The organism is Martinezella miluonensis (genome assembly GCF_900094545.1).
Lineage (GTDB): Bacteria > Pseudomonadota > Alphaproteobacteria > Rhizobiales > Rhizobiaceae > Rhizobium > Rhizobium miluonense.
Genome location: NZ_FMAH01000048.1, coordinates 1 through 47,813, shown reverse-complemented (window position 1 = coordinate 47,813; position 47,813 = coordinate 1). Strand labels below are relative to the sequence as shown.

The window sequence follows — 47,813 nt, the reverse complement described above, 5'->3', positions numbered from 1 at the left end:
CCGATGCCAACCGGCTCAAGCCCTGGGGCAAGGCCATCTACAAACGACGGAAAGAGACGGTCGAGCGCTCGTTTGCCGACGCCAAACAGTTGCATGGTCATCGCTACGCGCGGTTCCGAAGTCTCATCCGGGTCCAATGCCAGTGCCTGATGGCCGCAGCCGCCCAGAACATCAAGAAGATCGCAATGGCCCTCACCAAGGCCAGCCAACCGAGCCCCGCATAAGCAGAGGGAATCTGAACGGCCCGTTCAAAACATCCAGTCAACCTCGAAACTCAACACAAAATAAAACCCCGCCAAAAAATGACGGGGTTTGTCAGCGGTCTGAGCGCCCTTGCGGGCGCTCGCTGATGTCGGAGAAAGATGGCTCTACGCGGCTGCCATCTGTGCTGCTTCATGAGTCGTCGGTGTGACCATGGCGGCAATGATGCTTTGCAGATCGATCGTGCCGACGGGCTTGCCACCAGCGTCGGTGACGACGGCACCCGTCTGCCCCGCGTCGGTTATCTGCTTGGCGACGATTTCCAGCGTCATGTCGCCGGTGACGCGCATGCCGCTGAGTTCGCCCACAGAAGGCTTCATGATGGTCTGAGCCTGGATGACGCGACCGCGGTTCACTTCCTTGACGAAGGCGGTGATGTAGTCGTCGGCCGGCTGCAGCACGATCTGCTGTCCGCTTCCCTGCTGTACGACCTTGCCGTCCCGCAGGATCGCGATCTTGTCGCCCAGGCGCAGCGCCTCGTCGAGATCGTGGGTGATGAAGACGACGGTCTTCTTCAACTCCTTCTGCAGATCGAGCAGCACGCTCTGCATGTCGACGCGGATCAACGGGTCGAGTGCCGAATAGGCCTCGTCCATCAGCAGGATGTCGGCGTCATTGGTCAGGGCGCGGGCGAGGCCCACGCGCTGCTGCATGCCGCCCGAGAGCTGGTTCGGAAAGTGCCGCTCGAAACCCTTAAGGCCGACGCGTTCGATCCAGTATTGCCCCTTCTTTTCGCTTTCGGCACGCGGCACGCCCTGAATGTCCAGGCCGTAGATGGTATTTTCGATCACCGTGCGGTGCGGCAGCAGGGCGAACTTCTGGAATACCATCGCCGTCTTATGGCGGCGGAACTCGCGCAGGGCGTTTTCATTCATCTTGCAGACGTCGACGCCGTCATAGAGCACTTCGCCGGCCGTCGGTTCGATCAGCCGGTTGATGTGGCGGATCAGCGTCGACTTACCGGAGCCGGAGAGGCCCATGACGACGGTGATGGCGCCGGCTGGCATATCGATGTTGATGTCCTGCAGCCCGAGCACATGGCCGTGTTCCTCATTGAGTTCGGTCTTGCCCGTGCCATTCTTCACCATGTCTACAAAGTCACACCCGCGAGGGCCGAAGATTTTGTAGAGGCTTTTGATCTGTATCGCGTGACTAGCCATGGATGACCTCCGAGTGCTTCTGGAGCCGTCTGCCATAGGCCTGGCTCGTGCGGTCGAAAATGATGGCGATTGCGACCAGCGCGAAGCCATTGAGGAAGCCGACGGTGAAGAACTGGTTGTTGATCGCCTGAAGCGTGTTCTTGCCGAGGCCGCCGACGCCGACCATCGATGCGACCACGACCATGGCGAGCGACATCATGATGGTCTGGTTGATCCCGGCCATGATGGTCGGCAGTGCGAGCGGAATCTGCACGTTGAACAGCTTCTGACGATGCGACGAACCGAAGGCATCGGCCGCTTCCAGGACCTCCTTGTCCACCAGGCGAATGCCGAGATTGGTCAAGCGGATCATGGGCGGAATGGCGTAGATGACGACGGCGATGAGGCCGGGCACCTTGCCGATGCCGAAAATCACAACGACGGGGATAAGATAGACGAAGCTCGGCATGGTTTGCATGATGTCGAGGATCGGGTTGATGATCGATTGCAGCCTGTCGGAGCGCGCCATCAATATGCCGATCGGCAGGCCGATGACGATGGCGATGAGCGTGCAGACAGTCACCATCGCAAGCGTCACCATCGTGTCGCCCCAAAGGCCGCAGACGCCGATGAGCGTCATTGATATCGCCGTACCGATAACGATCTTGAGGTTTCGGCTGGCGGCATAGACGACGAACATCATGACGAGAAGCACGATGAACCAAGGCGTGTTGGTGAAGAGCCATTCCAGATAGTTCAGAAACCATTGCAGCGGCTGCACAACCGCATCGATGAGATTTGCATAGGCTCGCACAGATGCCCTGAACCCATCGTCGATATTCTTGCGTGCAATACGTATGAGCGACTCGTCTATTGCCGGAAAATTGCAAAGCACGTCCGGCAGGATCGTACACTGAATAGCCATGTATTTCCCCTTCTTGATCCGGTTCTGTCCAGTCCGCGCATGTGGCCTTTCATGTTCGAACGGTATTGCAGCGCTGCGACCGGTTCTGCAGGCTGCTTTTCTATTCCTACTACATTTGCCGGCGCCAATCTGTGCTCGTTGCGACCTGCGACCGCGTCTGTCCGTCGGTCGTCGCCTCCAGCGAATATGAAATCGGCGACAGGCGCAGGCCCGTCGCCGATGCTTTCGTGCTGATCAGAGCGAAGCCTTGATCTTGGTGGCGACATCAGCCGCAACCCACTTGGTCCACATGTCGGGATAGGTCTTGAGGAAGTACTTGGCGCCGTCCTCATTGGTACCCTGGTTGTCGGTCATCCAGGCCAGAACCTTGCCGACGGTGGCGTTATCCCACTTGCGTGTCTTCATGTAATCCATGGCGATGCCGGCCTTCGATGCGAAAGCCTTGGTCACGACCGTATAGACGTCAGAGACGGGATAGGAGTTTACCTTCGGATTGGCGCAATCCTGGATCGCAGTGCAGGCGTCCCATTCCTTCTTGTCATGCTGCACACCGAAGCTCAGACGCACCATCTCGTACTTGCCGAGAATGGCCGTCGGTGCCCAGTAGTAGCCGAGCCAGCCGCTCTTCTTTTCGAAGGCGTTGGCGATCGAACCGTCGAGGCCTGCAGCGGAACCGGTGTCTACCAGCGTAAAGCCAAGCTTGTCGGCGCCGAGTGCCTTATAGAGGTTGGCGGTGGAGATCTGGCAGTTCCAGCCTGCAGGGCAGTTATAGACCGCGCCCTTGGAGGAATCTTCAGGGGCAGGGAAGAGTTCCGGATGCTTCAGCGCGTCCTGAACGGTCTTGATGTCGGGATGGGCGTCGGCAAGGAATTTCGGAATCCACCAACCTTCGACGCCGCCGTCGCTGAGGAGCGGTGCTGCCTCGATCAGGCTGCCTTCGGATACGGCCTTGTCGAGTGCCGTGCGCACGGCGTTGACCCAAAGCTCGGGCGCGACGTCAGGCTGGCCTTTTTCGTTCATGGAGGTGAAGGTCGGCTGCGTGTCGCCGGTCACCAGGGTGACGTTACAGCCGTAGCCGTTCTGAAGGATGATCTTGTCGACCTGAGCCGCGACGCCGGCCGAAGCCCAGTTCATCTCGGCGATCGATACGTCGCCACATGATGCTGCATGCGCCGAGCCAGCCAAAGCATAGGCGCCGAAGGCAAAGATGGCGGAAGCGAGAAGCTTCTTCATTTGATGATGTCTCCCAATTTTTCGTTACGTTACGGAAATCGACCGAAAGCAAGCGTGATGTCTGTCGATCCCTGTCAGCGGTGGTTCAACCACAACCGTTCATACGCCGCTGACGACGCCCGTACGGTCCCCTTTGCTGCTGTCGTGCATTTGGTCTTTTTGCGACCGCGGAATTCTGTCGCGGCCGGGCATTCTTTGCATCGACAACAGGCAGCGTAAGGATTTGAGTGAAGAAATCAACAGCCTGGCCGGTAATTGGAGTTATCGTGCCTGTTGGAGAAGCTGATATAAGCGCCTGAATTAGCCTATTTTCTACTATTCACGGCTGCAAAATGGGCAATGTGAGGCTCGCCCGAAGCCTTTCAGCACGGTGAAGTTAAATACGCCTAAAATATCGTGTCCCTAAAAGACTTTTTGTATTCCATTTGCGTCGTTTGCGGCTTCACAACGCAAATAAGAAAATTTTCAAAAATTTTTCGGATTCATTCTTAGTTAAGCACTTAATAACTGTCCGGTAACGATGTCGGTTTATCAATCGGTGCGTGGCGGGGGACACCGCTGCTTCTCCGGATCAGGTAAAGCGTACCGGGGGGAGCGAACCTTGTGGCGTATATGCAAGGAAGCCGGCGTTTTTGGCAAACCGCGTTGATCTCCGGATCGCGCGGTTTTCGCGTTTCTGGCGCAGGCTTTTGCGAGGCCCGGCGCTAACCCTCGGCTGACCCCATTTCATCCCTTTGCGGGAAGGTAAAAGAAAAGCCGCCAATGCAGTCGCATGGCGGCGCGTCGTGGCAGGGCTGCGGCTTGACCGGGTGTCAGCCGACGTTATAGGTGCGAATGAAGCCGATCGTGCCGAAGCGCGTGTCGAGCTGCTGCAGGCGGCTCTCGGGGCGGCGTGCCGGCAGCTTGCCATTCCAGGCGATCTGGATGGAATTCTGTCTGTTGAAGATGAAGAGCATTGGGGTATCCTCCGAGCCCGATCGGCTCGCCTCGTTGTGTGTTTTCGCGGTGGAGATAATCCTCTTCAGCCTAACTAACAATGGATGGAATCGTCATCCTGTGTCGCAAACAGAATATACTTGAAAGTGATGTATTTTTGTATCGCAACTGCCGTTTCCGAGGGTTAAAGATCGCGGCAAAATCAAGGCAAAACTCCGTGTTTTCAGCGGCTGCGGCATATCGAGGTGGTGGGGAATGACAAAGGCGATCATGCTGCAGGGAACCGGCTCCGATGTCGGAAAAACGGTATTGGTCGCCGGTCTGTGTCGCCTGTTCGCCAACAGGGGCGTGAGGGTTCGTCCATTCAAGCCGCAGAACATGTCCAACAATGCGGCCGTCGCCGAAGATGGAGGAGAGATCGGGCGCGCTCAATGGCTGCAATCGCTGGCAGCGCGCGTGCCGTCATCCGTGCATATGAATCCGGTGCTGTTGAAGCCGCAATCGGAAACGGGCAGCCAGATCATCGTGCAGGGCAAGGTATGGGGCCATGCCAAGGGCAGGGACTACCAGGCGCTGAAGCCGCAGCTGCTCGGCGCGGTGCTGGAGAGCTTTGCCACGATGCGGGCGGGAACCGATCTCGTCATCGTGGAAGGGGCGGGCTCGCCTGCCGAGATCAATCTGCGGCGCGGCGACATCGCCAATATGGGTTTTGCGACGCGCGCCAACGTGCCTGTCGTACTGGTCGGCGATATCGATCGCGGCGGCGTCATCGCGTCGCTGGTCGGCACTCATCATATTCTGCCGGACGAAGACAGGCGCATGATCCGTGGCTACCTTATCAATAAGTTCCGCGGAGATGTCTCGCTGTTTGGGGAAGGCATAGAGGCGATCAATGGCTTTACCGGCTGGCGTTGCCATGGGGTCGTGCCTTGGCTCAAGGCGGCGGCGCGCCTGCCGGCAGAGGATTCCGTCGTATTGGAGCGGCTTGCACGCGGTTCCTCCGGCGCGCTGAAGGTTGCTGTGCCCGTGCTTTCACGTATCGCCAATTTCGACGATCTCGATCCGCTTCGGGCCGAGCCCGACGTCGATCTCGTCTTTATCCGCGCTGGCGAGCGTTTGCCTGCCGACGCTGGACTTATCGTGCTGCCGGGCTCCAAGTCTACGATCGGTGACCTCCTCGATCTGCGCGAGCAGGGATGGGATCGCGATATTGCCGCGCATGTCCGCCGCGGCGGTCGCGTCATCGGCATTTGCGGCGGCTATCAGATGCTCGGTCATACGGTCTATGATCCGCTCGGTATCGATGGATCGGTTACCGAGACGGCGGGACTGGGTCTGTTGGATATCGAGACGGAAATGGCGCCGGAGAAGACGGTGCGCAACAGTCTTGCCGTCTCGAAGGAATATGACGTGTCGCTGTCAGGCTACGAAATCCATCTCGGCGTGACGAGCGGCGCCGACTGCGAGCGGCCCTCGACAATGATCGACGGCCGGCCCGATGGGGCGATATCGCCCGACGGTCGTGTCATGGGTACCTATTTGCACGGCCTCTTCGGCAGTGACGCCTATCGGGCGAAGCTGCTCGCAAGCTTTGGCCTTACAGGCGAGCCCACGGATTATCGTGCCAGCGTCGATGTGGCGCTGGACGACATTGCCAGAGAGCTGGAAAGCGTGCTCGATCCCGCCTGGCTCGACCGCCTCGTCCGGTAAGACATGTCGCGCAAAGCCGTGCAGCGGCTTTGCGCGACAACGGCAGCTAGAGATCAAAGACCTGAAGCGGAAGATGCCACTCTGAAAGATCGCGATGCTCGTTAGAGTTCGCCCGATACTTCGCGGCGGCGACGATCGAGTTCTTCGCTGTAGCGACGCAGTGTGTAGCTCTCCGTCAGCAGACCGATCACCTTGCGTTCGATCAGGTCGTTGACCACGACCAGCGCTTCGCTCTTGGTCTGGTCGAACATGGCGGCGGCCTGCTTGGCGTTCATCTGCGGCTGCAGGAACTCGTTGCGTAGAAGGATGAAATCGGAAAGTCCGTGCTCCTCGTCGTCCTTCTCGATCGGGCTCGCATAGACGTCTGGCACGAGAACCATTCCGGAATACTTCTCGTGCTTGTCGACCAGGATGACGCGCTGGGCCGAGCCGATCGGAAAATTCTTGCGAAACTCCTCAATGCTCATGTCGATGCTTCCCGTGTGCACGTCGGGGCGCATCATGCGGGCAACGGTAAGATTGCGGATCCAGCCGACGTCATGAGCGCTGCGGATGCTTTCGCCGCGCAGATGGAAGCGCCATGTGGCGAAGGAGTAGCCGAAGGTCGTGCGCACAACGAGCGATGAGGTGATGACCGCTGCCAGCACCAAAGCGGTGATCGGAAAATCGCCGGTGATCTCAAGCGCGAGGAACGTCATGGTCAGCGGGCCGCCGATGATGGCAACGGCAAGCGAGCTCATGCCGACCACGGCATAGACGGCCGGTGTCAGCGTGGCATGATCGAGATAGGGTGCACAATAGGCAAAGATCTTGCCGAGCAGCGCGCCCATGAACAGCGAGGCGAAGAACAGGCCGCCTCTGAATCCGGAACCGATCGACACGGCCGAGGCAAGCGATTTCAGGATGAACAATCCGACGAGAGCCCCCAGGGTCACCTCGCTGGATAGATTGAGATGCAGTGCGCCGTGTCCGGCGGACAGGACCTGCGGCGAGATCAGCGCCAGCAAGCCGATGACGAGACCACCGAGCGCAGGACGGAAGGGCGGAGCGATGGAACTCTTGCGCGCCAATTCCTCGACCCAGGCGACGCCCTGCATGATCAGGATGCCGATACCGGCGCAGAAGGCGCCGAGCAAAACGGCCGGAAGATAATCCGCAGGAACGATCGCGCCGAAATGATCGATGTCGATGGCGAAATCGTCGCCGGCAAGCAGCCTTGCGATCATCGTCGAGATCAGCGCCGAAACGACAACGGGCGTCAGTGTCAGGATGGAATAGGTGCCGATGATGAGCTCGAAGGCGTAGAAGGCGCCGGTTAAAGGCGCATTGAACGCAGCGGCGATTGCGCCGGCCGCGCCGCAGCCGACGAGCATGCGCAGGTCTGAGCGGCGCATCTGCATCTTATAGCCGAATTTCGAGGCGATGCCGGCTGCAAGCTGCGTATAGCCTGCCTCAAGCCCGACCGAGGCGCCGAAGCCGTTCGAGATCAGGTTCTGTACCGCGACGAGGATACTGTCGGTGAGCGACATGCGGCCGCCATGCAGGGCATTGGCCTCGATCGGGTCGACCATCGGCTTCTTGCGCGTGCGCGACAGCACATAAAGCAATATCCCCATGAGGATGCCGCCGGCGATCGGTGCGATCAGAAGTATCGATTTTTCCGGGATCGCCATTGCCGCTGAACTCAGGCGCTCATAGTCGGTTATGCCGAAGATAAGGCTGTGAAGCTTGCGCGAGATGAAGCTCATCGATGTCACGGCGCAACCGGACGCTATGCCCGCCAGCGCACCGGCAAACACAAGCCCTAATTCGCCACGGCGCAGCAATGCCCTGAATCGACCAAGATCGAATAGGGCCGAGAAGACGCCGAGACGGCGAGGTTGGAATTTCTGTAACATGGGGAGCGAACGATATATTCTATTCGAATGTGGGGGTTTGACCTCTATAAACTCCTAACATCAAAGAAATACGGCAAAAAGACCGGCGTTCTCCCGGGAATTTGCAGCGATTTCGCGAGTGGAACGCAGAATGTCGCAATGATGCCCTTGATTGACTTAAACTAGGCGAAAGCCTAATCACTATCGGCATAACGAATGGTTCCTAAGCGGCGATCTGCCGCATGGGATGAAAAGGGAATGTGAAGGGACGGACCCAAGCCGGGCGTTCTCATCACAGCCGACCCCGCGACTGTAGAGCGGTCAGGGTCTTTCGTTCGGTTTGAAGGGTATTCCGCCGTTGGTTCGCATGGGGCGAACAGGCGGGACAGCCGCAAACCGAAAAAGCCACTGGTATGGCATCATGATCTACCGGGGCTGGACGCCTCTTATTCTACGAATCGTCCGCCTTTTCATGATGCATTGCCGGGAAGGCGAGAAAGATCCGCTGGCGCACGATCGGGGGCGACCGGTTTCGGTCCGCCCCCGTCGCGGCGCCTTATCCGCGAGCCAGGAGACCTGCCATGCGTGCCGGGCGCAGAGCCTGTTCTGGGACGTCAGTTCCGCTGCCAGCACGGAGGTTGTCATGGCGCAAGACGAGTTTTCGGCGTGTAGACGCCTCTTTTCCGGTATCGGCTTTATGCCGCCGACCCTCGCTGTTGCGCGGGAGCGGGCATAGCGCATGTCCTCTTCGACTTCCCGAGCCATTTTCGTCCTCGGTGGCGCGCGTTCCGGCAAATCCAGATTCGCCGAATCCCTGATTTCGGACACGGGTCTCGAGCGTCACTACGTGGCGACAGGTCAGGCGTGGGACGATGAGATGCGCGCGCGCATTGCGCAGCACCGTGCCGATCGCGGCGACCTTTGGCAGACACATGAGGAGCCGATCGATCTCTTGGCGCGTCTTGCCGCGATCGACGCCGACGGGCGTGCCGTGCTCGTGGACTGCCTGACGCTCTGGGTGACCAATCTAATGATGGCGGAACGAGACATGGCGGCGGAGTTTGCCGCTCTCACGGAATTCCTGCCGAGGGCGCGGGCGCGGCTCGTTCTCGTGTCCAACGAGGTCGGTCTTGGAATCGTGCCGGAAAATCGCATGGCGCGCGAATTTCGCGATCATGCCGGCCGGCTGCACCAGATGGTCGCGGCGGCGAGTGCCGAAGTTTATTTTATCGCAGCGGGCTTGCCGCTGAAAATGAAGGGTTGATCCATATGAATCAGGAAAAGATTCCCGCCACCGTCATCACCGGCTTCCTGGGAGCCGGCAAGACGACGATGATCCGCAACCTCCTGCAGAATGCCGGCGGCAAGAAGATCGCGCTGATCATCAACGAATTCGGTGATCTCGGCGTCGACGGCGACGTGCTCAAGGGCTGCGGCGCGGAGAACTGCACGGAAGACGATATCATCGAGCTGACCAACGGGTGTATCTGCTGCACCGTCGCTGACGATTTCATCCCGACAATGACGAAGCTTTTGGAGCGCGACTCGCGCCCGGATCACATCGTCATCGAAACCTCGGGCCTTGCGTTGCCGCAGCCGCTAGTCGCCGCCTTTAACTGGCCTGACATTCGCACCCACGTCACCGTCGATGGCGTCATCACGGTGGTCGACAGCGCCGCCGTTGCGGCTGGGCGTTTCGCTGACGATCATGACGCAGTCGAGGCCCGCCGCGTCGAGGATGACTCGCTCGATCACGAAAGCCCGATCGAAGAATTGTTCGAAGATCAGCTGACCTGCGCCGATCTGATCGTGCTCAACAAGACCGATTTGATCGATGTCGATGGTCTTGGCCGTGTCCGCGCCGAGGTCGCCTCGCGCACCGCCCGCAAGCCGACGATCATCGAAGCGAAGAATGGCGACGTGCCGGCCGCTATCCTGCTTGGTCTCGGCATCGGTACCGAGGGCGATATCGTCAACCGTAAATCCCATCATGAACTCGAGCATGAGGACGGCACGCCGCACGATCACGACGAATTTGACAGCTTTGTGGTCGAGCTTGGCCCGATAGCAGACCCGGCCGCCTTCATCGACGCCTTGAAGGGCGTGATTGTGGAGCATGACGTCTTGCGCCTCAAGGGCTTCGTCGATGTGCCCGGCAAGCCTATGCGCCTGCAGGTGCAGGCTGTCGGCAGCCGCATCGACACCTATTTCGATCGCGCCTGGACACCGGGCGAAGCACGGGCGACCCGGTTTGTGGTGATCGGCCTGCACGAGATGGACGAGACGATCGTGCGTAAGGCGATCGAGGCGCTGGTCTAAGGTCAGTCCATGCATCTTCTCCTAGCCCAGAAGGGAACCATCAGCGACGGCGAAGAGGCGATCGATCTTGGCCAATCGCCTGCTGATATCCTCTTTCTGTCGGCAGCCGACACCGAGCTTGCGGCGATTGCCGCAGCCCACGGTGAGGGCGGCCGTTCCCTTCGGCTTGCAAGCCTGATGAGCCTCAAACATCCGATGTCCGTCGATACCTATATCGACCGGACCGCGCGGCATGCGAAGCTCATCATCGTCCGGGCGTTAGGAGGCGCGAGCTACTTCCATTATGCACTGGAGGCGCTGCATGCCTGTGCGGCGCGCCAGGGTGCCTTGATTGCAGTGTTGCCGGGGGATTCGAAGCCCGATCCCGGACTGACGCCATTCTCTAATGTGGCTCTCGATGATCTCAATGCGCTCTGGTCCTATCTGATCGAGGGCGGCGAGACGAATTCCAGAGCATTTCTCGCTTATGCAGAGGCGATACTATCAGGCGCCGAGAAGCCCATGCCCGCCGTGCCTCTGATGAAGGCCGGCATCTGGTGGCCGGGGCGGGGCGTGATCGGCGTCGACGAGTGGAAGCGAGTTTCCAAAGCCGATGTGGCAGCGGTGGAGGGATTTGCCCCCCCGACGATCGCGATTTCCTTCTATCGCGCGCTGGTTCAAAGCGGCGAGACGAAGCCTGTCGAAGCCATGATGCAGGCGCTTATCGTCGAAGGCATGCGGCCTCTTCCGGTCTTTGCCTATAGTCTCAAGGATCCGGTCTCCGTCGGCATCCTTGAAAGCGTCTTTACCGAATTGAAGCCCGGTGTGGTCATCAATTCCACGGGTTTTGCCGTTTCGGCACCGGGTGCGGATCGTCAGCCGACGGTCCTGGAGACGGGTGAAGCCATCGTTCTTCAGGCAATCTTTTCTGCTTCGTCCAAAGAGGCTTGGGAGGCATCCTCGCAGGGGCTTTCGGCGCGCGATCTCGGCATGAATGTGGCGCTGCCTGAAGTCGACGGGCGCGTTCTCGCGCGTGCCGTGTCCTTCAAGGCTGCCGCTCGTTACGACGAACGGGTCGAGGCCAATATCGTTGCCAGCGAACCGCTTGAGGATCGCATGCGCTATACGGCGAGGCTCGCAGCCAATTGGGCGCGGCTGCGCAATATGCTGCCCGGTGGCCGCCGCGTCGCGCTTGTCATGGCGAACTATCCCAACCGGGATGGGCGTCTGGGCAATGGTGTCGGGCTCGACACGCCTGCCGGCACGATCGAGGTGCTGAAGGCGATGCGGGCGGCAGGCTATGGCGTTGCCGATCTGCCCGCCGATGGCGATGCGCTGATGCGGCATCTGGCGGAAGGTCCCACAAATTCGGGTCATGACGGCCGCTTGGTTCGCGAGACGCTTTCCTTCAGCGACTACAAGGATTTCTTCTGGTCTCTTCCAAAACAGATTCAAGATGAGATTACCGGCCGTTGGGGCAATCCGGAGGCGGATCCTTACGCGCTGAATGGCGGCTTTGCCCTGCCGTTCGCCCGCTTCGGCGATGTGCTTGTCGGCATCCAGCCGGCGCGGGGTTACAACATCGATCCGAAGGAGAGCTACCACTCTCCTGATCTCGTGCCGCCGCACGGCTATCTCGCCTTCTATGCGTTCCTGCGCCGCTCCTTCGATGCGCATGCGGTCATCCACATGGGCAAGCATGGCAATCTCGAATGGTTGCCGGGCAAGGCGCTGGCCCTGTCGGAAAACTGCTATCCGGAAGCGATCCTCGGGCCGCTGCCGAACCTCTATCCCTTCATCGTCAACGATCCCGGCGAAGGCACGCAGGCCAAGCGCCGGACGAGCGCCGTCATCATTGATCATCTGACGCCGCCACTGACGCGCGCCGAAAGCTACGGCCCTCTGAAGGATCTGGAGGCATTAGTCGATGAATATTACGAGGCGTCGGGTGGCGATCCACGCCGCATCCGTCTCCTGCGCAAGCAAATCCTCGATCTCGTCGCCGATATCGGTCTCGATCAGGATGCCGGCATCGCCAAGGGCGAGGGCGAAGACGAGGTATTGCGCAAGCTCGACGCGTATCTCTGCGACCTCAAGGAAATGCAGATCCGTGACGGCCTGCACATCTTCGGCGTTTCGCCTTCCGGACGACTGCTGACGGACCTGACGGTGGCGCTGGCGCGGGTTCCGCGCGGGCTGGGAGAGGGTGGCGATCAGAGCTTGCAACGGGCGATTGCGCGGGATGCGTTTGAGAGCTTGGAGGGTGCTATACCCCCCTCTGTCGCTTTCGCGACATCTCCCCCACAAGGGGGGAGATTGGTTGCTCGTGGCGCTTCCTACCATCAAACTGAGATCGCATCGGCTGACACTGTTGGTGAATGGGCAGGAAAGCAGAGCGGCATACTCCCCCCAATCTCCCCCCTTGTGGGGGAGATGTCAGCGAAGCTGACAGAGGGGGGTATTTATCGGAGCAAACCGTTCGACCCGTTAGACTGTGATATGGCCGCCGAATGGAGCGGCCCACGCCCCTCAATTCTCCAAGATGTCTCGGATACCCCCTGGCGCACGCAAGGCGATACCGTCGAACGCATCGAACTCCTGGCCGCACAACTCGTCTCGGGCGAAACGGCCTGCCCCGACAGCTGGCCAAACACCCACACGGTCCTCGGCGAGATCACTTCGCAGCTCCAGCCTTCTATCCTCGCTTGCGGCGACGCAGAGATCGCAGCTCTGCTCAAAGGCCTCGACGGCCGTTTTGTCCCGCCCGGCCCCTCCGGCGCGCCGACGCGGGGTCGGCCGGATGTTCTGCCGACAGGGCGGAACTTCTATTCGGTCGACAGCCGTGCCGTGCCGACGCCGGCCGCTTACGAGCTTGGCAAGAAATCAGCCGAACTGCTGATCCGCCGCTACGTTCAGGACCATGGCGAATGGCCGGTTTCCTTCGGCCTGACGGCCTGGGGCACATCGAACATGCGCACGGGCGGCGACGATGTCGCACAGGCTCTGGCGCTGATCGGCGTTAAGCCGGTCTGGGACATGACCTCGCGCCGCGTTACCGGCTATGAGATCATTCCGCCCGCCATGCTGCGGCGGCCGCGTGTTGACGTCACGCTGCGTATCTCCGGCTTTTTCCGTGACGCCTTTCCCGAGCAGATCGCCTTGTTCGACAAGGCGATCCGGGCCGTTGGCGCGCTTGATGAGGATGCGGCTGACAATCCAATTGCGGCGCGCATGCGCGGCGAGATCGCGCGGCTTGAAGCAGCCGGTCTCGACAAAGTCTCTGCCAGCCGCAGGGCCGGTTATCGTATCTTCGGCTCCAAGCCCGGGGCTTACGGCGCCGGTCTGCAGGCGCTCATCGATGAGAAGGGCTGGGAGCGGCGTGCGGATCTGGCCGAGGCTTATCTCGTCTGGGGCAGCTATGCCTATGGCGCCGGCGAGGAGGGAAGGGCCGAGCGTGGCGTCTTCGAGGAAAGATTGCGCTCTATCCAGGCGGTCGTGCAGAACCAGGACAATCGCGAGCACGATCTGCTTGATAGCGACGACTATTATCAGTTCGAGGGCGGCATGGCGGCGGCGGCCGAGCAGCTTGGTGGTGCGCGTCCCTCGATCTATCACAACGACCATTCAAGGCCGGAAAAGCCTGTGATCCGCTCCCTCGAAGAGGAGATCGGCCGGGTCGTGCGCGGGCGCGTCGTCAATCCCAAGTGGATCGAGGGCATCATGCGCCATGGCTACAAGGGTGCGTTCGAGATCGCCGCAACGGTAGACTATCTCTTCGCCTTTGCCGCGACGACCGGCGCGGTGCGCAATCATCATTTCGAAGCCGTCTATCAGGCTTTCGTCGTCGATCAGCGCGTGCGCGACTTCATGGCGGAGAAGAACCCGGCCGCGCTGAGGGACATGCGGGAGCGTTTGCTGGAGGCAATCGATCGGAAGCTCTGGACGCCGAGAAGCAATTCGGCGAGATTCGATCTGGAAAGCCTGAAAGACGGCAAAGAGGTGATGGCATGAGCGCGGTCGACGAGCTTTTCGCGGCCTTTCGGGACTATCTCGTGTCGCGCAGCGATCCGGTGTTGCACCATTTCATTGAGGGCTTTGACTGGTCAATGACGGAGCGGTCGCTCGCGCCGCGCGACCTGCCTGTCGTCGCCTATCTTCGCGACCTCGAGCGACCGGGCAATGGGGCGGAAGGAGCCCTGTTCGACCGGCTCGCGAATGCAGCGGATACGCTGCATTGGGCCCAGACCTACAGCATCACCGATTTCGGCGGAGATTTTCTGCAGCGATATGGCTGGGTCGAGCTTTTCGGCACGCGAGGACATTTCGCAAGCGAGGAGATGGCCGGCGGCTTTTTGTTGCTTGGCCCCGGGGTGCATTATCCGGACCATCACCATACGGCCGAGGAAATCTATATCCCTCTGACCGACGGCTCGCTGTGGAGCAAGGATGGCCAGCCGTTCCTGCCGCGTTGGTCGGGCGAGATCATCCATCACCCCTCGAACATCCGCCATGCCATGCGCACGGAAGATGAGCCGCTCGTCGCGCTCTATCTCTGGCGTGGCGGGCCGCTGGCACAAAAATCGATCATATCAGGGAGCATGCAATGAGCGATGAACTGGCCGAAACCGGCGCGGACGCACCGAAGAGCGACTATGCTCGTCACGCCGACAAGATGGCCAAGAAGAAGGCCGCGCGCGATAAGATCATGGCGACCAAGACCGATGAGAAGGGCCTGATCATCGTCCATACCGGCAAGGGCAAGGGAAAATCCTCCTCCGCTTTCGGCATGATCTTCCGCCATATCGCCCATGGGAAGCCCAGCGCCGTGGTGCAGTTCATCAAGGGCGCCATGTGGACCGGCGAGCGCGACCTGATCGAGAAGCATTTCTCCGATATCTGCCAGTTCCACACGATGGGCGAGGGCTTTACCTGGGAGACGCAGGATCGCGCCCGCGACGTGGCGGCCGCCTCGGCAGCCTGGGAAAAAGCCAAGGAGCTGATCCGAGACGAGCGGAACTCGATGGTACTGCTTGATGAAATCAATATCGCGCTGCGCTACGACTATCTCGACATCAACGAAGTGCTCGAATTCCTGAAGACCGAGAAGCCCTACATGACCCATGTCGTCTTGACGGGCCGTAACGCCAAGGAAGAGCTGATCGAGATTGCCGATCTCGTCACAGAGATGGAATTGGTCAAGCATCCCTTCCGCTCGGGCATCAAGGGGCAGCCAGGCGTCGAGTTCTGATCGCTGGCCGGGCTTTCAAGAGCCCGGTAGCATCGTCCTCAGCGTTTCCGCAGTCTGCTGGTTTGCGGGGAAGAAGGATTCGATCGCGAGTTCCGATAGCGTGATATCGACAGGTGTTCCGAAGACGGTCGTTGTCGAGAGGAAGGAAAGGTATCCCGCCTCGCTGATGAGCTCAAGCGGCACCGCAATTCCGGCGAAATCTCGCTCCGGGGCAGGTGATTTCTGTATTGCCGGTGCAGGATAGACCGACAATTCGTCCAACAGTTTCGACAGGACAGGATCGCCGGTGGCGGTGATCTGCTGGCGCAGGCGCTCCAGCAGATGCGCGCGCCATTCGGCCAGATTGGCGATCCGAGGCGCCAGGCCATGTGGATGCAGACTGAGCCGCAGGACGTTGATCGGCCCCTCGGTCAGCGAGGTATCGACGACACCGGCGAGAAGCGGCGTGACGGCGGCATTGGCGGCGACCAGCGTCCAGTGCCGGTCGACTGCCAGGGCCGGGCAGGGTTCGTGCCCCTTCAGGAGCATGTCGATTGCTCGTCGTGCCGGCGCAAGCGCCGGATCATCCAGCTTGCGTTCGGGAAAGACCGGGGCAAATCCCGCCGCCAGAAGCATCGGGTTGCGCTCGCGCAACGGCACGCCGAGCCGTTCGGCGAGATGCATCAGCATCTCGCGGCTTGGAAGCGCGCGCCCGCTCTCGATGAAGCTCAGATGTCGTTGCGATATATCGGCTTCAAGGGCGAATTCGAGCCGGCTCAGGCGGCGTCGCTGCCGCCATTCGCGCAGATGATCGCCGAAAGAGCGGGCCGGGTTCATCATGCGGCAGCCGGCAGCTGATCGATGAAGCCGTGAACGGACTTCAGCCGCTCGCCTTCCAGTATGGCGAAATCCGTGCCCTTGATCAGCGGCTCGGCACCGGTCGGACCGAAGCCCCAGGAGAAGCGGAGGTTGTCGCCATGGCGGTCGCCGTCGGTGATCAGGGTGAAGCGGAATCCGGGGAAGCGGTCGTGCGCGGCCGTGACCAGCGCGTGGATCTGCTCCTGATTGTCAGCACGCATCATCGGGTCAATGTAGCTGCAGGCTTCCGTCCAAGCCTCGGCAATGAGCGCCCGCCGGCGTTCGGCATCGGCCTCGTTCCAGATGGCGATATAGCGTTCTGCAATGATGTTCGCATCAGTCATCGGTCAACTCCTTTGGATCGCCTGAACCGTTCAGGCAGGGCGATCATCGGCGCGTACCGAAGCAGTATCAATTACGTCAGAGGTAATCAAAGGCCCGTTTGTTAGAGCCCGAGCCAGATGCGGACGGGATGGGCGGGGTCCGACAAGAGCTTGACTGCGAAGGCGATGCAGACGACCACCAGCAGCGGCTTGATCAGTTTCGCACCGATGCGCATGGCGAGCCGCGAGCCGACCTGGGCACCGAGAAATTGACCGACGCCCATGATCAGCCCGACTTTCCAGAGAATGGCGCCGGAGAAGATGAACACGATCAAGCTGCCGAGGTTCGAACCGAAGTTGAGCAGTTTCGTATGCGCCGTCGCCTTCAAAAGGCCGAAGCCGGCGAGCGTCACGAAAGCCAGCATCAGGAACGAGCCCGTACCAGGCCCGAATGCCCCATCGTAGAAGCCGATCAGGGGCACGAACGTCACGCCGAAGAGCCCGGCGGTCATGCGCCGGTGTTTCTCGACGTCGCCCAAATTGGGCTTCACGGCAAAATAGAGTGCGATGGCGATCAGCAGGAAAGGCAGGATGATGCGCAGCACCTCGCTCGGCATCACCGTCGCCAGCATTGCGCCGAACATGCCGCCGATAACGGCCATCAGCGCCATTGGCAGCTGTTCGCGAAGCTGTACATGCCCCTGCCGCGCATAGGCGATGGTTGCTGAGGCCGAGCCGAAGATCGATTGCACTTTATTGGTGCCAAGGGTCTGCAGCGGCGGTATGCCCGCGAGCAGCATGGCGGGCACGGTCACCAGGCCGCCGCCGCCTGCGATGGAATCGACGAAGCCGGCAAAGAAAGCGGCGGCAAAGAGCAGAAGCAGGATCTGAAGGGTAACATCGTGCAAGGCAGGAACTCTGAGGCGTGAAATGAAACGCCTTCTTGCACTCCGGCAACGTCAAGGCAATTGCCTGCGGGACACAGCTGCCAAAATTGACGAGGCGGGGATGGATGGCTAAAGCGCATCGCGATCTTTCAGATTCGCTTCCTGCGCTTTAGGCCCTTGATTTTGCGCATGTCGTTGCCGCAAAACCGCTGCACACTTTTGCGCGACATGCGTTAGAGCTTTGATGCCTGCCTTCGCCGCCGGGGAGTGACTATGACGACCTATGCCAATTTGACTCGACGCTACATTCTCGGTCTGGGCTGTGAGCGCGGTGCGGACTGGAACGAAGTGCGCGCGCTAGCGGAGCGAGCCTTCCATGAGGTTGGAATTGGAAGCGAGCAGGTTCTGGCAGTAGTTTCCATCGATACGCGCATGGAGGAGCCGGCCATAATCGAGGTTGCCGCTCATTTTCGTCTGCCCCTGCGCTTCTTCGAAGCCGCGGAGCTCGAGCGGGAGACGCCTCGCCTGAAGAACCCCTCTGAGCTCGTCTTCGCCCGTGTCGGTTGTCACGGCGTTGCCGAGGCGGCTGCGTTGGCGGCTGCTGGTCCGGATGCGGAACTCGTGCTTCCCAAGATAAAGTCCGGTTTTGCCACGGCTGCGATCGCCAGGATTGACTGAACACCAAAATCGCGTCGCAATTCCCGCAAATGATCCGTGTGGCTTCGCGGCGGCATTTCGCCGCCGGAGGAACTCGTGTATTCCAGTAGTTCAAGCATGATCCGCGACGGGAGGAATTTTCCGGAAGATCAAGCTTATTCAGTATGTTGGTAAGGAAAAATCATGCATAAGGTCATTTATGATACGGATCCGGGCGTCGATGACGCCATGGCGCTTCTCTTCCTGCATCGTCACCCGAATATCGACCTTTTGGGCGTGACGACGGTTTTCGGCAACGCCTCCGTCGATACGACGACACGCAACGCGCTGTTCCTTAAGCGCGAATGGAATATTCCGTGCCCGGTGGCACGCGGCGCCAGCGTCACTTTCGATCCTTCGCGGCATGAACGCCCTTGGCCGACGATGGTTCATGGCCATAACGGCCTTGGCGATATCGACGTGCCTGAAGCGATCGATCTGCCGACCGATCCGCGGCCAGCCTATCAGTTCATCATCGACACCGTTCGCGCCAATCCGGGCGAGGTGACCCTGGTCGCCGTCGGTCGCATGACCAATCTGGCGCTGGCGTTGAAGCATGATCCCGAGATCGCTTCGCTCGTGAAGGGCGTCGTCATCATGGGCGGAAATTTCTATGTGCCGGGCAACGTGTCCCCGGTCGCCGAGGCCAATATTCATGGCGATCCGGAAGCTGCCGATTTCGTCATGACGGGCGCCTGGAAGGTTGTCGTGGTTGGTCTCGATGTGACGTCGGTGACGACCATGAGCCGCAGCTATCTGGCCGACATGGCAAAGGCTGGCGGCCCGTCAGTTCAGCTGCTCGCCGACCTGTCGCAATCCTATATCGATTTCTACGAGCACGCCGTCGATGACGGCATGATGGTTCATGACAGCTGCGCCTGCGTCTATGTCGTGGCGCCAGAGCTGTTCGACACGATCGAGGGATCGATTCGCGTCGTCTGCGGCGGCATTGCCGATGGTCAGACGATCATCAAGCAGGACGGCCGTCGCTTTCCGCCGGGCGATTGGGATAATCTGCCGAGCCAGATCGCCTGCACGGGCATTCGCTCTCAGCAGGTTCTCGATCTGATCCGCGACGTGATTTTGGGCAAGGTCAAGCACTGAGTCTGAGGCGAAGAGGGCGCTTGGGTCCTCTTCGCACTCTCCCCCTCTGGGGAGCCGTCATTATTCGAGCTTGCCATATCGTTGCTTGCGTTTCCGGATATGACAGGGCCGGAAAGCAGCGCGGTGTGGCGACACGTCATTCGGCCTCTCGCCACTGCCTTATCCCGTTCTCAACATTGCAATTTCGACCATCCGGGCATAGGACAGGTGGATGAGCGATACCGTATTTTCCAATCTGCCAGCGTTAGAACCGGGCACCGTTTGGCTTGTGGGCGCCGGGCCGGGGGACGCAGGACTGCTGACCCTCCTGGCCGCCAAGGGGTTGGCCGAGGCGGATATCGTCGTGCATGACGCGCTGGTGAATGAAGATTGCCTGAAGCTCGCCCGGCCGGGTGCCGTGTTCGAGTATGCCGGCAAGCGTGGCGGCAAGCCTTCGGCCAAGCAGCGGGATATTTCCCTGCGCCTCGTGGAGCTTGCGCGCGCGGGCAAACGCGTTCTGCGCCTTAAGGGCGGCGATCCATTTGTCTTTGGGCGTGGCGGCGAGGAAGCGCTGACCCTGGTCGAACATGGTATTCCCTTCCGGATTGTTCCGGGGATTACTGCGGGCATCGGCGGTCTTGCCTATGCCGGCATCCCGGTTACCCATCGTGACGTCAATCATGCCGTTACCTTCCTGACCGGCCATGATTCGTCTGGCCTCGTGCCCGACGCGATCAACTGGGATGCGATCGGCAAGGGATCGCCCGTTATCGTGATGTATATGGCGATGAAACATATCGCCCAGATCAGTGCCAATCTCATTGCAGCAGGCCGTTCGCCGGATGAGCCGGTGGCCTTCGTCTGCGATGCCGCAACTCCTTCTCAACGAGTGCTGGAAACGACGCTCGGATGCGCGCCGGCCGACATCGAGGCCTCTGGCCTCCAACCTCCCGCCATCGTCGTCGTCGGTAACGTCGTGAAACTGCGGCCCTCCCTCGATTGGCTCGGTGCTCTTTCCGGCCGCAAGCTGCTGCCGGTGACGGAGGGGCGGACGGGAAGCGGGCATAAGGTGTCGGCATGAGCGGCTTGCTGATTGCCGCACCGGCATCGGGTTCCGGCAAAACCACATTCACGCTCGGCCTGCTGAGAGCGCTGCGGCAAAGGGGCGTCGCCGTCGCATCGGGCAAGGCCGGTCCCGATTATATCGATCCTGCCTTTCATGCGGCGGCTGCAGGTTCGCCCTGCCTCAATTTCGATCCCTGGGCCATGCGCGCGGAGCTCATATCCGCCAACTCGGCGCTTCATCGCGCCGGTGGCCGGATGCTCGTCATCGAAGCGATGATGGGCCTGTTCGATGGGGCCGCCGACGGCTCCGGCACGCCCGCTGATCTTGCGGCCCTGCTCAATCTGCCCGTCGTCCTCGTTGTCGATGTTTCGCGCATGTCGCATTCGGTTGCGGCCGTCGTCAGCGGTTTCGCCAATTTCCGCGCTGATATCCGTATTGCAGGCGTCGTGCTCAATCGTGTCGCCAGCGAGAGACACGAGGGAATGCTGCGCCGGGCGCTGGACGCGGTGCGGATGCCTATTCTCGCTACCATCGGCAACGACAAGAGCCTGGCGCTGCCGGAAAGGCACCTCGGGCTTGTTCAGGCCGGAGAGCATGCCGCGCTGGAGCATTTCATCGAATCTGCGGCCGGCATCGTATCCAAGGCCTGCAATTTCGAGATGCTGCTCAGGGCCGCACAACAGAATGTCGTGCATCCATCGGCTGCCAACATCGCGCGTCTCATGCCGTTTGGCCAGCGCATCGCGGTGGCGCGCGATATAGCCTTCGCCTTCTGCTATGAGCACATGCTGCTCGGCTGGCGGCGGCGCGGTGCCGAAATCTCCTTCTTTTCCCCCTTGGCGGACGAGGGGCCGGCGGCCGATGCGGATGCAATCTATCTGCCTGGCGGCTATCCCGAACTGCATGCGGGAAAGCTTGCGGAGGCCCATCAGTTTCAGTCGGCCATGAGGGAGGCAGCGGCGCGCAGGGTGCGAATTTACGGCGAATGCGGCGGCTATATGGTTCTTGGCGATGGGCTGGTGGATGCTGCGGGGATGCGTCACGGCATGCTCGGTCTTTTGCCGGTCGTGACCAGCTATGAGAATCGCCAGCGCCATCTGGGCTATCGGCGCGTGACGCCGCTTGGCGGTTCTTTCTTCGAAAAGCCGATGTCGGCGCATGAGTTTCACTATTCGACTATCGTTTCGGAAGGCGAGGCGGATCGGCTGTTTGCCGTCAAGGATGCGCTCGGCACCGATCTGGGTGCGGCCGGCCTGCAGCGCGCCAATGTCGCGGGCTCCTATATGCACCTGATCGACATTGCCGGTGATACGGCATGACGGACAAGATCGTGCATGGCGGCGGCATCACAGAGGCAGCTCGTCAGTATGGCGGGCGGCCGGAAGACTGGCTGGATCTGTCGACCGGCATCAACCCCAACCCCGTCGCCCTACCGGAGGTGCCCGTTTCGGCCTGGCATCGGCTGCCGGACCAGCATTTGCAGGAGCGGGCACGCGAGGCGGCGAGGGGATATTATCGCAGCGGTGATATCCTGCCCTTGCCCGTACCGGGTACGCAATCGGTCATCCAGCTGCTTCCCAGGCTCGTGATCGGTGGAAGCATTGCCATCCTGTCGCCGACCTATGGCGAATATGCTCGCGCTTTCACGCTTGCAGGCCTGAAGGTCCGTCAAGTCTCGACGATTGCCGATCTGACTTCAGACGACAGGCTCGTCGTCGTCGTCAACCCCAATAATCCGGACGGGCGGATGCTGCCGGTCGACCGCTTGCACGATTTGCACGACAGGCAACGTCAATTGGGCGGCATTCTTCTGGTCGACGAGGCATTCGGCGATGTCGAGCCGGAAGCGAGCGTTGCGCCATATGCCGCCTCCATGCCGGGCCTCATCATTTTCCGGTCATTCGGCAAGTTCTTCGGCATGGCCGGCTTGCGGCTCGGTTTCGTGATTGCCGAGGCTTCGATCATGGCTCGCTTCGAGGATTGGCTCGGCCCCTGGGCGGTGTCCGGTCCGGCGCTTTCGATCGCGACGTCTCTGATGGAGAGCGACACGAGCGCCATTCGCGACCGCATTCTTCAACGACGCCTTGCGCTGGAGAGGATTCTCCGTCACTCGGGTCTGCACGTCGCAGGGGGCACGGCATTGTTCGCGCTGGTTGCCGACGAGCGCACGGAAGGCATATATACGCATCTCTGCCGCCACCATATTCTGGTCCGCAAGTTCGATTATGCGCGCAATTGGCTGCGCTTCGGCCTTGCTCCAGATGAAGAAGCGGACCGAAAACTCGCCGGGGCACTGGAGTCGGATGATTTTAGGTCTGTTCGACCTAAAATCTGAATCTGCTCCAGAAACAAATAAATAGAGCATGATGTCGTCCGAAGACCGCTCACACTTTTTCGGCATCATGCTCTAGAGGGCTATTCGACATGACCGCCGACGAACATCTGCTCATTCTCGTCCTTGCATTGCTGCTGGATCGTATCGTCGGGGATCCCGATTGGCTGTGGCAGCGCCTGCCACATCCTGTCGTCGTGTTCGGCAAGGCGATTTCGTTCTTCGATCGCCGCTTCAACGGAAAACACCTCTCCGGCGTGCTTCGCCGCCGCAACGGCGTCATGTCGATCATTGCCTTGCTCATGGGAGCGGCCATCGTCGGCTGGGCTGTTCATGGGCTGCTCGCTTTCTTCGGCTGGCTCGGCATATTGGTGGAAGCGGCGCTTGTGGCCGTATTCCTGGCGCAGAAGAGCCTAGCCGATCATGTCGGCGAGGTATCGCGGGCGTTGCGGAGTGACGGGGTAGAGGGTGGCCGCTTAGCCGTTTCGCGCATCGTCGGCCGTGATCCGGAGACCTTGGATGAGCCTGGCGTCTGCCGGGCGGCGATCGAGAGCCTTGCCGAAAACTTCTCGGATGGCGTGGTGGCGCCGGCGCTCTGGTACGGCATTTTCGGCCTGCCGGGCCTGTTCTTCTACAAGATGCTCAACACGGCTGATTCGATGATCGGCCATAAATCGGAGACCTATATCGATTTCGGTCGGGCAGCCGCCCGATTGGACGATATCGCAAACTGGCCGGCCGCACGGCTGTCGGTTCTGCTGATCGCTGTCGGCGCGCTCGCCAAGCGCGGGATTTCGGCGCTCGGAAATACCATTCGCGTCGCGGTGAGGGATGGCGGCCTGCACCGGTCGCCGAATTCCGGGAGGCCGGAAGCGGCGATGGCCGGCGCTCTCGACATACAGCTCGCAGGACCGCGCATCTATGGCGGCGAGCTGGTGCGCGAACCGATGATCAACGGCGCCGGCCGCGATACGGCGACCGTCAGCGATATCGAAGCAGGTATCACGATCTTCTACTCGGCATGTTCGATGCTGACGCTTCTCGCCCTTTTGGGGTTCCTGATCTTATTGTGAGCGGCCATCTCCATTAATATATTGCTCACTATACGTATTAATTTGGTATAATTGGCCTGCTGTTAAGCTTTCCCATCGTCTGAATTGCTTCACGAAGAAGCAAACAGTCGGAGGGGATAAGATGAAGTATGTAATGGCGGCGGTTGCCGCATGCATCTGTACGCAACTTCACGTAGGCTCGGCGAATGCAGGGACTGTGCTTGCAACCGTCGACCTTCGCTCGCAGACAATGACCGTTTCCGAGGATGGTGTTTTCAAATATCGCTGGAAAGTGTCGACGGCTCGCAGGGGCTACGTCACGCCAATCGGTTCTTATACCGCCAAATGGCTTTCCAAAGATCATCGTTCGAAGAAATATGATGATGCGCCAATGCCCTATGCCGTGTTTTTCAACGGCGGTTATGCCGTTCACGGTACTTACGAGGTGAGGCAACTCGGCAGGCCGGCGTCGCACGGTTGCGTGCGGTTGGAGACCCGAAATGCTGCAACCTTCTTCTCGTTGGCGTCGGATGTCGGGCTTCACAATACCCGGATCGTCATCAGCGACTGATCGATCATAGTTGTGCAAGCGTCTTTGCAGATGCAATCGGCCGTAATGCTGCCGCATCTTGCACGCATGTCGGCCCCGATCCCTGTAGTTGCAGTGCAAGCGTCGCTTTGCTGTTTGCGCAACAGTGTTTCGCCAAATTGCCGGGGTTTCTGGTGGAAGCCATTGGCTTTTGGAATGGATTTCCCTATGAGGGGGATTGAATTATTATTTCAAGAGGTATGGGCAGTGACTGCTACATTTGACAAAGTTGCCGACATCATCGCTGAAACCAGCGAAATCGACCGCGAGACGATCACTCCGGATAGCCACACGATCGACGACCTTGGCATCGACAGCCTCGACTTCCTGGATATCGTCTTCGCTATCGACAAGGAATTCGGGATCAAGATCCCGCTGGAAAAGTGGACGCAGGAAGTCAACGAAGGCAAGGTTTCGACCGAAGAGTACTTCGTGCTGAAGAACCTCTGTGCCAAGATCGACGAGTTGCGCGCCGCCAAGGGCTGAGCGACATCCTTGCACTTTTTTGACGCCCAGCCGCCCTTGAATCTGGCGGCCGGGCGGTTTCATTCTTAAATAGCGTATCCCGCCCGGCGCATGGTGCCTTGCCGGGTCGGAGCGGAGGCATTGATGCTGCTGGAATATTTCCAGATGATCGACAAGGTCGAGTCCGTCGATCTGTCCAAGGGCCTGTTGAAGGCGCATTCCGTCGTTCCGGCGAAGAGCCCGGTTTTCGAAGGCCATTTCCCCGGCATGCCGCTCGTTCCCGGCGTCCTCCTGATCGAGACGATGGCGCAGGCTTCGGGCATGCTGGTGCTTGCCGCGACGAAATTTGCCTATATGCCGTTCCTGATGTCGGTCGATGGCGCCAAGATGCGCACCTTCGTCGAGCCGGAAGCGGAGCTGGATATCGAAGCCGAGCTGGAGCACGATGGGTCTGGTTTTGCGGTGACCAAGGCGCGGATCACCATTGCCGGAAAGAAGATCTGCGATGCGCAGTTGAAGCTGCGCACCATGCCGTTTAATGAGGTGCCGCTCGCCGATATCGTGCGTAAGCGGGCAGGCGAGGTCGGGCTTCTCGACGCCATCGCCGCCAACGGTTGACGCTGCCGGCTTTGCGGGTGCCGCATTCGAAGAGGATTGATGAATGAGCAAGGCTCAGAATGATGTGGTGATCACGGGTATCGGCATCGTCACCTGTCAGGGTGTCGGCAAGGATGCGCATGTCGCACTGCTGACCGCAGACAAGGCGCCGCCGACCGTCGTCGAAACCGAAAAATTCAAGCCCTACCCGGTACATCCGCTGCCTGAGATCGACTGGTCGCAGCAGATCCCGAAGCGCGGCGATCAGCGCCAGATGGAAAACTGGCAGCGCATCGGCGTCTTCACCGCCGGTCTGGCGCTCGACGATGCCGGTTTCAAGGATGATCTGGAAGCCTGCGGCACCATGGATATGATCGTCGCGGCTGGCGGTGGCGAACGTGATACCAACGTCGATACGCTGATCGTCAACGAGGGTCTGAAGCGCAACGACCGCGAACTCCTGCTGAACGAGAAGCTGACGACCGAGCTGCGGCCGACCCTCTTCCTGGCGCAGCTTTCGAACCTGCTCGCCGGCAATATCTCGATCGTCCACAAGGTTACAGGTTCCTCGCGGACTTTCATGGGGGAAGAAGCCTCCGGCGTTTCGGCCGTCGAGACTGCTTTTCACCGCATCAAGTCGGGCGAATCGAGCCATGCGCTGGTAGGTGCCGCGTTCTCGGCAGAACGGTTGGACATGATCCTGCTGATCGAGTCGATCAACGCACATGCGATCGGTGATTGGCATCCCCTCTGGTCGCGCAAGCCGGAAGACGGCGGCGGCATGATCATGGGTTCCATGAGCGCCTTCCTGGTGCTCGAATCGCGTGCCCATGCCGAGGGCCGAGGCGCCCGCATCTACGCAACCATCGATTCGGTCGAAGGCGATCGTGGCCGGCGCGATGAAGGCAAGTTCGAGGCACGGCTCGAACGCATGCTTGCGTCTGCCAAGCAAGCGGCGGGCGAGGTGAGCATCGTTTTTTCCGGCACGACGGCGATTCATGATCTTGCCCAGCGCGAAAAGGCCGTGCTGGAGGCGCAGCTTCCGGGCTCTGCCATTCGCGCCTATTCCGGCATTTCCGGCCATGGGCTCGAGAGCCAGTTTACGCTCGGGATCGCTTTCGCCGCGCTTGCCGTGGCCAATCAGGCCAAGGTGCCGCCATTCGATGCGGCGCACGAAAAACCGATGGCGGCCGGTACACGTAATGCTGTTGTAACGACTGTTGGCCATGTACGCGGCGAAGGCATCGCCGTACTATCAGCTGAAGCGTGAGGACCAGCATCATGACCGCATCCGCCTATAAGGACCATCTCGGACGCCCGATCGTCGCCGTCACTGGCATGGGTATCATCACCTCGCTCGGCCAGGGTCTTGAGGACAATTGGAACGCGCTTTCCTCGGGCGTTTCGGGCATTCACAACATCACGCGCTTTCCGACCGACGGTCTTTCGACGCGTATCGCCGGCACGGTGGATTTCATCGATATCCCGGTGCCGAATGCCGTCGAGCGTTCCTATGCTTTTGCGCGCGAAACGACGATTGAGGCTTTGGCTCAGGCCGGCTTCTCCGGCGATTTCGACGCGCCGCTGTTTCTGGCTGCGCCTCCGATCGAGCCGGAGTGGAATGCTCGCTTCGAACTGGCCGATCGCTCGCCGCCGGCGGCTCATCAGGGCGACGCCTACGAGCGTTTCCTGGCTGCCATGCGTGAGCGCCCGGATCCGGCTTTCCATGAGGCGGCGCTCTTCGGCGCCATTTCTGAGCGTCTTGCCGACCGCTTCGGCACGCGCGGCCTTCCGGTGACGCTGTCGACGGCCTGTGCATCGGGCGTGACGGCGATCCAGCTCGGCATAGAGGCTATTCGTCAGGGCCGCACGACGCGCGCGCTGACCGTAGCGACCGATGGTTCGCTCAGCGCCGAAGCGCTCATTCGTTTCTCGCTGCTGTCGGCTCTCTCGACCCAGAACGACCCGCCGACCAAGGCTTCCAAGCCGTTCAGCAAGGACCGCGACGGCTTCGTCATCGCGGAAGGGGCGGCGACGCTGGTGCTGGAATCGCTAGAGGCAGCGGTTGCCCGCGGCGCCAAGATCCTCGGCATCATGAAGGGCGCAGGCGACAAGGCCGACTCCTTCCATCGCACGCGGTCCTCGCCTGACGGCGGTCCGGCGATCGCGACGATCCGCGCCGCACTGGCAGATGCCGGCATGGCAGAGGCCGATATCGGCTACATCAACGCTCACGGCACCTCGACGCCGGAGAATGACAAGATGGAATATGGCGCGATGTCCGCCGTCTTCGGCGAGCGGCTTCCGGCCATTCCGGTGTCATCGAACAAGTCGATGATCGGCCATACGCTGACTGCGGCAGGTGCCGTCGAGGCGGTGTTCTCGCTGCAGACCATGCTGACGGGTACGCTGCCGCCGACCATCAACTACAACAACCCGGATCCGTCGATCGTCCTCGATGTGGTGCCGAACAAGAAGCGTGAAAAGCAGGTGAATGCCGTTCTTTCGAACTCTTTCGGGTTCGGCGGTCAGAACGCCAGCCTTGTCATGGCGCTTGAACCGGCTTAATCGGACCTTTGAATAATAAATGATAACTGCGCCCGAGGGGCGAAGGACTTTGCCATGCGTGCTTTGCAACTGATCGACGACCGCAAACTTGAGATCACCGATCTGCCGGAGCCAGAGGCGCCGGGCGCAGGTGAAGTGACCCTGCGTGTCAAAGCCGTCGCCCTCAACCATATCGATGTCTGGGGCTGGCGCGGCATGGCCTTTGCCAAGCGAAAGATGCCGCTCGTCATCGGTGCGGAGGCTGCCGGCGTGGTCGAAGCGATCGGACCGGGCGTTGCCAACGTGCTGCCGGGCCAGCTCGTGTCGATCTACGGCGCGCGCACCTGCGGCCTTTGCCGCCATTGCCGCGAAGGCCGCGACAATCTCTGCGAACATGTCGGCGGCGTGCATGGCTTCCATCTCGACGGTTTCGCGCAGGAGAAGGTCAATCTGCCTGCTCGCCTGCTCGTTCCGGCTCCTCCCGGCGTCGATGCGGTCGGCGCGGCACTTGCGCCCGTCACCTTTGGCACCGTCGAGCACATGCTATTCGACAATGCCAAGCTGGAACCGGGTGAAACCATCCTCGTTCATGCCGGCGGCTCGGGCATCGGCACGGCGGCCATTCAGCTTGCCAAGAAGATCGGCTGCACCGTCATCACGACGGTAGGCTCCGACGACAAGATCGAGAAGGCAAAGGCGCTGGGCGCCGATCACGTCATCAACTATCGCACCGACCGTTTCGAGGGCGTCGTGCGCAAGCTGACGAAGAAGAAGGGCGTCGACGTTGTGTTCGAGCATGTCGGCAAGGATACCTGGGCGGGTTCGATGCTCTGCATGAAGCGCGGTGGCCGCCTCGTCACCTGCGGCTCGACCTCGGGCGTTTCCACCGAAATGAACCTGATGATGCTGTTCCAGCAGCAGTTGAAGCTGCTCGGCTCCTTCGGCTGCCGCATGGAGAACATGGCCAACGCCATGCAGAAGATGGCGCGCGGGCTGGTCCATCCGGTGATCGATACCGAAGTGAGCTTCGGCGATATCGACCGGGCACTGGAGCGGATGGAATCGCGTCAGATCTTCGGCAAGATCATCCTGAAAATGGATTGAGCCGCGTGAAGCTCTTCATCACCCGGATCGTCCTTGCGCTTAGAAATTTCCGGCAATGGCTGGTGGCGCAGGTCATTTTCGGATTCCTGAATTTCCTGAAGCTGTTTCCGGCTGACGGAGGCATCAAATTTGCCGATTGGCTGACCCGCAAGATCGGTCCGCGCTTGCGCAGGCACAAGCTGATGCTGACCAACCTGCGCAACGCCTTTCCGGAAAAGAGCGAGGCGGAGATCGGTGAGGTCGCGCTCGCGAGCTGGGGCAATATGGGGCGGCTGGCGGCGGAATATGTCTTTCTCGACCGGCTGTTCGATTTCGATCCCGAGAGCGACAAGCCGGGCCGTGTCGAGGTTTCGGGCATTCCGATCTTTCTCGATCTCAGGGACAATCCGCGGCCGTTCATTGTCTTTACCGGCCATACCGGCAATTTCGAGCTGCTGCCTGTCGCGGGCGCGGCCTTCGGTCTGACGGTGACGGTGCTCTTTCGCCCGCCGAACAATCCTTATGTAGCCGAGAAAGTTTTCGACTTCCGGGCAAAACGTATGGGCAAGCTGGTGCCGTCGCATGCCGGCTCGTCCTTCAGCCTTGCCCGGGAGCTGGAAGCGGGGCGCGGCGTCGGCGTGCTGGTCGACCAGAAATTCCGCAAGGGATTGAAGACGTTGTTCTTCGGCCGCGACGTCAAGACGAATCCGCTCCTGCCGAAGCTCGTGCGCCAGTTCAACTGCGAGGTCTATCCGGCCCGGTGCATCCGCCTGCCTGGCAATCGCTACAGGCTGGAGATCGAGCCGAGGCTGGAATTGCCTTACAACGAGCAGGGCAATCTGGATCTGACGGCAACCGCGCAAATGCTGAACGACAAAGTCGAGAGCTGGGTGAGGGAACATCCCGAGCAATGGCTCTGGTATCACGATCGCTGGAACATCAAGGACGCGGTTTTCTAAGCTTCCAGTTTCGCTCCTAGGTGGTGGAAGGCGGGGGCGCCTTCTTCTGCCTCTTCGCGACGATTGCCTTCCGTATACCCTTCATTTTGGAAATACTGCTTTGCGGAGAAGTTCGGTCCACCGGATTGAAACGCAGGGTAAGTCATGATAATTCATATGCTAGAAAGTTTGGTGAGATTGCGGACACCAAACTGAATATCCTTGGGCATGGCAACGCCGGGAAACGAGGCCTCGGTGTTTGACTATGGTCAAGGACAGGAGGGCAATTTGCTGGCACTCTTTCATGCCTTCTCCACGAAATGCAGTCAGATTCAGCGTGCAATAAAACTTGGTGACGACGAGCTTGTAGACGCGCTTGATAGCGAGTTGGAGCCACTTATTGCGGCTATTCTGGCCTATAAGGCCACCAGTCTGCTTGAAATCTACATGCAGCTGCAATTCATGAACAATCTCATCCGAGAAGAGTCGGATGATCGCGCGCGCGTCGTGCGCAATTCGGCATCGCTATCCGTGCTGATCGATCGTTATTTCGGCGGCGCGAATGAATCGGCGACCGACGTCTTGATGGCATTTTCGACCAAGAGAGAGGAACACGACGAGCTTTTCGGCTTCGACGAAGGCAGCGTCTTGAACGACGTCATCCTCAACAGCCTGCCGGATCGCGTTGCCGTCGTTACGCGCGACTATCGCTATCTCTACAGCAATGCGGCGAATTCGGAATTTCTGAAATCGAAGCAGATGGAGCTCGTCGGGCGGCATATATCCGAATTCGTCGGCTCCGAATATTTCGAAAGCAATGTGAAGGTGAAGCTTGATGCCTGCTTTGCCGGCGAAAAGGTCGAATGCATCTATCCGTCCTATCGCCAGACCGAGCCAGGCAAGATCCTTCACTGCAGTATGACGCCGCTTCGCGCCAAGGCTGAGGTGATTGGTGCATTGCTTGTCGTGCACGAAGCTAGCGTCGTTCCTGCTAGCATGCAGGTCGCCTGAACTCCCGTTCAGGCCCCGAACAACAGTTTTTCGACCGAATCCTCTATCAGCAACGGGTTCGGCTCATTCTCTCTGACATCGCCTGGTTCTGATGCCGCCATCGCGTGCTGCAAAGCGTTGTCTTTCGGCTTGTCATCATTGCCGCATTCCAGGCAATAGCAGCGAAATCGGATCACCTTCGGCGTCTTCATGTCGTTGGCCGGCTCCAGCTTGCGAAGGGATCCGGCAGGTCGCGCCAGCGCTCAGGCGTGAAGCGGTCCGCTTCGATCAGGCAAGCATCCAGCTCCGCAACGATCTGCTGCTGGTTCATCGGATCGGCGCCGATGAACACCAGTTCCTGGCGACGGTCGCCCCATACGGGGTCGAGATAGGGCGAAAGAGCGCGCTTGAACGAGGGATCGTGCGGCCATTGGTCCTGCGGCACCGCGGCCCACCACAGGCCCATCTTGCTCGTACGGACCAGCGCGCCTGCCTGGCTCATTTCGCCGACATAATAAGGACGCGTCGCGAGCCAGAATAAGCCCTTTGCGCGCACCACGCCCGGCCAGGAATGGTTAAGAAATGCTTGAAACATCAGGGGATCGAAGGGTTTCCTCGCGCGATAGACGAAGGAGCGGATGCCGTATTCCTCCGTTTCCGGAACATGATCCTTGAAGCCGTGCAATTCCTTGTACCAGAGCGGGTGTGTCTCGGCGCGGTCGATGTCGAAACGACCGGTGCCCAGAACTTCCGCTGGCTCCACGGCGCCGAAATCGGCTTCGATTTGCCGCGCATCCGGATTGAGGCCGACGATGATCTTGCGGGCGGCGTCGCGCTGCTCGGCTGTTGCGGAACCGACCTTATTGAGAATGACGACATCGGCAAATTCGATCTGTTCGACCAGCAGGTCGACGATGGTGCGGTTGTCACCATCGCCGGCGGTTTCGCCGCGATCGGCAAGGAAGTCCGTGGATCCGTAGTCGGTGAGAAGGTTGGCCGCATCGACGACGGTCACCATGGTATCGAGCCGGGCGATATCGGAAAGGCTGCCACCGTCTTCGTCGCGGAACTCGAAGGTGGTGGCAACGGGCAGGGGCTCGGCAATACCGGTCGATTCGATCAGCAGGTAGTCGAAGCGATCCTGCTCGGCGAGTTGCCGGACTTCCTTCAGCAGATCGTCGCGTAGCGTGCAACAGATGCAGCCATTGGTCATCTCGACCAGCTGTTCTTCCGTGCGGGAGAGATTGGCGCCGCCGTCGCGTACCAGGGCCGCATCGATATTCACTTCGCTCATGTCGTTGACGATCACGGCGACGCGCAGACCCTCACGATTGTTGAGGATGTGATTGAGCAGCGTCGTCTTGCCGGCGCCGAGGAAACCGGAGAGGACGGTAACCGGGAGCTTCTTGTTCATGGCAACCTCACTGTAATGTAATATCATTACATAATATGTTCTGAAAAAAGCGAGCAATGGGCTCGCTTCCTTCGGCGATCTTCAGCCTTGCGCTGAAAGGCAGTTTTTCAGGGAGCTCGCGATACCGCGCATCAGATCGAAGTAGAGATTTGGCCCCTGCGGCAGCGTCGCGGCTTCAGGATCGAGGACGCCTGATTTCGCAGATGTGCCTTCCAGCACCACCTTGACCAGCTTCGGTTCGAATTGCGGCTCGGCAAAAACGCAGGTTGCGCCGAGATCGGCAACCTTGCTGTGGATTTCGGCAACGCGCTGTGCGCCGGGAATGGTTTCCGGGCTGACCGTGATCGAGCCGGAAACACGCACGCCATAGCGATGCTCGAAATACTGATAGGCGTCGTGGAAGACGATGAAGGGCTTTTCCTTCACCGGTGCGACCGTTGAGGCGATCTCAGTATCGAGGGCATCGAGCTTGTCGTTCAACGCCTTCTGGTTGGCTTCGTAGGTCAGCGCATTGGCGGGATCGGCTGCGACCAGCGACGTGGTGATCTCCGCCACCATCGCCTTGGCATTGTGCGGATCGAGCCAGAGGTGGGTGTCGAATTCACCGTGGTCATCATGATTGTGGGCATGATTCTCGCCGGCGGCCGGCTCGTCGCCATCGTCATGCGGCTCGAAGGCGCCGCCTTCGCGGAACTTGAGCTTGGTGATGCCGGGCGCCTGATCCAGCTCAACAACAGTAGCATTGGAGCCGAGAGAATCGAGGGGTTTCTGCAGGAAGACTTCCATGCCCGGGCCGACCCAGAAAACCACCTGCGCCTGCTGGAGGCTGCGCGCATTCGATGGCTTGAGCGCATAGGTATGCGGTGAGGCTGCGCTGTCGACGATCAGATCCGGCGTGCCTACTCCCTGCATGACGGCAGCGACAAGCGAGTGGATCGGCTTGATGGAAACGACGACCTTCGGGGCATCGGCCGCGGTAGCGGCGGTGCCGACCAGCAAGCCGGAGAGCAGGAGAGAGGCTGCGAGGGGAATGAGAGCTTTTGCTACATTCATGCGATAAATGCCCTTGAACGGATATGTTATGTTATTACATCAATTGCGTTATGCTATAACGTGTGCAATAGCATGGCGCAATAGTGCAATTGGAATTTCCATGCTTTCTTCCATCGACAGCAAGAGCCGGCCTCTCGTGTCGCTCCATGATGTCGGCGTCCGCCGTGGTGGTCGCTGGCTGGTGCGTGGCGTGGATTTTTCCGTCAACCGCGGCGAAATCGTCACCCTGATCGGCCCGAACGGCTCAGGCAAATCCACCAGCGCCAAGGCAGCGATCGGCGTGCTGAAGCCGGACGAAGGGCGTGTCGATCGCATCAGCGGGCTGAAGGTCGGCTATGTCCCGCAGAAGCTTGCCATCGACTGGACGCTGCCGCTTAGCGTTCAGCGCCTGATGACCCTCACGGGTCCCTTGCCGGAACGTGAGCTGATGACAGCGTTGGAAGCCGTCGGCATCGCGCATCTTGCCAAGGCCGAGGTGCAGCATCTTTCCGGCGGCGAATTTCAACGGACGCTGCTGGCGCGTGCCATTGCCCGCAAGCCCGATCTGCTGGTGCTCGACGAGCCCGTGCAGGGGGTTGATTTCAACGGTGAGATCGCGCTCTACGACCTCATCAAGTCGATCCGCAATTCCGAAGGCTGCGGTATCCTGCTGATTTCGCATGATTTGCATGTTGTCATGGCAGCCACCGATACGGTGGTTTGCCTGAACGGCCATGTCTGCTGCCGCGGCACGCCGCAGACGGTCAGCCAGAGCCCGGAATATGTAAAACTGTTCGGTACGCGTGCGGCGCAGTCGCTGGCGATCTACAGCCACCATCACGATCATACGCATCTGCCCGACGGTCGCGTGCAGCATGAAGACGGCTCGATCACCGATCATTGCCATGCCGAGGATGGCCACCACCATCATGACCATGACGATCATCACGATGATCACCATGGGCATGACCATGCCGGGGGAGGACGCCATGTTTGACGATTTCTTCCTCCGCGCCATTGTTGCCGGCGTCGGGCTGGCGCTGACGACAGGGCCGCTCGGCTGCTTCATCATCTGGCGGCGCATGGCTTATTTCGGCGATACGATCTCGCATTCGGCGCTGCTTGGCGTGGCGCTCTCGCTGCTTTTCCAGCTTAATCTCACCCTTTCCGTTTTTGCGGTCGCCGCGCTCGTATCGATCCTGCTGCTCTTCCTGCAGCGGCGGCAGGCGCTGTCGGCGGATGCGCTGCTCGGCATTCTCTCGCATGCGACGCTGGCGATCGGTCTGGTTATCGTCGCCTTCATGAGCTGGGTGAGAATCGATCTCATCGCCTTCCTCTTCGGCGATATTCTGGCCGTCAGCCAGTCCGACATCGCGGTGATCTGGGGCGGCGGCATTCTCGTGCTGGCAGCGCTCATCTGGCTCTGGCGGCCGCTGCTCGCATCGACGGTCAATCCTGAGCTGGCCGAGGCCGAAGGGTTGCGGCCGGAACGCGCCAGGCTGTTCTTCATGCTGCTCATGGCCGTGGTGATCGCCATCGCCATGAAGATCGTCGGCATTCTGCTCATCACGGCGCTGCTGATCATTCCCGCCGCTACTGCGCGCCGCTTTGCCGGTACACCGGAGACGATGGCGATTTTCGCCTCGCTGCTCGGCGCGGTCGCCGTCGTCGGCGGGCTCTTCGGATCGCTACGCTACGATACGCCGTCCGGGCCCTCCATCGTCGTCGCGGCGCTCGTTCTGTTTATCATCAGTCTGCTGCCGCTTGTGCGCAGGAGCGGCACGCCAGCGGCGCAACAGAGAGGACAGTCATCATGACCACTCCGATGCTCACCAAGAACCAGTCCCTCGTTTTCGATGTTCTGACCAAGGCGGAGGCGCCACTCAGCGCCTATACCATTCTCGACAAACTGCGCGATCAAGGCTTTCGCGCCCCGCTGCAGGTCTACCGCGCGCTCGACAAGCTTCTGGAATATGGCGTCGTCCACCGGCTCGAGAGCATCAATTCCTTCGTCGCCTGCGCGCATCCCAATGAGGATTGCCATAGTCACGGCCTGGTTGCCTTCGCGATCTGCGAAAGCTGCGGCCAGGTGATCGAATTCCACGATCACGAGGTGGATCACCGCCTGACGGATTGGCTGAAGTCGCAGAAATTCAAGGCGGAAAAGTCGACCATCGAAATCCGCGGCCATTGCGCCAATTGCGCAGCGTGAGCTTTTGCCGGAGCCTTATCTCACGCTCCGGCAACTATTTATGATCGTTTTCTAATCTAATCTCTTCAGATCGCGGGCGAAGCGCTGCCAATTGGCGATGTAATGCTGGGCCGAGCGACGCAGGCGTTCGATCGCGGCTTCGTCCAGCGTGCGGATCGCTCTCGCCGGCGAGCCGACGATCAGCGAGCCATCCGGAAATTCCTTGCCTTCCGTGACAAGCGCATTGGCGCCGACGAGGCAATTATTGCCGATCTTCGCGCCGTTCAGCACGGTGGCGCCCATGCCGATCAGCGAATTATTGCCGATGGTGCAGCCATGGATGATGGCATGATGCCCGATGGTGCAGCCTTCGCCGATCATCACGGCGAAGGTCGGGTCCGTATGCACCATCGTGCCTTCCTGGATGTTGGTGCCCTTGCCGATGATGATCGGCTCGTTGTCGCCGCGCAGCACCGAGCCGAACCAGATGCCGACATCTTCGCCGATCTCGACCTGGCCGATGACGCTGGCATCCGGGGCGATCCAGTATCGGCTCGGACCGGGCGTTTTCGGTGTCAGGCCGGCAAGGGCGTAGAGCGGCATGGATGATCCTCCTCGATCAGATTACGTTCAATACCAGCGTCGCGACGCCGTCGACGGCACAGCTGATCCGGTCACCGCGCGCAACCGGGCCGACGCCTGCGGGCGTGCCGGTCATGATGACATCGCCCGGCGCGAGCGTGAAGAGCTTGGACAGCTCGGCGATGATTTCAGGCACTTTCCAGATCATCTGCGAGAGGTCGCCTCGCTGGGCAGCCTCGCCGTTGCGCAGCAGCCAGATGCCGCCCTTGTCGGGATGGCCGACGCGGGTGGCGGGCACCAGCGCGGAGACGGGCGCGGAATGCTCGAACGCCTTGCCGATCTCCCAGGGCCGGCCGAGCTTCTTGGCTTCGCCCTGCAGATCGCGGCGGGTGAAGTCGATGCCGACGCCATAACCATAAACGCAGTCGAGCGCCTGCTCGACCAGAATATCGGCGCCGCCGCTGCGCAGCGCCACGACAAGCTCCACCTCGTGATGCACGTCGGATGACAGCGGCGGGTAGGGGAAATCGCCTGATACCAGCAGATTGTCGGCGTTCTTCTGGAAGAAAAAGGGCGGCTCGCGGCTGGGGTCATGACCCATTTCTATGGCGTGGTCGGCATAGTTGCGGCCGACGCAATAGACCCGGCGCACGGGAAAGAACTCGGTTTCGCCCTCGATCGGCAGCAGGACCGGGGCGGGGGATGGAATGACTGTCATGAGTGGGGCGTTCATGGGGATCGTTCGAAACTCTCATTGATCTCGGAAAGGCCGCTGCCCTCCGACTCCATTTTGCAAACTAGCATCATTGTTACTGCCGCGAAAACTGGCCTTTTTGAAGGATTTGGTGTAGAGCGCGGGGCAGAAAGGTATCCCATGTATAGTGAAGCGCTGAAAACTGGCCGCAAGATCTTTGCGGTTGCCCCTATGATCGACTGGACGGATCGCCATTGCAGGTACCTGCATCGGCAGATCAGCCGGCATGCGCTGCTCTATACGGAAATGGTGGTGGCCGACGCGATCATCCATGGACCGCGCGACCGGCTGCTGGGATATGATGCGGCAGAGCATCCGGTTGCGCTGCAGCTTGGCGGTTCGGATCCGGCCAAGCTTTCACAGGCGCTGCGGATCGCGGAAGCCCATGGTTATGATGAGATCAATCTCAATGTCGGCTGCCCGTCGGACCGCGTGCAATCCGGTACCTTCGGTGCCTGCCTGATGCTGACGCCGGAGACGGTGGCCTCCTGCGTTGCGGCGATGAAAGCAGTGTCGAAGGCGCCCGTGACGGTGAAATGCCGCATTGGTGTCGACGATCAGGAGCCGGAAGAGGCGTTGCCCGAGCTGATGACGCGGGTGCTCGATGCCGGCGCCGACGCAATCTGGATCCATGCGCGCAAAGCCTGGTTGAAGGGTCTGTCGCCGAAGGAAAATCGCGAGATCCCGCCGCTGGACTATGAGATCGTCTACCGCATGAAGCAGCGTTGGCCCGATGTCTTCATCGGCATCAATGGCGGCATCCAGACGCTTGACCAGGCCGAGGCGCATCTCGCTCATGTCGATGGCGTCATGCTTGGCCGCGCCGCTTACCAGAACGCCGCCATTCTTGCCGATGTCGATCATCGATTCTATGGGGCGCAAGCTGTCGAATCGGACTGGAACGCTCTGCGCGACCGGATGATGGCCTATACAGAACGGCATATTGCCGAGGGCGGCCGTCTTCAGCATGTCGCGCGCCATATGGTCGGCCTGTTCAGCGGCTTGCCCGGCTCGCGCCGCTACCGCCAGATCCTCTCGACCGATGCCAACAAGCCGGGTGCAGGGCCTGAAGTGATCGCCGCCGCCTTCGCCGCGGTGGATTTTGCTGGCGAGGGGGAACGGGTGAGCGCTTGACGAGGGCTAACTGCGATCGGCTGGGACCGGGTCTGACCGGAAAACCGCTTTGAATGGCGCCGCGCGGAGCTAAGTCCCCCTCATCCTGAGGCGCGGAAGCCAAGGACTGCAGCCTCGAAGGACGAGGGGGGCCTCAGCCCCGCAAACACTTCACAAACGAAAAACGGCGCGGTTTTCGCCGCGCCGTCCGAAACCTCACTCAGGCAGTCACCAGAGGCTTAGTTAGCCTGGATGTTGACAGCCTTCGGGCCCTTGCCCATGCGATCCGGCTCGGTGTCGAACGTGACCTGCTGGCCTTCGCGCAGCGACTGGATGCCAGAAGCCTGAAGAGCGGAGATATGGACGAAAACGTCCTTTGCGCCGCCGTCAGGAGTGATGAAACCAAAACCCTTGTCCTGGTTGAAGAATTTTACGGTGCCCTTGGTGGCCATGGGGGATAGTCCTTTACCCATCAGTCTTAATTAATCCGGAAAATCCGGACGGCTTTGCCTCCGCGCCATGCGAAAGCTAGTCGAGAAGTCACGTACGGGGAAAGAACGTCTGCGCGGGTCCTTTAGACCCAACCGCTGCCTGCCGTCAGCGGATCACCAAATCAGTCCAGTCACCGGCATGCAAATGCCCGAGCATGCATATGGGTGACAGGGTTTTGTGAAAAAGGCAAGAGGCGTTTTAACGGCAGGGTAGAATGACAGAAAAACCAATAGGTTGATAACTCCCAAATTCGATTGATCGACGAATCTATTATTTTCAAATCACATAATAAGCTTGCTTTCTATTAGTGCAGCATCGATCAAGAATCCGTCGCCGGGGACGACATCATTGTGTCCATCGTAAAAGTCGCTAGTCTGCGATTGCGCAACTTTTGATAATCGAACGTGCGGAGCTTACATGGTTCAATCGAATGATGACGACATGATGGGCCTCGCATTGGCCGAGGCAAAGACTGCTTTGGAACAAGGCGTATTCCCGGTAGGCGCGGTTCTATCCGCAGGAAGCCGAATTTTGGGGCGCTCGCATAAAACCATGGTTTCAAATCATTTGAACCATGCGGAAATGAACCTTTTTCACCAGGTGTTTAGAGGCGACTATATCTTCTCGCGAAACGACGACATTACGCTTTATACAACGCTGGAGCCTTGCATCATGTGTTTCGGCACTATGCTGCACTTGCCGATAACGCGCCTTGTATTCGCCATGCCAGATGCTTACGGCGGATGTGCTCACGTTAAGCTGGAAAATTCTCCACCCAGGCACCTTTCGAGAGCAGTAGAAATCGTCGGAGGCGTTCGCCGACAGGAGGCTAGCGCGCTCTTTGCCGCATTTCTCGATACGACGACTGAGGAATTTTGGTTGACGGGTGGAGCCTCACATTTTCAAGCCGCCGTTAGAGCCAATCGGTAGATATGCGGCACGGCTGGCAATGCGCATGAGAGTTCAAGTCGTTCGCGATCCTAGTTTTCCGCCAGCGTAAACACCGCGCAAGGTTCGGCAATCCCGCGCAGCTCATAGTCTCCCAGAGACAACAACGGCATCGTCGTTTCCGCCGCGACCGATCCTGAAACGAGGATATTGCGCCCGAGCGGCTTGCAGAGGCCCTCGAGGCGGCTGACGAGATTGACGGCGGGGCCGATGGCGGTGAAGTCCAGGCGGTCGGCGGCGCCGATATTGCCCCATAGCATGTCGCCGAAATGCAGGGCGGCGCCGAAGGGGAGCGGCGGCAGGCCCTGGTTTGCCCGTGTCGCGTCGAGATGGGCCATGCCGGCGCGGATGGCGGTGACGGCGCGCAATGCTGCCTCGCAGGCTTCCGTCGGTGTCCCGGTGACGGGAAAGATCGCCAGCACTCCATCGCCAATGAATTTCAGCACTTCGCCGCCGAAGGCATGGACCGCGCCGGCGACGCGATCGAACCAAGCGTCGAGGGCCGCGATGATGACGGTCGGTTCCGTTGCTTCGGACAGGGCGGTGAAATCCCGGAGGTCGGCGCAGAGCAGTGCTGCGCGGATGGTCTCGCCGGTGCTGCGGCTGAGCGCGCCGGCCTGGACCCTGGCGGCGCTTCTGCGGCCGAGATAGGCTTCGAGCAGGGTTGATAGAGTGGCGCGGGCGGCCAAGCCCGCCAAGGGGGCTGCGGCAAAGCGCGTGACCTGACGCAAACTATCCGTTTCGGAAGAGCTGAAGGGTCTGGTGCCGGCCCAGGCCAGCAAGGAATTGCCGGGCGCAGTCCCGATCGTTTCCTCGCATGCCGGGCCGAGTTCGCCGAGCCAGTCTCGGCCGGCCTGCCCGAGCGCCGTGCCGGCGAAGCCGAGGGCCTCGACGACTGCGCCGGTCTCGGCGCGCCAGAGCCAGGTGTGCTGCGTGATGATCGGATGCGGCGCTGCAAGCGTCAGAGCGCCGCCGGCGAGAGGCAGCCCGGCGGCCAGCAGGTGTCCTCCCAGATCGGCCAGAAAGCGTTCGGGGCTGGGCGAGGTGCCGGCTTCGTCAACCAGCCAGGCAAGAGGGGCGGGCAAATCCATGCTGGGATCATGCCATGGCGGCTGCAGGCTGTCATCCTTGCCGGCGCAACCTTCCCGGTGGCGCATAGACCTTCATATGCCATGAGCAAGACTACTGTCGCCGATCGGTGATATCTTGTGAATATCAGGCCATCTAGCCCGATGGCGCCACGCTCGAGACATCGTCAGCTCTTGCGGTCGTGACCACGCATGGGGTCCGGGCCAGGATCCCGCCCGGCCGCCACTTCGGCCATGCGATCGAAATAATGCGCCCAGCCTTTTGCATGGGCTTCACATTGTTCGGATGTCGGCAGGCCGGTATGGGTGAGGCGGACCAAGGTTCCCTCCGGCTGTTCGATCAGGTCGATTTCCACCAGGCTCGACCCCGGAGGCACTTCTTCACTGCCTTCCCAGCCAAAACTATAGGCGAGGCGATGGACCGGCACGACCTCTCGGAAAGAGCCGCGCGCGACGCGGGCTCCGGTGACGTTGACGAGATAGATGCCGCCGGGTTGAGGCTCGGTCTGGGCTTCCGTACCCATCCAGCGCAGGATCTTCTCCGGATCGGTCAGCAGCGCGAATATGGCGGCAGGCGGCGCCGGGACGCGGGTCTCGCGGCGGACGACGAAGGGCTCTGGCATCGGTCTCTCTCCCGTGGTTGCTGTCGCTTTCCCACGGCACGGTCCGCGATCGAGCGTCTTCCGTCCCTCCGTGGGCCTCCTTATAGAATGATATGTAGGTGCTGATGCACGGCCAGCAAGATATCTCTCGATGCTCGCAGGCATTGCTTATCACAAATCGGCAGCTCAGACCGGCGGATTTTCGCCGGCGACATCAATCTTATCGCCCGGGTCGACCCGTCTTGCCCTTCGTCCGCCCCTTGCGCTGCTTCTCGTCCACCGGATCCTCGTAGGAGCCGACGCCGGGCTTGGCGCGGGTGATCGGCTTGTCCGGCATCTTGCCGGTCACCGGCTTCTCCGTGCGGCCGACAGTCATTTCGTCCAGCGTATTCTTGCGGAAAAGCGGTGTGCCGGCATCGCTGCCAGGCCCCATTTCATCGAGGTTCGGCTTGGCGAAATAGGAGCGTGATGCCTCGGGTTCGGGGGCGGCGCGCTTGCCCGACGCGCTGCGGCTTTCGAGGCTCCGGGCCTCCTCGCGGGCCATCGGATCGTCCATGGCTGCGAGCTCGACGGCCTTGAGGCGCTTGATCTCGTCGCGCAGTCTTGCTGCCTTTTCGAAGTCGAGGTCGGCGGCGGCATCGCGCATGGATTTTTCCAGGGCGTTGAGATGGGCCTGCAGGTTGTTGCCGACGAGGTGGCCGCCATCGGCGAAGCCCTTGCCGGAGGCGCCGCCGATATCGGCGCGCACATGGTCCCTTTCGTAGACGCTGTCGAGAATGTCGGAAATTTTCGCCTTCACCGATTCTGGCGTAATGCCGTGCTCGAGGTTGAAGGCCATCTGCTTCTCACGGCGGCGGCTGGTTTCGTCCATCGCCCGCTGCATCGAGCCGGTGACGGTATCGGCATAGAGAATGACCTTGCCGTCGACGTTACGCGCGGCACGGCCGATGGTCTGGACAAGCGATGTTTCCGAGCGCAGGAAGCCTTCCTTGTCGGCATCGAGGATGGCGACGAAGCCGCATTCGGGAATGTCGAGGCCTTCGCGCAAGAGGTTAATGCCGACGAGCACGTCGAAGGCGCCCAGGCGAAGATCGCGGATGATCTCGATGCGCTCCAGCGTGTCGATGTCGGAGTGCATATAGCGCACGCGCACGCCTTGTTCGTGCAAATATTCCGTCAGATCCTCGGCCATGCGCTTGGTGAGCACGGTGCAAAGCGTGCGATAACCCTTGGCGGCGGTCTCGCGGATCTCGCCGAGCACGTCGTCGACCTGCGTGCGGGCCGAGCGGACCTCGACCGGCGGGTCGATCAGGCCCGTGGGGCGGATGACCTGTTCAGCGAAGACGCCGCCGGATTGCTCCATTTCCCAGCTGCCGGGCGTTGCGGAAACCGCGATCGTGTCCGGGCGCATGGCATCCCACTCCTCGAAACGCAGCGGCCGGTTGTCCATGCAGGAGGGCAGGCGGAAGCCGTATTCGGCGAGCGTCGCCTTGCGCCGGAAGTCGCCGCGATACATGCCGCCGATCTGGCTGACAGAGACGTGGCTTTCGTCGATGAACAGCAGGGCATTGTCGGGAATATATTCGAACAAAGTCGGCGGCGGTTCGCCGGGATTGCGGCCAGTGAGATAACGCGAATAGTTCTCGATGCCGGCGCAAGAGCCAGTAGCCTCAAGCATTTCGACGTCATAGCGGGTGCGCTGCTCCAGTCGCTGCGCCTCAAGCAAGCGGCCTGCCTTCTCCAGCTCGGCGAGCCGGATTTTCAGCTCTTCCTTGATCGCCTTGATGGCGCCGTTCAGCGTGGGGCGCGGCGTGACGTAGTGCGAATTGGCGTAGATCTTCACCGATTTCAGGTCGCCGGTTTTCTGGCCGGTGAGCGGATCGAATTCGGTGATGGAATCGATCTCGTCGCCGAACATGGAGATACGCCAGGCAGCATCTTCCAAGTGGGCCGGGAAGATCTCGATCGTGTCGCCGCGAACGCGGAAGGAGCCGCGGATGAAATCCATGTCGCGGCGCTTGTATTGCTGCGCCACGAGGTCGGCGAGAAGCTGGCGCTGATCCAGCCGGTCGCCGACATTCATCTGGAAGGTCATCGCCGTATAGGTTTCGACCGAGCCGATACCGTAGATGCAGGAGACCGAGGCGACAATGATGCAATCGTCGCGTTCCAGCAGCGAGCGGGTCGCCGAGTGGCGCATGCGGTCGATCTGTTCGTTGATCGAGCTTTCCTTCTCGATGAAGGTATCCGAGCGGGGAACATAGGCTTCCGGCTGGTAATAATCGTAGTAGGAGACGAAATACTCGACCGCATTGTCCGGGAAGAAGTTCTTGAATTCGGAATAGAGCTGTGCTGCCAGCGTCTTGTTCGGCGCGAGAATGACGGCGGGGCGCTGCGTCGCCTCGATCACCTTGGCCATGGTGAAGGTCTTGCCGGAGCCGGTGACGCCGAGCAGTACCTGGCTGCGGTCGCCATTCTCCAATCCTTCGACGAGATCCCGGATTGCCGTCGGCTGGTCGCCGGCGGGCTGGTATTCCGAGGCCATGCGGATCTGGATGCCGCCTTCGGATTTCGCCGGCCGGGCAGGGCGGTGCGGCGTCCAGAGCTTGCCGTCCTTGAACAGCGGATTGCCGCTCTCGATCAGCTTCGACAGCGCCTCGACCGTTGCCGTCACGGCAGTACCGGCATTGACGGCGTTTTCCAACGATGTGTCCATGCCGGATACCGGGTTCAGGCCCGCGGCGGCACGCGTCTTCGGGTCTGTCGATCCGCCCATCGATGTACCGCGTCCAGACTTTGAAGCGGCGATTTCCACCTTCTTGCGATGCTTGCCGGCCTTCGAGGCAATCTCGCGTTGCGTCTCGATGCCGGACATTTCGGCATCGGCCTCGAGCTGCTTTACCCAGTCGGCGACGCTGCCGCTCAGCGGCGCGCCTTCAAACGGCGTCTGCGGCGCCTCTTCGAAACCGGACGGGGCGGAGGGTTTTTTCGGTGATCTGGCCATGCGGCGAATATGGCGATAGAACGCGTGGATGTGAAGAGGCAAAGGGTACAAAAGGGAAACGGAATGGTAGATTTTTCCGTTCGTCGGACATGTCAAATATGCTACAACCTGAGGGCGGCCGATGCGTTGTCGCTGATCTGAAAGTCCGCATAGCGCGATCCTCGCAGGCGCCGAATGAGGAGCAGGCCGCAACGTCGACATGCCCGGCCAGTGCCGGGTTCCCCCAGCTTCGACGGCATCCGGTATTGCCCGCCTCGCCGCCGCCATCCGGTCGGAGGATCATGATGACCGCATTGGATAGCTTACGCTCCTTGTCGCCCCAGCAACGAAACACCATCATCGCGGCCTATCTGGGCTGGACGCTGGACGCTTTCGATTTCTTCATATTGGTTTTCGTTCTCAAGCATATAGCCGAGGAATTTCACACGGATGTCCCGGCGGTTGCCGTCGCCATCTTCCTTACTTTGGCCATGCGGCCGCTCGGCGCGCTGATCTTCGGCCTTGCCGCCGACCGTTACGGCCGGCGTGTCACACTGATGGTTGATGTGCTGCTCTATTCAGTCTTCGAGTTTCTGACCGGCTTTTCGACGGGCCTGACAATGTTTCTCGTTCTTCGGGCACTCTTCGGGGTGGCCATGGGCGGCGAATGGGGTGTCGGCGCATCATTGACGATGGAGACCATTCCCGAGGAGTCACGCGGTCTCGTCTCGGGCATCCTGCAGGCGGGCTATCCTTCCGGCTATCTGATTGCTTCGATCGTCTTTTTCCTGTTGTTTCCGATCATCGGCTGGCGCGGCATGTTCATCGTCGGCGCGGTGCCGGCGCTGCTGGTGCTCTATATCAGACGCAACGTGCAGGAATCGCCGGCCTTCGTGCAGCGGCAATCCAAGCCGCAGCGACCATTCCTCACCGTGCTGCGTGAAAACATTCCGTTGTTCATCTGGGCGGTGCTCTTGATGACGGCCTTCAACTTCCTCAGCCACGGCACGCAGGACCTCTATCCGACCTTCCTCGAAACCCAGAAGCAGTATGATTCCTATACGGTCGGGGCCATTGCCATCGTCTATAACATCGGCGCGATCGTCGGCGGTCTGTCCTTCGGCGCACTGTCCGAGCGTATCGGCAGGCGTCGCACCATCGTCATTGCTGCCCTCTTGGCCATCCCTGCCGCGCCGCTCTGGGTTTACGGGCAAGGGCCGGTCATGCTGGCGCTTGGCGCTTTCCTGATGCAGCTTTTCGTACAGGGCGCCTGGGGTATTGTGCCCGTGCATCTCAACGAATTGTCGCCGGACGAGGTGCGCGGCACATTCCCTGGATTTGCCTATCAGCTCGGCAATCTGCTGGCTTCGGGGAATGCTTCGATCCAGGCTGGATTGGCGAAGAGATGGGGTGGCGATTATGCCCTTGCGCTGCTGGCCGTGGCCTGCATTGTCGCCGTCGTCGTAGCTCTGTTTGCCGGCTTCGGTTTCGAAAAGAAGGGCGTCCGTTTCGGCGACAAAAGTGCCGACGAGGCGGATCGTGCCATGCAAACCTGAACCGTCTCGTTATCTTGCTCGATGGGGTCGGTGGCTTCGCCGGCCTCGCTTTTATTTGCCACAGATCTCCGAAATCTTCGTCTGCGCGAAGCCGCGAGCGAGATCCTGCAGCCCGCCGACGGAGGATATCAGCTCGCCGATCGGACCGTTGATGCCAAGATGCATGTCGGTGATATGGCATGCGCCGACATCGACCGTCATGGATGCGTCGAGCTCGCCTTTGATCGTTGCCTTCAGCACGCCATGTGACTTGCAGGCCATTTCGGCGTGAGCGTTGATCTGGACACCGCCGTTCGGGCCATCGCAGACATCGAGCGATTTGACCTCGAATTTTTCCTTGTGGTCGACACCCGGCAGCTTCTTGCAAGGGTCGACTTCGTTCACCGATTTTTCGATCTGCGGACCGAATTTTCCCTGCAGCAACGACCAGCATGTGCCTGGTGCGGCCTTGGCCGGCGTCGCCGCCATCGGTAGTGGCAGAGCGACAGCTGCTGCCAACAAGGTCAAGCGAAGTGACGACGGAAGTGCGGCATATTTCGGATTCACAGCGATCGAACCTCTCTGGAGAAGCAGCAGCAAGACATGGCCCGGCCCTGTGGCAATCTTTCATGCCTTTCGCCACCAAGGAAATCCCCGGTTTCCCAGGGGCATTGCCTCAATCCTTGACGACTTTTGTGTCGCAGAAACGGTCGTAGAAAGTCTGGCCGTGCCATACGATCAGCGGATAGAGCCACCAGATAGCAGCGAAGACGAACAGGAGCGGCGTCAGGACGCCGATCAGGCTTAGCATACCGCCGGCGGTAAAGAGGTTGGGGTCGCGAACCTGCTGGATCAGCTGCTCGATCGTGGGCATGGATGGCGGAAGAACGAGACTGATCAAACCGAGGATCGCCGGCAATATCACCGGCAGAAACTTGAATAGCTCGCGTTTTATGGCCAATCCCAAGGGAAGGGTCCCGTTATCGGTCGTTTTCACTCTTAGCGACAAGAGGCGCTTCCCAAGCGTGCGCCTGCCATTGGCCGATAGATAGGCAAATGCGAATGGCAGAATAAGAAGTGCGACGTTGGATGACGGCCTATCGGCTACGTCCGTATCGAGCGGATTTCCATTGTCATCGACCGGCAAGTACACACTATGCGTCCAGTTTGTCGTTCCCTGCTGCGAAGCGACCGATGAAACAAAGATCTTGTATCCCTTGCTGCCGAGCCAGGAAACTTGGCACAGCTTGTTGGTTCGGGTCTCGCCGGGCTGCAGCGGCCAATCGGTTTCTACCTTCGGAATGAGTGGCCCCGATGTGATCGCCTCGCATCGCTGATTGCGGAGATAAGGCAGCGCCACATCCCATGACGTCACGGCCGATATTGCGAGGAATATGATGATGAGAGCGATCCGGAAGATGATGATGTCGATCAAACATGCGCCAAGCCGGCGCCAGAAATGGCGCGGCGGCAAGGACGCCGTTTGATGATCCGAAGCAGCAAAACTCATAGGCCCCCACCTTCTGCGCGCTTTGCGGCAATGTGCGACATGATGTACTTCAAGTTGCAGGATATATCACTGTTTGCGGCGATTCGCTGGATGGTCGCGGATATGGCGCGGCCAAAAAAGGGGGGCTAGCCAGCCTGTGTGAGAAGTCCGGCAAATCAATTAAGGTGGCCGCATTGGAAACGATGCGGCCATTTTCATGGGATACATTTCAGGGACTGATCGGGGTCAGACGTCGCTGTTGCCAGCCCGGATCGAGGATTACGTTGCGGCAGATGCTGCGGTGCGGGTGATCGATGCCTTTGTCGATGGGCTTGATGTTGCGCAGCTCGGATTCAGGCGAGCGGTTGAGGCCTCGACAGGTCGTCCCCCCTACGATCCGCGTGATCTGCTGAAGCTCTACATCTACGGCTATTTCAACGAGGTGCGCTCCTCCCGGCGACTGGAGCGTGAATGCCGG

47 protein-coding genes and 1 riboswitch are annotated in these 47,813 nt (G+C 60.3%); of the genes, 28 read left to right on the top strand and 19 right to left on the bottom strand.

Translation table 11 applies throughout. The annotated features are described in order from the left end of the window. Positions 1 to 224 (top strand): transposase (locus tag GA0061102_RS27530; RefSeq protein WP_208858709.1); only part of this gene is annotated, 224 nt, incomplete at its 5' end. Between the two features lie 144 nt (positions 225 to 368). On the opposite strand, the gene GA0061102_RS27525 is transcribed toward GA0061102_RS27530, so the two are convergent. The 4 genes from GA0061102_RS27525 to GA0061102_RS33235 form a co-directional block, all read right to left on the bottom strand. Then, positions 369 to 1,421, bottom strand: coding sequence for a quaternary amine ABC transporter ATP-binding protein (locus GA0061102_RS27525; RefSeq protein ID WP_092855139.1), 1,053 nt, complete (start codon positions 1,419 to 1,421; stop codon positions 369 to 371). Beyond that, entirely contained in the window at positions 1,414 to 2,325 is a 912-nt protein-coding gene (locus GA0061102_RS27520) for an ABC transporter permease (RefSeq protein ID WP_092855137.1), read from the bottom strand. Before GA0061102_RS27520 ends, GA0061102_RS27525 begins: the two co-directional genes overlap by 8 nt. Positions 2,326 to 2,559: 234 nt before the next feature. After that, on the bottom strand, positions 2,560 to 3,558 hold the full coding sequence (locus GA0061102_RS27510; RefSeq protein WP_092855133.1) for an ABC transporter substrate-binding protein: 999 nt from the start codon (positions 3,556 to 3,558) through the stop codon (positions 2,560 to 2,562). Positions 3,559 to 4,370: 812 nt separating this feature from the next. Continuing rightward, positions 4,371 to 4,514, bottom strand: a complete 144-nt coding sequence (locus GA0061102_RS33235; protein WP_092855131.1) for a hypothetical protein — start codon at positions 4,512 to 4,514, stop codon at positions 4,371 to 4,373. A 235-nt stretch (positions 4,515 to 4,749) separates the two neighbouring features. Between GA0061102_RS33235 and GA0061102_RS27500 the strand changes: the two genes are divergently transcribed. Next, positions 4,750 to 6,204, top strand: a complete 1,455-nt coding sequence (locus tag GA0061102_RS27500; RefSeq protein ID WP_092855129.1) for a cobyric acid synthase — start codon at positions 4,750 to 4,752, stop codon at positions 6,202 to 6,204. Between the two features lie 101 nt (positions 6,205 to 6,305). On the opposite strand, the gene GA0061102_RS27495 is transcribed toward GA0061102_RS27500, so the two are convergent. Beyond that, complete coding sequence (locus tag GA0061102_RS27495) at positions 6,306 to 8,102, bottom strand: chloride channel protein (protein ID WP_092855127.1); 1,797 nt, start codon at positions 8,100 to 8,102, stop codon at positions 6,306 to 6,308. Between the two features lie 179 nt (positions 8,103 to 8,281). Continuing rightward, positions 8,282 to 8,679: riboswitch (cobalamin riboswitch) on the top strand. Between the two features lie 141 nt (positions 8,680 to 8,820). Between GA0061102_RS27495 and cobU the strand changes: the two genes are divergently transcribed. Genes cobU through cobO form a run of 5 tightly spaced genes read left to right on the top strand, consistent with a single transcriptional unit; the run spans position 8,821 to position 15,627 of the window. Continuing rightward, entirely contained in the window at positions 8,821 to 9,345 is a 525-nt protein-coding gene (cobU, locus tag GA0061102_RS27490) for a bifunctional adenosylcobinamide kinase/adenosylcobinamide-phosphate guanylyltransferase (RefSeq protein ID WP_092855125.1), read from the top strand. A gap of 5 nt (positions 9,346 to 9,350) precedes the next feature. Next, complete coding sequence (cobW, locus tag GA0061102_RS27485) at positions 9,351 to 10,400, top strand: cobalamin biosynthesis protein CobW (protein WP_092855152.1); 1,050 nt, start codon at positions 9,351 to 9,353, stop codon at positions 10,398 to 10,400. 9 nt (positions 10,401 to 10,409) lie between these two features. Next, complete coding sequence (cobN, locus tag GA0061102_RS27480) at positions 10,410 to 14,390, top strand: cobaltochelatase subunit CobN (protein WP_092855123.1); 3,981 nt, start codon at positions 10,410 to 10,412, stop codon at positions 14,388 to 14,390. Then, positions 14,387 to 14,986, top strand: coding sequence for a dimethylsulfonioproprionate lyase family protein (locus tag GA0061102_RS27475; RefSeq protein WP_092855121.1), 600 nt, complete (start codon positions 14,387 to 14,389; stop codon positions 14,984 to 14,986). The genes cobN and GA0061102_RS27475 overlap by 4 nt, the downstream gene beginning before the upstream one ends. Then, on the top strand, positions 14,983 to 15,627 hold the full coding sequence (gene cobO / locus GA0061102_RS27470) for a cob(I)yrinic acid a,c-diamide adenosyltransferase (protein ID WP_092855119.1): 645 nt from the start codon (positions 14,983 to 14,985) through the stop codon (positions 15,625 to 15,627). The genes GA0061102_RS27475 and cobO overlap by 4 nt, the downstream gene beginning before the upstream one ends. 15 nt (positions 15,628 to 15,642) lie before the next feature. Here cobO and GA0061102_RS27465 read toward each other — a convergent pair whose 3' ends face one another. From GA0061102_RS27465 to GA0061102_RS27455, 3 genes are all read right to left on the bottom strand, one after another. Then, a complete protein-coding gene (locus GA0061102_RS27465) occupies positions 15,643 to 16,446 on the bottom strand; it encodes a helix-turn-helix domain-containing protein (RefSeq protein ID WP_092855117.1) in 804 nt (267 codons plus the stop codon). Next, positions 16,443 to 16,808, bottom strand: a complete 366-nt coding sequence (locus tag GA0061102_RS27460; RefSeq protein ID WP_092855116.1) for a nuclear transport factor 2 family protein — start codon at positions 16,806 to 16,808, stop codon at positions 16,443 to 16,445. Before GA0061102_RS27460 ends, GA0061102_RS27465 begins: the two co-directional genes overlap by 4 nt. 101 nt (positions 16,809 to 16,909) lie before the next feature. After that, positions 16,910 to 17,695, bottom strand: coding sequence for a TSUP family transporter (locus GA0061102_RS27455; RefSeq protein WP_092855114.1), 786 nt, complete (start codon positions 17,693 to 17,695; stop codon positions 16,910 to 16,912). Positions 17,696 to 17,947: 252 nt separating this feature from the next. On the opposite strand from GA0061102_RS27455, the gene GA0061102_RS27450 reads away from it, so the two are divergent. The 14 genes from GA0061102_RS27450 (at position 17,948) to GA0061102_RS27385 (ending at position 31,133) form a co-directional block, all read left to right on the top strand. Continuing rightward, complete coding sequence (locus GA0061102_RS27450; RefSeq protein ID WP_092855113.1) at positions 17,948 to 18,352, top strand: cobalamin biosynthesis protein; 405 nt, start codon at positions 17,948 to 17,950, stop codon at positions 18,350 to 18,352. 162 nt (positions 18,353 to 18,514) lie between these two features. Next, complete coding sequence (locus tag GA0061102_RS27445; RefSeq protein WP_092855111.1) at positions 18,515 to 19,474, top strand: nucleoside hydrolase; 960 nt, start codon at positions 18,515 to 18,517, stop codon at positions 19,472 to 19,474. Between the two features lie 211 nt (positions 19,475 to 19,685). Next, positions 19,686 to 20,534 (top strand): uroporphyrinogen-III C-methyltransferase, encoded by an 849-nt coding sequence (cobA, locus tag GA0061102_RS27440; RefSeq protein ID WP_092855109.1) that lies wholly within the window; start codon positions 19,686 to 19,688, stop codon positions 20,532 to 20,534. Continuing rightward, positions 20,531 to 21,838 carry a cobyrinic acid a,c-diamide synthase CobB gene (locus tag GA0061102_RS27435; RefSeq protein ID WP_092855107.1) on the top strand — a complete coding sequence of 436 codons (1,308 nt, stop codon included), beginning with the start codon at positions 20,531 to 20,533 and terminating at the stop codon, positions 21,836 to 21,838. Before cobA ends, GA0061102_RS27435 begins: the two co-directional genes overlap by 4 nt. Next, positions 21,835 to 22,854 carry a threonine-phosphate decarboxylase CobD gene (cobD, locus tag GA0061102_RS27430; RefSeq protein ID WP_092855105.1) on the top strand — a complete coding sequence of 340 codons (1,020 nt, stop codon included), beginning with the start codon at positions 21,835 to 21,837 and terminating at the stop codon, positions 22,852 to 22,854. The genes GA0061102_RS27435 and cobD overlap by 4 nt, the downstream gene beginning before the upstream one ends. Before the next feature lie 89 nt (positions 22,855 to 22,943). Beyond that, positions 22,944 to 23,924: an adenosylcobinamide-phosphate synthase CbiB gene (gene cbiB / locus GA0061102_RS27425; RefSeq protein ID WP_092855103.1), complete on the top strand. Its 981-nt coding sequence runs from the start codon at positions 22,944 to 22,946 to the stop codon at positions 23,922 to 23,924. Positions 23,925 to 24,045: 121 nt separating this feature from the next. Next, positions 24,046 to 24,474, top strand: coding sequence for a L,D-transpeptidase (locus tag GA0061102_RS27420; RefSeq protein WP_092855101.1), 429 nt, complete (start codon positions 24,046 to 24,048; stop codon positions 24,472 to 24,474). Between the two features lie 225 nt (positions 24,475 to 24,699). Continuing rightward, positions 24,700 to 24,978, top strand: a complete 279-nt coding sequence (locus GA0061102_RS27415; RefSeq protein WP_167668073.1) for an acyl carrier protein — start codon at positions 24,700 to 24,702, stop codon at positions 24,976 to 24,978. 123 nt (positions 24,979 to 25,101) lie between these two features. Beyond that, on the top strand, positions 25,102 to 25,575 hold the full coding sequence (locus GA0061102_RS27410; RefSeq protein WP_092855097.1) for a 3-hydroxyacyl-ACP dehydratase FabZ family protein: 474 nt from the start codon (positions 25,102 to 25,104) through the stop codon (positions 25,573 to 25,575). A 43-nt stretch (positions 25,576 to 25,618) separates the two neighbouring features. Then, on the top strand, positions 25,619 to 26,824 hold the full coding sequence (locus tag GA0061102_RS27405) for a beta-ketoacyl-ACP synthase (protein WP_092855095.1): 1,206 nt from the start codon (positions 25,619 to 25,621) through the stop codon (positions 26,822 to 26,824). Between the two features lie 11 nt (positions 26,825 to 26,835). Continuing rightward, a complete protein-coding gene (locus GA0061102_RS27400; protein ID WP_092855093.1) occupies positions 26,836 to 28,122 on the top strand; it encodes a beta-ketoacyl-ACP synthase in 1,287 nt (428 codons plus the stop codon). 54 nt (positions 28,123 to 28,176) lie between these two features. Beyond that, the gene (locus tag GA0061102_RS27395; RefSeq protein ID WP_092855091.1) at positions 28,177 to 29,205 is read left to right on the top strand and encodes a zinc-binding dehydrogenase; all 1,029 of its coding nucleotides are present in this window, start codon (positions 28,177 to 28,179) and stop codon (positions 29,203 to 29,205) included. A 5-nt stretch (positions 29,206 to 29,210) separates the two neighbouring features. Next, the gene (locus tag GA0061102_RS27390) at positions 29,211 to 30,143 is read left to right on the top strand and encodes a lipid A biosynthesis lauroyl acyltransferase (RefSeq protein WP_092855150.1); all 933 of its coding nucleotides are present in this window, start codon (positions 29,211 to 29,213) and stop codon (positions 30,141 to 30,143) included. A gap of 267 nt (positions 30,144 to 30,410) precedes the next feature. Further along, the gene (locus GA0061102_RS27385) at positions 30,411 to 31,133 is read left to right on the top strand and encodes a PAS domain-containing protein (protein ID WP_092855148.1); all 723 of its coding nucleotides are present in this window, start codon (positions 30,411 to 30,413) and stop codon (positions 31,131 to 31,133) included. An 8-nt stretch (positions 31,134 to 31,141) separates the two neighbouring features. On the opposite strand, the gene GA0061102_RS27380 is transcribed toward GA0061102_RS27385, so the two are convergent. The 3 genes from GA0061102_RS27380 to GA0061102_RS27370 form a co-directional block, all read right to left on the bottom strand. After that, a complete protein-coding gene (locus GA0061102_RS27380) occupies positions 31,142 to 31,324 on the bottom strand; it encodes a hypothetical protein (protein WP_092855089.1) in 183 nt (60 codons plus the stop codon). Then, a complete protein-coding gene (locus GA0061102_RS27375; RefSeq protein ID WP_092855087.1) occupies positions 31,321 to 32,526 on the bottom strand; it encodes a GTP-binding protein in 1,206 nt (401 codons plus the stop codon). Before GA0061102_RS27375 ends, GA0061102_RS27380 begins: the two co-directional genes overlap by 4 nt. Positions 32,527 to 32,607: 81 nt before the next feature. Then, entirely contained in the window at positions 32,608 to 33,579 is a 972-nt protein-coding gene (locus GA0061102_RS27370) for a zinc ABC transporter substrate-binding protein (RefSeq protein WP_092855085.1), read from the bottom strand. Between the two features lie 100 nt (positions 33,580 to 33,679). Here GA0061102_RS27370 and GA0061102_RS27365 point away from each other — a divergent pair, with 100 nt between their 5' ends. The 3 genes from GA0061102_RS27365 to GA0061102_RS27355 are packed head-to-tail and all read left to right on the top strand — an operon-like array spanning position 33,680 to position 35,770. Then, positions 33,680 to 34,555 carry an ATP-binding cassette domain-containing protein gene (locus tag GA0061102_RS27365; RefSeq protein ID WP_092855083.1) on the top strand — a complete coding sequence of 292 codons (876 nt, stop codon included), beginning with the start codon at positions 33,680 to 33,682 and terminating at the stop codon, positions 34,553 to 34,555. Next, a complete protein-coding gene (znuB, locus tag GA0061102_RS27360) occupies positions 34,548 to 35,375 on the top strand; it encodes a zinc ABC transporter permease subunit ZnuB (RefSeq protein ID WP_092855146.1) in 828 nt (275 codons plus the stop codon). Before GA0061102_RS27365 ends, znuB begins: the two co-directional genes overlap by 8 nt. Beyond that, positions 35,372 to 35,770, top strand: coding sequence for a Fur family transcriptional regulator (locus GA0061102_RS27355; protein ID WP_092855081.1), 399 nt, complete (start codon positions 35,372 to 35,374; stop codon positions 35,768 to 35,770). The genes znuB and GA0061102_RS27355 overlap by 4 nt, the downstream gene beginning before the upstream one ends. A gap of 51 nt (positions 35,771 to 35,821) precedes the next feature. On the opposite strand, the gene GA0061102_RS27350 is transcribed toward GA0061102_RS27355, so the two are convergent. Next, positions 35,822 to 36,352, bottom strand: a complete 531-nt coding sequence (locus GA0061102_RS27350) for a gamma carbonic anhydrase family protein (protein WP_092855079.1) — start codon at positions 36,350 to 36,352, stop codon at positions 35,822 to 35,824. 16 nt (positions 36,353 to 36,368) lie between these two features. Continuing rightward, the gene (locus tag GA0061102_RS27345) at positions 36,369 to 37,064 is read right to left on the bottom strand and encodes a fumarylacetoacetate hydrolase family protein (RefSeq protein ID WP_092855077.1); all 696 of its coding nucleotides are present in this window, start codon (positions 37,062 to 37,064) and stop codon (positions 36,369 to 36,371) included. A gap of 141 nt (positions 37,065 to 37,205) precedes the next feature. Between GA0061102_RS27345 and dusA the strand changes: the two genes are divergently transcribed. After that, on the top strand, positions 37,206 to 38,219 hold the full coding sequence (gene dusA, locus GA0061102_RS27340; protein ID WP_092855075.1) for a tRNA dihydrouridine(20/20a) synthase DusA: 1,014 nt from the start codon (positions 37,206 to 37,208) through the stop codon (positions 38,217 to 38,219). 218 nt (positions 38,220 to 38,437) lie between these two features. Here the strand turns inward: dusA and GA0061102_RS27335 are convergent, their stop codons facing one another. Next, a complete protein-coding gene (locus GA0061102_RS27335) occupies positions 38,438 to 38,650 on the bottom strand; it encodes a cold-shock protein (RefSeq protein WP_004109325.1) in 213 nt (70 codons plus the stop codon). A 457-nt stretch (positions 38,651 to 39,107) separates the two neighbouring features. Between GA0061102_RS27335 and GA0061102_RS27330 the strand changes: the two genes are divergently transcribed. After that, positions 39,108 to 39,620: a nucleoside deaminase gene (locus GA0061102_RS27330; protein WP_092855073.1), complete on the top strand. Its 513-nt coding sequence runs from the start codon at positions 39,108 to 39,110 to the stop codon at positions 39,618 to 39,620. A 50-nt stretch (positions 39,621 to 39,670) separates the two neighbouring features. Here the strand turns inward: GA0061102_RS27330 and GA0061102_RS27325 are convergent, their stop codons facing one another. The 3 genes from GA0061102_RS27325 to uvrB all read right to left on the bottom strand — a co-directional run bounded on the left by GA0061102_RS27325 (position 39,671) and on the right by uvrB (position 44,332). After that, complete coding sequence (locus GA0061102_RS27325) at positions 39,671 to 40,729, bottom strand: adenylate/guanylate cyclase domain-containing protein (protein ID WP_092855144.1); 1,059 nt, start codon at positions 40,727 to 40,729, stop codon at positions 39,671 to 39,673. A gap of 164 nt (positions 40,730 to 40,893) precedes the next feature. Beyond that, complete coding sequence (locus GA0061102_RS27320; RefSeq protein ID WP_004109317.1) at positions 40,894 to 41,349, bottom strand: SRPBCC family protein; 456 nt, start codon at positions 41,347 to 41,349, stop codon at positions 40,894 to 40,896. A gap of 199 nt (positions 41,350 to 41,548) precedes the next feature. Beyond that, positions 41,549 to 44,332 carry an excinuclease ABC subunit UvrB gene (gene uvrB, locus GA0061102_RS27315; RefSeq protein WP_092855143.1) on the bottom strand — a complete coding sequence of 928 codons (2,784 nt, stop codon included), beginning with the start codon at positions 44,330 to 44,332 and terminating at the stop codon, positions 41,549 to 41,551. Between the two features lie 284 nt (positions 44,333 to 44,616). Here uvrB and GA0061102_RS27310 point away from each other — a divergent pair, with 284 nt between their 5' ends. Next, the gene (locus tag GA0061102_RS27310) at positions 44,617 to 45,867 is read left to right on the top strand and encodes an MFS transporter (protein ID WP_092855071.1); all 1,251 of its coding nucleotides are present in this window, start codon (positions 44,617 to 44,619) and stop codon (positions 45,865 to 45,867) included. A 51-nt stretch (positions 45,868 to 45,918) separates the two neighbouring features. On the opposite strand, the gene GA0061102_RS27305 is transcribed toward GA0061102_RS27310, so the two are convergent. Beyond that, entirely contained in the window at positions 45,919 to 46,374 is a 456-nt protein-coding gene (locus GA0061102_RS27305; protein WP_245298155.1) for a hypothetical protein, read from the bottom strand. Positions 46,375 to 46,522: 148 nt separating this feature from the next. Then, the gene (locus tag GA0061102_RS27300) at positions 46,523 to 47,356 is read right to left on the bottom strand and encodes an RDD family protein (protein WP_092855069.1); all 834 of its coding nucleotides are present in this window, start codon (positions 47,354 to 47,356) and stop codon (positions 46,523 to 46,525) included. Between the two features lie 196 nt (positions 47,357 to 47,552). Here GA0061102_RS27300 and GA0061102_RS27295 point away from each other — a divergent pair. Next, positions 47,553 to 47,813 (top strand): transposase (locus GA0061102_RS27295; protein ID WP_139115112.1); only part of this gene is annotated, 261 nt, incomplete at its 3' end.

Bases quoted from the DNA above. Each gene is read 5' to 3' on its own strand.
- GA0061102_RS27525 (WP_092855139.1), bottom strand. From the start codon at position 1,421: ATGGCTAGTCACGCGATACAGATCAAAAGCCTCTACAAAATCTTCGGC.
- GA0061102_RS27520 (WP_092855137.1), bottom strand. From the start codon at position 2,325: ATGGCTATTCAGTGTACGATCCTGCCGGACGTGCTTTGCAATTTTCCG.
- GA0061102_RS27510 (WP_092855133.1), bottom strand. From the start codon at position 3,558: ATGAAGAAGCTTCTCGCTTCCGCCATCTTTGCCTTCGGCGCCTATGCT.
- GA0061102_RS33235 (WP_092855131.1), bottom strand. From the start codon at position 4,514: ATGCTCTTCATCTTCAACAGACAGAATTCCATCCAGATCGCCTGGAAT.
- GA0061102_RS27500 (WP_092855129.1), top strand. From the start codon at position 4,750: ATGACAAAGGCGATCATGCTGCAGGGAACCGGCTCCGATGTCGGAAAA.
- GA0061102_RS27495 (WP_092855127.1), bottom strand. From the start codon at position 8,102: ATGTTACAGAAATTCCAACCTCGCCGTCTCGGCGTCTTCTCGGCCCTA.
- cobU (WP_092855125.1), top strand. From the start codon at position 8,821: ATGTCCTCTTCGACTTCCCGAGCCATTTTCGTCCTCGGTGGCGCGCGT.
- cobW (WP_092855152.1), top strand. From the start codon at position 9,351: ATGAATCAGGAAAAGATTCCCGCCACCGTCATCACCGGCTTCCTGGGA.
- cobN (WP_092855123.1), top strand. From the start codon at position 10,410: ATGCATCTTCTCCTAGCCCAGAAGGGAACCATCAGCGACGGCGAAGAG.
- GA0061102_RS27475 (WP_092855121.1), top strand. From the start codon at position 14,387: ATGAGCGCGGTCGACGAGCTTTTCGCGGCCTTTCGGGACTATCTCGTG.
- cobO (WP_092855119.1), top strand. From the start codon at position 14,983: ATGAGCGATGAACTGGCCGAAACCGGCGCGGACGCACCGAAGAGCGAC.
- GA0061102_RS27465 (WP_092855117.1), bottom strand. From the start codon at position 16,446: ATGATGAACCCGGCCCGCTCTTTCGGCGATCATCTGCGCGAATGGCGG.
- GA0061102_RS27460 (WP_092855116.1), bottom strand. From the start codon at position 16,808: ATGACTGATGCGAACATCATTGCAGAACGCTATATCGCCATCTGGAAC.
- GA0061102_RS27450 (WP_092855113.1), top strand. From the start codon at position 17,948: ATGACGACCTATGCCAATTTGACTCGACGCTACATTCTCGGTCTGGGC.
- GA0061102_RS27445 (WP_092855111.1), top strand. From the start codon at position 18,515: ATGCATAAGGTCATTTATGATACGGATCCGGGCGTCGATGACGCCATG.
- cobA (WP_092855109.1), top strand. From the start codon at position 19,686: ATGAGCGATACCGTATTTTCCAATCTGCCAGCGTTAGAACCGGGCACC.
- GA0061102_RS27435 (WP_092855107.1), top strand. From the start codon at position 20,531: ATGAGCGGCTTGCTGATTGCCGCACCGGCATCGGGTTCCGGCAAAACC.
- cobD (WP_092855105.1), top strand. From the start codon at position 21,835: ATGACGGACAAGATCGTGCATGGCGGCGGCATCACAGAGGCAGCTCGT.
- cbiB (WP_092855103.1), top strand. From the start codon at position 22,944: ATGACCGCCGACGAACATCTGCTCATTCTCGTCCTTGCATTGCTGCTG.
- GA0061102_RS27420 (WP_092855101.1), top strand. From the start codon at position 24,046: ATGAAGTATGTAATGGCGGCGGTTGCCGCATGCATCTGTACGCAACTT.
- GA0061102_RS27410 (WP_092855097.1), top strand. From the start codon at position 25,102: ATGCTGCTGGAATATTTCCAGATGATCGACAAGGTCGAGTCCGTCGAT.
- GA0061102_RS27405 (WP_092855095.1), top strand. From the start codon at position 25,619: ATGAGCAAGGCTCAGAATGATGTGGTGATCACGGGTATCGGCATCGTC.
- GA0061102_RS27400 (WP_092855093.1), top strand. From the start codon at position 26,836: ATGACCGCATCCGCCTATAAGGACCATCTCGGACGCCCGATCGTCGCC.
- GA0061102_RS27395 (WP_092855091.1), top strand. From the start codon at position 28,177: ATGCGTGCTTTGCAACTGATCGACGACCGCAAACTTGAGATCACCGAT.
- GA0061102_RS27380 (WP_092855089.1), bottom strand. From the start codon at position 31,324: ATGAAGACGCCGAAGGTGATCCGATTTCGCTGCTATTGCCTGGAATGC.
- GA0061102_RS27375 (WP_092855087.1), bottom strand. From the start codon at position 32,526: ATGAACAAGAAGCTCCCGGTTACCGTCCTCTCCGGTTTCCTCGGCGCC.
- GA0061102_RS27370 (WP_092855085.1), bottom strand. From the start codon at position 33,579: ATGAATGTAGCAAAAGCTCTCATTCCCCTCGCAGCCTCTCTCCTGCTC.
- GA0061102_RS27365 (WP_092855083.1), top strand. From the start codon at position 33,680: ATGCTTTCTTCCATCGACAGCAAGAGCCGGCCTCTCGTGTCGCTCCAT.
- znuB (WP_092855146.1), top strand. From the start codon at position 34,548: ATGTTTGACGATTTCTTCCTCCGCGCCATTGTTGCCGGCGTCGGGCTG.
- GA0061102_RS27355 (WP_092855081.1), top strand. From the start codon at position 35,372: ATGACCACTCCGATGCTCACCAAGAACCAGTCCCTCGTTTTCGATGTT.
- GA0061102_RS27350 (WP_092855079.1), bottom strand. From the start codon at position 36,352: ATGCCGCTCTACGCCCTTGCCGGCCTGACACCGAAAACGCCCGGTCCG.
- GA0061102_RS27345 (WP_092855077.1), bottom strand. From the start codon at position 37,064: ATGAACGCCCCACTCATGACAGTCATTCCATCCCCCGCCCCGGTCCTG.
- dusA (WP_092855075.1), top strand. From the start codon at position 37,206: ATGTATAGTGAAGCGCTGAAAACTGGCCGCAAGATCTTTGCGGTTGCC.
- GA0061102_RS27335 (WP_004109325.1), bottom strand. From the start codon at position 38,650: ATGGCCACCAAGGGCACCGTAAAATTCTTCAACCAGGACAAGGGTTTT.
- GA0061102_RS27330 (WP_092855073.1), top strand. From the start codon at position 39,108: ATGGTTCAATCGAATGATGACGACATGATGGGCCTCGCATTGGCCGAG.
- GA0061102_RS27325 (WP_092855144.1), bottom strand. From the start codon at position 40,729: ATGGATTTGCCCGCCCCTCTTGCCTGGCTGGTTGACGAAGCCGGCACC.
- GA0061102_RS27320 (WP_004109317.1), bottom strand. From the start codon at position 41,349: ATGCCAGAGCCCTTCGTCGTCCGCCGCGAGACCCGCGTCCCGGCGCCG.
- uvrB (WP_092855143.1), bottom strand. From the start codon at position 44,332: ATGGCCAGATCACCGAAAAAACCCTCCGCCCCGTCCGGTTTCGAAGAG.
- GA0061102_RS27310 (WP_092855071.1), top strand. From the start codon at position 44,617: ATGACCGCATTGGATAGCTTACGCTCCTTGTCGCCCCAGCAACGAAAC.
- GA0061102_RS27300 (WP_092855069.1), bottom strand. From the start codon at position 47,356: ATGAGTTTTGCTGCTTCGGATCATCAAACGGCGTCCTTGCCGCCGCGC.